Genomic DNA, 55,499 nt, shown 5'->3' on the forward strand with positions numbered 1-55,499 from the left:
AGAGTTGATCGCGCCGATCAGCGGGATGTCTTTGTTAAATGCGCGCCTTTCGCAGCCGACCTAGAGTGAGGGCTTCGGGAGGAAGCAGCGGGCTGCTGACTCTGGTGGCAACTCGTGTCGCGCCCGCTGTCTTTCTCCCGAGAGCCCTATGCTCGGGACGATCTTCCCTGCTGCGCCATTGCCACCCTCGTCGCGGCGATGCTGGCACCCCCGGTCGCGATGTGGCTCGGAATGCCGTGAGTGGACCGACGCCTACCGGCGCGGCGCACTTCGATCGGCGAAAATAGGATTGGTCGGCGCGCTCAGGCGCCTGGGCAGGTGGCAGGGGCAGAAGGACTTGAACCCTCGACCCTCGGTTTTGGAGACCGATGCTCTACCAACTGAGCTATACCCCTAAACCTGCGGCCCTCCCTCTACTGAAAAGCCTCGCGCCGCGCAAGTGGCAAGGGGGCAACCTTCGCGTGATGATTGCGCGCCGCTGTGGCGCGGGATTAGGCTCTGTGCCGCGCGGCCCAAGGCCTTTCACCAAGGGGCTGCGCTTTGGAGGCAACCAGGGGAAATAGATGAAGAGACTCGTTCTCGTTGCCGCGCTCGTCGCGTCCGGTTTCGCCGTGCCTGTCCTGCCTGCCGCTGCCGCTTCGGTGCTCTCGGATTCGGAAGTGAACTGCCTGATCTTCCCCGCCCTGAAGAAGGAATGCTGGGAGAAAGGCGCCGAGATGCTGAAGGCGACGCCGAAGACGGTTGCCACGGCGACCGAAACCACCGCGACCAAGCTCAAGCTGCCGACGCTGTGGACCTGCACCGCTGCGCCCAAGGGTTCGGGCCACCTGCTCGACTGCTGATCTCGAATCTGTCCGCACAAACAGAAGGCCCGGCAGCGATGCCGGGCCTTTGTTATGGTCCCTCGCGGAAGCGGCGCCGCTCATCACGGGTGGTGAAAAGGATAGTGCGTGTCGTTGGCGCCGATATCGGTGCGCAGGTACGAACTCAGCTCCCGGATATCGGCCACGGGGTGGGCGCGAGGCGGCAGGATGACGTGCTTCACCCAGCCGAACAGGCGGGCAGCGCGGGACTTGGGGGCCTGGTAGAGCATTTCGATCACCGTCAGCTTTGATACGTGTGAAGGGTAGATGCGCCTTCAGAGCTTTGATTTCCAACCAAAGCTCGAGTATCATGCATAAGGAGGCCTTATGTCAGATCACCTACCCCCACTTGCTGCGATCCGCGTCTTCGAGGCGGCTGCCCGGCACCTGAGCTTCACCCGCGCCGCCCAGGAACTGGGCATGACGCAGGCTGCGGTGAGCTACCAGATCAAACTGCTCGAGGAGCGGGTGGGCTCGCCGCTGTTCCTCAGGCGGCCGCGCGAGGTGGCGCTCACCGAGGCCGGCGAGCGGCTGGCGCCGGAGGTGAGCCGCTCTTTCGAGATTCTGCGCGAAGCCTTCATCGATTTCGGAGCGCGCGAGCATGGGACGCTGATCGTCAACACCATGCACACCTTTGCCGCGCAATGGCTGGCGCCGCGGCTCGGCATCTTCCAGCTCCGGCACCCGGAGATCGCGGTGCGGCTCGAGACCACTGACCGGCTGGTAGATTTCAGTCGCGAGCAAGTGGATGTCGTCGTGCGCGCCGGCAAAGGCGTCTGGCCGGGGCTCAACGCGGTCAAGCTGCTCGACGTGCGCTTCACCCCGATGCTGTCGCCGGCGCTGGCAGCGAGCATCGGCGGAGTTCATGAGCCGGCCGACATCCTGAAACTGCCGCTGCTCGACGCCGACGACCCCTGGTGGATCCTCTGGCTCGACGCCTACGGCCTGCCGCGCGATGTGCTGAAGCAGCAGAAGACACCCTCGATGAACATGCAGACCTTCGACGCGATCGCCGCCATGACCGGCCAGGGCGTCACCCTGCTTACCCCCGACTATTTTCAACGCGAGCTGGCGGAAGGGCGACTGATACAGCCGTTCGAACGAGTGTTCGGCGAAGGCACCAGCTTCTGGCTCGCCTACCCCGAGGGACGCCGCAACGTCGCCAAGATAAAGGCGTTCCGCGACTGGGTGGTCGAGGAGGCGGGCAAGCCGATCAACTAGGAAGGGCTGGAGCGAGTTAACGGGATTGATGAGCTCAAGCGTGGGGGGCAGATCCCTCCTCCGCCACCACTAATCCCTGGGTATTGCCCCCCCGCGCATGGGCCCGTTCGTTCATGTCACGGCGGACTTGATAGATATCGGTTCGATCAACCAGTGGACGCTACAGCTGAACCCCGTGCAGCCGGTTCGTGTATACCCCGGCATGCGGATTGGGCAGGTTACGTTCTGGACCGTTCGCGGAAACATCGTCCTGTATTGTGGGAAATACCAAGGTAGCAGGGGCCGCAGAGCTCCAAGGCCTATATCGAGTTCAAAAGTTGACCGTGATTGGGAGGAAAGGCATGGACCCTCGGTTTGAGGAGGAGGCGCCAGCAACGCAATACTACGATAACGCGCTGTTTGAGCGCCTGCGTCGCAACTACAGGAGCAACTCACTCTCTACGCCCCTCCTGACCGACATCCGGTATGCAACGCGAGCCGATATCCAGTCCCACTGGCCGGACGAGGCCCACCGAAAAACCGGCAGTTCGATGATATCGGCCGGCGATGTCGGCGCTGTCATTCTGTGTGGTGGCCTTGCAACCCGCTTTGGCGGCGGGGCAAAGGCGGCCGTAGAGTTGTTGCCAGGCTGGACGCTGCTGCGTGTAAAGCTGGAAGCGCTGGCAGGGGTCGCCGCGGCGCACGACACAACGTTGGCAGTAATCGTCGTGGTCAGCCCTGCGACTGAACTCGCCGTGCTCAAGGTGCTCGAAAGCCAGAGCCATGCGAGGCTGCGCATCAAAGTCGTAACGCAGTCGGTGCTGCCACGGCTACTCGAGGATGGGCACCTGCTGCTGCAAGCGGATGGAACTCAGAGTTTCAGCCCACCCGGCCATGGCGAGGTTCCGAAGCTGCTCGCTGCCCACCACAGCATAGACGGCATTTCCCCGCGCTTGTGGCAAATCTCCAATATCGACAACCTGCTTGCAACGCTCGATGCCGACATCGTCGGGGCGCACATCGCCAGCAAGATGGATGCCACCGTGGAGGTGGCTCCGGGGACCGCGACGGATGTCGGTGGATACCTCACCTACGGTCCGCACGGTTTCGAGATTCTCGAAGGCTTCCAGGTCGACCCCTCGGATCGCCCCACCCAGGAATTCTTCCTCAACACCAATACGTTCCTTATTGGCGGCACCGCCATTTCAGCCGGAGAGCGCCTCCCCTACTACGCGGTGACAAAGACGACATCGGATCGACGAACCGCCGTCCAGTTCGAGCAACTGCTTGGAGGTATTGGCAGCCTGATATCGCTTAACGCAGTTGCTGTGCCGCGGGACGGCAACATGTCTCGCTTCAGGCCGATGAAGCTCATCGAAGACTTGCACGAGTCACGCAGCGCGGTGGTCGCGGCGCTGGAGGCATCCGGCCTGATCAACTGGTAGCCGCCGCCGATTACTCCTGACCGGTGCGTCGGTGGCCGAAGAAGATCTGCCGCATCGCCTCGTCGATATCAGCCTCCTTCACAAACCGGCAGGCTGGCTGCAGGGATGATAGAGCTGAAACGCCGCGTTTTCATGCCGTTAGGTCGACGGGCGGGAAGGGCTGGAGCGGGTGAAGGGAATCGAACCCTCGTCATAAGCTTGGAAGGCTTCTGCTCTACCATTGAGCTACACCCGCGCCGGAGCGCCAGCGCTTCTTAGTGGCTGAGGCGCGATGCTGGCAAGCCTCTTCGATCCCGTCCAAGCCTCTTCGATCCCACCCAAACCTCTTCGATCCCACCATTGTGCGTTGCTCACGCGCCGGATCGGAGTCAGCGTGAGGCATGCGAGCTGCGATTGCCCTGCTGATGCTGCCGCTGCTGGCGGCCCCCCTTCCGGCCCACGCCGAGGATGCACGGTTCATGCTGTGCGAGGCCCTGCCCCACCTCACCTGCGTGTGGTCCGGCGACAGTTTCTACCTGCGCGGCAAGGTGGTCCGCCTCGCCGACGCCGTCACGCCGGAGCGCTACACGTCGGAATGTCCCAAGGCGAGCCAGCTCTCGTGGCGTTCGGCGCTGCGACTGCGTGACCTGCTGAATGCCGGGACCTTCGAGATCGGGGATGCCGATGGATCGGCGTTGGCGTTGGTGTCGCGGGATGGACAGTCGCTGGGTGCACAGCTGATCACCGAGGGGCTGGCCCGGGCGAGGACGCCGGCATCGCCGGACTGGTGCGGCTAGCCAAGTCGCGCCGGCGCAGCCCCTGCCCCACGCGAGGCAAACGTATAATTGACTCCGGGCGCTGCCGCCGGATGGATGCCGCGTCTCGAGGAGGACGATGATGCGGCTTGGTATGAGCGGGTGTTTTTTGCCCGCGGACATGAATGACCTGACCCCAGAGATGTGCCGACGGGTTCGCGATGCAGGTTTTTCCGGCATCTTCACGCGCTTTCGCGACAACGACCCGCTGACCGCGCGTCGCGAGGACGCGGAGCGGCTGAAAGCCCTGCTCGCCGACGAGGGCGTGGCACTGTTCCAGACCACCGGCTACTGGCAGAACCTCGTCACCTCCGACGAGACGGCGCGGGCGCAGTCGGTGCGCGTCGTGCAGGCGGCGCTGCAGCTCGCAGGCTGGATGGGCGCCCGCGGTATCGACACCGGCCCCGGTTCGATGAACCCAGCCGGGCCTTGGTTCCCGCATCCCGATAACTGGACGGCCAGGGCCGAGCACCAGTTGGTCCGCTCGCTCAAAGAGTGCGCCAAGGCGGCGGAGGATGCGGGAGTGTTGCTCAGCCTCGAATCGCACTCGCTGGTGACGCCGCGCACTCCTGAAATCGCCGCCCGCATCCTCGATGCAGTGGATTCGCCATGGGTGCGCTGCGACTATGATTCCGCCAACTGGATCACGCTCGAGACGATCTACGATACCGGCGGTGCGCTCAACGCGCATTTCGACCGGCTCGGCCGCCACATCTGCAGTGCCCATGCCAAGGATATCTGGGTGGAGAACCGGCTGGCGATCCACTTGCAGGACGGCTGCCCCGGCAAGGGCCTGATGGACTTTGCGACGCTGTTCAGCCGGCTAGAGGCGCTCGACCCGGACTATCCGCTGATCGCCGAGGGCAACTCGAGCGAGGAACTGCCCGAAGTCGGGGCACTGTTCCACCGGATCGCCGACGAGCGAGGCATCCGCATCCTCGATGTCGGCGATAAGCCGGAGGCTGCCCGATGAAACTGCTGCTCGTCGGCGGGGCTGGCCATGTCGGCCAGCTGATCACCCCCTATCTGAAAGCGAGGCACACGCTCAGGGTGCTCGACCTCACCCCACCCGCCGACCCTGACGTCGAGCATGTGAAGGGTTCGGTGCTCGACCCCGAGGCGATCCGCGAGGCGCTCACCGGAGCCGATGGTTTCGTTTGGCTGGCGATGCGCAGCGCCCAGGGCGGCATGGTCACCGACCAGGATATCGAAACCATCGTAAACAATTATGACTTGAACACCAAAGCCTTGCACCTGTTCCTTTACCTGGCGCAGGAAGCTGGGGTGAAGCGTGGGGTCTATACCAGCTCGATGAGCGTCCACTATCGCGGTCGCCCGAATTATCCCGGCGAGGACCGGGTGCCGCTCGACTCGCCCTCCGTCTATGGCCTCAGCAAGGGACTGGGCGAAGAGATCTGCGCCTATTTCGCGCACTGGTTCGGCATGAACATCATCGGGCTGAGGATCAGCGGACCGCGCAAGCGCGCCGACTATCTGGCGCAACGCCGCCACCCGCAGCGCGCCGGCGACGGCAGCTATGTCTACCCGCTCGATGAGGAGGACATGGCGAACGCCTATCTCGGCGCCATCGAAGCGGTGACGCCGCCCGCGCCTGGCGGGTTCGAGGCCTTGTTCATCGTCGGCGACGAGACCGGGGAGGAACACGACCTGTCGAAGGCCGCTCGACTCATCGGCTGGCAACCGCGCTCGCACCGTCTGCTGACCGAATAGCGGCGGGACGCGGAGAATCTCTCGCGCCCCGGAACCAATGTGCGTCCCTCTCGTTCACTGGCGGGTGTCTGGGGGACTATATGCAGGGTGAACGAGAGAACCTGGACGAGGCCGAGCGCATCATCGAGGCGCGGCTCGCCGCAATCATTGATTCGTCCTTCGATGCTGTAATCGCCAAGGATCTGAACAGCGTGATCACGCATTGGAACCCGGCAGCCGAACGGATGTTCGGCTACACGGCCGAGGAAGCCATCGGCCGCTCCATCACCATGCTGATCCCGCCGCACCTGCAAAGCGAGGAAACCGACATCATCCGGCGCATCCGCGCCAATGAGCGGATCGAGAGTTATGAGACCGTGCGGCTGCGCAAGGACGGCAGCACGGTGTTCGTGTCGCTGACCGTATCGCCGATCCGCAACCCGCGCGGCGAGGTGGTGGGCGCTTCCAAGATCGCCCGCGACATCACCCAATCGAAGGAAAGCGAACGGCGGATCCGGGTGCTGCTGCGCGAGATCAACCATCGGGTGAAGAACCAGTATGCGGTGATCCTGTCGCTGATCCGCGAGACCGGGCTGAGTTCGGTATCGATTGACGAGTTCCAGGCCAAGATTCGCACCCGCATCGCCAGCCTCGCGGCCTCGCATGACCTGCTGGTCCGCTCGGAATGGACCGGCTCGACGCTGGCCGAACTGGTCAAGGCGCAACTGGCGCCGTTCGGACACGAGAACCTGGTGACCATTTCGGGCCCCCTGGTCTCGATCTCGCCCAACGCCGTGCAGAACCTCGGTATGGCCTTCCACGAGCTGGGCACCAACTCCGCCAAGTACGGGGTGCTCTCCGGTGCCGGCGGCGCCATCACGGTGTCATGGTCGGTGAGTCGGGGGCCGGCGGCCGAGCTGGCGATGACCTGGGACGAGAACTTTGACGAGCCGCTGGTAGCCGAGCCGCAAGCCGGGCGTGGGTTCGGAACCGTCGTACTCGAGCGCGTAACACCGGTCGCCCTCAATGGCCGAGCCAGTACCACGCGCACCGCGTCGCGCATTACATGGACGCTCGAGGCGCCGGTGAGCTCGGTATTGATGGAAGAAGCTGGCGCAGAGGGCGACGCCTAGGCCGCGCCGCCTCTGCCTTCGGGGATCGGCGAGCCGACCCTGGGATCGGCGAGAGCCGACCCTGGGATCGGCGAGAGCCGACCCTGGGATCAGCGAGAGCCGGTTGCGCTTCCGATGGAGGTGGGGCCACATGTGGAGGCAACCGAGACTGGCGGGTCATGGCAACACTTCATCTGATGGTTGGACTGCCAGGCAGCGGCAAGACGACGCTGGCCCGGAAGCTGGAGGTCGATTACGGCGCGCTCCGCCTTACCGTTGACGAGTGGCATGTCCGGTTGTTCGGCATGGACGTCGAGGAGCACATTGACGACGGTGATCTCGCGACACACAACGCCAGGCACGCTGCTATCGAGGCGCTGCTGTGGGAGACTGCGTCGCGGGTTCTGGTCCTTGGCGTGGACGTGATCCTCGACTTCGGCTTCTGGACCAGGCGCGAGCGAGACGAACTGCGAGCAAAAGCTCGCGATCTCGGCGTCGGCTTCACAATCCACTTTGCCGATGCGACCGAGGGGCAGCTGCTGGAACGCATCAGGGCCCGGAATGGCCAGTTGCCTTCCGGGACGTTTCACATCCCCGAGGCCAGGCTCAAAGACTGGATGGGCCTGTTCGAGGCCCCATCGCCGGACGAGCTCACTGAGTAAGCCTGCCGGGGCTCTAATGAATACCGACCGCTTCAAGGGGGTGGTGGAGGGGACTGGATTCGAACCAGTGTACGCTAAGCGAGCAGATTTACAGTCTGCCGGATTTAACCACTCTCCCACCCCTCCATTCAGAGCCGGAGAAACGAACGGCGCCCGTCCCCGGGCGCGTCGTCGGGGCGGTTTATGTCGGGGCGGTGAACGCCTGTCAACACCCAATCCGCCCTTTGCGCATCGCAGTGCTCGCCTTGCTGTCCTGCATCAAAACCGCTAGGGCATCCCTATGAGCCGCAACAAATTCCCGCCCAAGCCCAAGTACGACCCGGATACCGGGCCGGTCTACCTCTATGGGCTGCATACGGTGCGGGCCGCACTCGACAATCCCCTGCGCGAACGGCGGAACCTCTTGGTCACTCCCAATGCGCTGATGCGCCTCAGGGAGACCGGTCCGGTGGAGATGCGCTTCACCGAAACGACGCCCAGGGATCTCGATCGGCTGCTCGGTGCGGACGCCGTGCACCAGGGTGTGGCGCTGGAAGTCGAGGCGGTCAGCCGCTTCGGGCTCAACGATGTGCCCAATCCCCGGCTGGTGGTGATCCTCGACCAGCTGACCGACCCGCATAATGTCGGGGCGATCCTCAGAACGGCCTGTGCCTTCGGCGCCGATGCGGTGGTCACCACGGCCCGGCATTCGCCGCGCGAGACCGGGGTCATGGCGAAGGCTGCGTCCGGGGCGCTCGACATGGTGCCGATGATCGAGGTGCGCAATCTCGGCGACGCCATCGAGAAGCTCAAGGAGCGCGGGCTGACGGTGATCGGCTTCGATTCGGAGGCCCCTGCTCCGATCCGCCCACGCACCGACGATGCGCCGATGGCGATCGTCCTCGGCGCCGAGGGCAAAGGCCTCAGGCAGCGGACGCGCGAACTGTGCGACGAAATGGTGCGGCTCGACATGCCCGGGCCGATCAAATCGCTCAACGTCTCGAACGCGGCGGCGATCGCACTGTTCGCGGTAACCGCCGGCCGCGCGGGGGCATAAGGGCCCGCGGGGATACCCGCGGACCCTCAGTACCTCACGGCGTGGTGCAGCGCACCAGATCGGTCCCATTCACGTTCAACACGTCGGTCCCGGCCTGGGCGATCTCGATCGTCTTGTCGCCCGCCTTGAGGCTTGCCTTGCCGTTCGTGGCCGGAACGGCATCCACCAGCGTGATCTCGCTACCCTGCCGCACGGAGATCTTGGTGATCACCACGTAGCCAGTGCCGCCGGCCTGGTCGACCGTGCCGCAGGCATCGTAGGTCGGCGCCCAGACGCCGAGATAACCAATCTCGCTGCGATTGGCATTGGCCGCCAGCCGGGTATCTGGCTTCAGGCCATCGGCCGGCAGGATGCCCATGGCGGGGGTGGTCATCACCGGCGCCTCAGCCGCGGCAACGGCAGCGGCAGCATCGGCAGCGCCCTTCGCCTCGGCAGCGGCAGGTGCCGCGGCAGCCGGAGCGGCTTCGGCGGCGGCTGCAACAGCCGCCTCGGCGTCAGCCTTGCCCTTGGCGGCGGCCGCGGCGACGGTCGCTTGCTTGTCTGCTTCCGCCTTGGCGGCCGCGGCTGCCTCAGCCGCCTTCTTGTCCGCTGCTGCCTTGTCCGCTGCTGCCTTGTCTGCGGCTGCCTTATCCGCGGCAGCCTTATCCGCGGCAGCCTTATCCGCAGCAGCCTTATCTGCGGCCGCCTTATCCGCGGCAGCCTTGTCCGCGGCTGCCTTATCCGCGGCTGCCTTGTCTGCAGCTGCCTTATCCGCGGCTGCCTTATCCGCCGCCGCCTTGTCCGCGGCTGCCTTGTCTGCAGCTGCCTTGTCCGCCGCCTTATCCGCTGCAGCCTTATCTGCGGCAGCCTTGTCCGCGGCTGCCTTATCCGCTGCAGCCTTATCTGCGGCAGCCTTGTCTGCCGCCGCCTTGTCTGCTGCAGCCTTTTCCTCGGCAGCCTTCTGCTCCGCTGCAGCCTTATCCGCATCAGCGGTGGCGGCCGGCGCAGCGGGGGCTTCGGCGGCCGGCTTGGCCGGCGGCGGTGCCGAGTTGTTGTCGCAGGCAGCGAGCAGCAGGCCCAATGACAGGGCGACCGGCAGGGCCAGAAGGTGCGTTCGTTTCATGGTCGGTTTCCTCTTCGAAGTTTTGGCGCCCGGGACAGCCGCCCGCCGCGAGTGACCTGTTTGCCTGGGTCGCCGGAGACGCCCAGCCTCATTTGCCGGCGATCGCCACGACAACGTTGACCGTCGCCGCGACAATGACCGTGTTGAAAAAGAACGAGACGACGCCGTGCAGGGTCACCAGGCGCCGCATAGCCCGCGACGTCACCGCGACATCGGCGACCTGCGCGGTCATCCCGAGCACATAGGAGAAATAGAGGAACGCCGCGCCGTCGGGCGGCTCGTCGCCCGGAAACGCCAGGCCGGCGAGCACCTTGCCCTGCTCGTTCGGGTCATCGCGATAATACTCATGCGCGTAGTGCAGCGCCGCCATGGTGTGCACCGTGAACCAGCCGAGCACCACCGAAACGACGCTGACCGTGATCTCGAGCGGGTCGGTCTGCCCTGCCCTGCTATTGAGCGCGAGGAACAGGAAGATCATCGCCACAACCGCTACGAGGATGGTGACGAGAAAGATCGCGGCGACGGGAGAATCGGCGTCATCGGGCCGCTGCTCCAGGAACTCGGCGGTGAGGCAGGGAAACTCGATACGGACGAGCAGCAGGTAAGTGACGAACATCGCATTGGCGGCGGCGGCGACCGCATATTTGGGCGACAGCAGCAGGCACGCGACAAACACTGCCAGCCCGACGCCGACGCCCCAATAGAAGGCGGCGTGCCGCGGCAGAATGCGGGCCGGAACCGATGCGCTTCGTTTGCCTCCCACGGCGTCTCCTCCGCCAGTGAATCACCAGCCAGCCGGATATTTGCACATCGAGGATGCCACATCTAAGACAAGCCGTCGCCGCCCGGCGCGCATGCTTCGGCGCCTTGCGCCATCCAGCTGCCAGTGCTATCGACCGCCTCGGGCCGGCATAGCTCAGTTGGTAGAGCAACTGATTTGTAATCAGTGGGTCGCGAGTTCGATTCTTGCTGCCGGCACCAAATTTAGCCATATATTACAAGGAATTACAGGACGGTCGCGTCAGTGAGCTAAAGCGTTGCTCCATCCTGGGTTCGGCCGGGGTTCACTTTTGGGGGTTCACTTGACCTACAATCGCATTATCTGGGGTCACGAATGGCCTGCGGCGCCCAGCGGACAAATCTCCGGCTATCCAGCAGATCGACTGCCTGAGGGCTTTGACCCCGCCATCGCACAACGTCTGCCAACGCTTTTTATGCAAGAGGGGAAGCGGGCAGACACGGCAGCCCGCGTAGGATTCGTGTCCGAGATACGCATCTTGGGCAATTCGGTCTCCTTTAGGTATCAGTACGACCTCGATGTGCCGGCCATTCCGCAGGACGAGTTGCAACCGTTCGCAGGCGAACTCGACCTAACGAGCTTTGGGCGCCAATTCGACTGGACAACGACGACCTGGCGGATCGTCGATAGCGACCTCTATCGCTTGGCATTTCGACTAACCGGCCGTAGTCGACGAAATCAGCCAGTCGTCTTCAATGTCAGCACACCCCCACAGATCGACCCGCGACAAGTCTCGGCGATGATGCCGTTCGATGCCGGCTTTACGGCTGTTTATCAAGCGATTGAAGCGGCCGCCGGCCCACTCAATCTTCAGGTCAACCGCGCCGACAACATCTGGGAGCACCACGCGATCATCCAGGATGTCGCTTCTTTGATTGATCGGTCGCGAATCGTGGTGTGCGACCTGACCAGCAGAAATCCCAACGTCTTTTACGAGGCAGGTATCGCCCACGCTTTGGGGCGCGAGGTGATTTTGATCACCCAGAACGCAGAAGACGTGCCATTTGACCTGCGGCACCTCCGCTACATTCGGTACTTGCCGAATGCGGAAGGCCTGGCCGACCTGACCAACCAACTTCGCGCCCGGATAACAACGCTTCTTGTCGACCAGTCGTGAAGGCGAATTATCGTTGCTGACCTCGGTCCAACGGCATCGCCGCCCACAATCAGACCGTAACAGCCGACCGCCGTCCAACACCTGGCCGTCCATGCTCATGTGGATTGCTCGCAGCTCGCGGCGCTCCTCGAGCGTCATTTGGTTGGCCGCCTTCTACTTTGGGTGGCGCCCCGCCTCACTCATCGCGCGCTCAACTGCGCGCCGGAGCCCGTGGGCTCCGCGCGCCTCCCCCACGATGGTCGGCCACGCCGGCTGACGGCCGGTTTTCGGGTTGCCCCAATCGCTATCGAGCAGGTCATCGACCACTTCGCAGTCGACTTCCTCGTTGTCGGTCAGCTCATATAGGCCGGCGTCGGACAGCATCACCTTCAGCAGCAGCGGAAAGACGAAGGCGGCGATGACCATGTGCTGCCCAACCACCCAATTGGAGCTGAGGTGGTCGCGCTCCTTGCCATGGGCGGTCACGCTGCGTTGCTCGTAAAGCTCTTTCATCCACTTCCGATGCACCCGCCACGTCAACTGCTCGGCAATCCACTCCGGCTTGTGGTCCGGCTTCACCCGCTTGGCGGCATCGAGGGTATGGCCGGGGAATCTCGTCCAGCGGGCGGCGAAGGCCGTAGCAAGCTCCAAGGCGTTAGGCGGCGGGCCGAGGAGCCGTTCGAACGCCACACCCGAAAGCAACAGGCAGTTGCCGGCATTCAGCTCCATGGACTCGGCATTGGCCAGAAGGAAGAATTGTAGCGCCGCCTCTAGGCTTGCCCATATGGGGTTGCCTGAGGCCTTTGCCTTGGCCAATGCGCGTAGCAGTCGCGCGTTCACCTCGTCGCAACGGGTGCCTTCGACCTGCGGCGGTTGCTGGAAGATGGTGTTAGAAAATGTTCGGCCACCGACGCGCAAGGACATCCCGCGCCGGGGATAGCTGAGGCTGATATCTTCGGACTGCCGCAAGGGCATGCCGATGGCAAAAAACATCGCGGCGTTAAGGTGCGCGGCGAAGAAGCCCTCGAAGTACTGCTGCTCGGACAGGCAGCATAAGGCGAGGATTTCCGCAGCGCGCATCGCAGCGTCGACATGGTCGCGGCCGACATCCCATGCGACTGGGCTGCGGGGCCTTAGCACAACTGTGCACGAGGTGATCGGCTTGCCGCCCTGGTCGACATGGGTGCGCATTGCCTTCATGGCGAGCGGCGCCGCTTCTGGTCCGAAAACATCGGCAGCACCGTCAACATCAACAGGTACGAAGCGAAAGGCACCAATCGATACCTGGGCGGGCAGTTTCACCCACGGCAGCATGACCATGAAACCCGGCGTCATGGCGATTTGTTGGCCCAAGGAACCGGCTCCACCTCGCCCACCCATCGGCTTGCAAGCCTACTTGAGTACTTGCCCGCATAACCAGCGGCTCGGAGGATGGCCAGCTCCAAATACCATTGAGCTAGCCGCCACGCCTCAACGACACACTTATCCACGGGCATAAGCGAACGACGTTCCGGATGCACCAGTTCGTTGCGAACTTTGGTAATGGCATGAGGCCCATCCTGCCAAGCACCCTTCCGCTGCCCGCTGCGCAGGTTCACGAACTGCTTGGGGATGGATACAGGTATCGCCATCTCGATCAAAAGTCGGCGGATCTTCTCTGCCGCGTTACCGCTTGTAGGTTTGCCCAAAGCGGCCAGGTAGCCTGCCGCCAACCCTTCCAACGCAGCCTGTGAGAGAACGAGTGAGCCATCGGCGCCGGCGGCCTCGCCGCCGCGGTTGCTGCGCAGATACCAGTAGTTTGCGGCCGAGATGGCGGCTCCATACCCTGGGTCTTTCAGGGCCGCAATAAAGCCAGCGAACAGGTCGGACAGTGCTTCCCCGTGATGCTCATCGAACCAGTTTTGTCTTCCACCCCATGGGGTCGAAGGAAAACCTGCCCATTCCTCGTAAACTACCTCTCCAGCGACGTTGACACCGGTCGCACCAAATACAGCCGTCCAACGCCCCGCCGCAAACGAAATAAGTTTGTGGAACAGCGCTACGAGGCGCTCGCCATTGCCTATCGAGAACGTGCGTCCGTCAATGCGAGTTACGCGCGCGACGTGAGTGATAGCGTAACCACCAGCCGCTTTTAGCCCCCCACCAATCGCTTCGTGTCGGGCACGGCCTGCATCTCTATGGCCCATTCGGTCGACTTCATGACTGTGCGCCCAAGCCTGCGCTCTGTGCCACCACCGACATCGAGAATGAAGTCGTCTCTCCCGATGAAGTCGGGAAAGTTCAGAACGTGCAGTGTGAGCGAAGCTAATCGAGCGCGGCGGGAGGTGCAGATCGTGAACGGTCCAGCACGACACACCAGCTCCAACGAAATCTGACCAGATGATCCGAAGGAGATCTTGCTCGCGAGCATCCGCGCGGGCCGCGTCATGTCGCCGAACTGCATCGCCAGTTCCCCCTTTCGGGGGTTGTGGGTCAGCTCCAATGTCTCGCTGGTTGCGGGAACTGTGACCGACACCACCAGCCGGTCGCGTGGTGCCAGTTCGAGCCGGGCTTGTCCCTCACCTTCGACATGGTAGCGACCATCGCTCAATCGGACGGGTCTGCTGCCGAGCGGAATTGGGGCGTTGACGGCGGTCGATGAATGCACCGGTGCAATCGCAGCGACTTCACGAGACAACCGCACATCCATCCTGACTTCCTACCGGGGAGCTCACGGCCGCCCATTTACGGACCCAGCCACAGAACCGCGTGACGTCCTGCGTTGTTGTCCAGTGTGCCTCGCTACTTTCGGGGGAGGAGATGCCCGAGCAATAGGGCCCACTGTCCGACTTACAAAGACTTGCCCGCCGGGCCGCTGTAATCATGGACATTGGCACGCCTTGATCTAGTTCCCTACCTTGATGGCTTCGGGCACCTCCGGCGGTGCTTTGGTCATCGGGCCAACCTTGTCGGCAAACGCCAAGATGTCGGCGGCCTGCTTCACGCTGGCGTTGTCCAGTTCCTGATCGTTGAGGCTCTCGACTACCTCCCTGAGAAGAGCACTCTCAAGCTCGTCGACCAGAAAGGGCAAGCCGCCGACCCCGTGCTCATCCAGAAAGGGGGCTTGATGGGCAAGTATGGACTTGACCATGTCGATCATTGGCTCCGGGTCGGCCAACATCTTCTTGCCGACGCCTGTTTTCAGTGCTGACCACTGCGCGATCGGCAAAGAAAGGACGTGGCGATATGCGCTGAACTTCGCCCACACCAGCGGAGAGACGAACGGACGTACTCGGTTCGGGTCGGCGCCGAGGTCCTTGATGCCCTCCAATCCGGCCAGCTTCCAGATGCTGTCGCCAAACAGCCGCATCTTCTCGGCTTCTTCGCTGTTGCCCACGGCAGAGTCCAGAGCCACGTCCCATCTGATCGACTCCGATAGCTTGGCCAGGAATTTGAACTTTCCGCTCTCAACCACGGCGGCCCAAAGCGTCTCGATGGCCTCGATACGCTTTTCCCCCAGCGTTGCGTGCCGGGCAGCCATGTTTGCCAGTGCTCCGCTCCGAAGGGCGGCGACTTGCTCATCCCTCGCTTTGATTTGAGCACGCAGCCGATCGAGGTCTTGTTCAGTCTGCTTCCGGAGGGCCTCTAGCTTCCGATCGTAGTCGTGCTGAACACCGCCGGTGATCTTGGCGTTGATCCAGGTGCCGACCACAAAGACGACAATCGAGACAATCCCCGATGTCATGACCGTGGCGAGGCTGTTGACAGCAGCCGCAGTCACCATTTCAACCAGGTTCAAGGGCTCGCTCCGAAGGATCGTTGATAAGCCCGCAGCGACATACCGCGAGTCCGGGCCCAACCAAATGAAAGAGGCGCCCGACGGACGCCCCACAAGTTACTAACATAAGTGATTATGTCGCGAAATCCTTGGCCTCATCGCGCTGAGACAGGTTGCCAACAGCAATGCATACCGTCACGCCCTCGGGGAACGACAGCCCCAAGGCTCTCGCGTCGACCTCGATATCCCCTTCCCGACAACATGCTCGGCGTGCGGGGCTTGGGGCGATTCGCGCCGATGCTTGAGGCCGTTAGCAGCGACGCCTACTTCAGCCTTCGCCGCGCTTCTTCCATTTCTTCAGCACCATGTCGCGCTTCAGGCGGGACAGGCGTTCGAGGAAGAAGGTGCCGTTGACCTGGTCGATCTCGTGCTGGGCGATGCGGGCCGGCAGGCCTTCGAAACGGCGCTGCTGGCGGGTGCCGGTTTCGTCGTCCCAGGCGATCTCGGCGGCGTAGGGGCGAACGATCTCCACCTCGACGCCGAGCATCGACACCGAGCCTTCGGGGCCGGGGATGCTGGGGCCGTCGGTCGAAACGATTGCGGGATTGTAGAGCACGAGGTAGTCGCGCTTTGCCGGGTCTTCGTCGGCGCTGATCACCACGACCGGGGCGACGGCGCCGATATGGACGGCGGCGAGGCCATAGGCATTGGCGGCGCGCTTTGCCTCGAGCAGGCGGTTGCCGATGGCCCTGAGGCTGTCGTCCAGCGGCCGCGGCTCGGCCTTGCGGGTGAGCCGCGGATCGGGATAGGCGACGATCATCGGGCTAGAACAGCCCGCCGCGGCCCAAAGTCATATCGGTCGCGGCAGGATCCTGGCCGGCCTGGATGGCCTGGAAGGCGTTGGAGTCGACGCCGATCACCGAGGTGACGAGGTTCGGGCCAGTGCCGGGCTTGAACGCCTCGTAGATTGCCTGGTCGCCGCCATTGGCCTTCACGCCGGTGCCCGGATCGATCCACACCTGAGCCATGCCGCCGGGCATGTTGAACGGGGTCGGCGGCTTGCCCTTCAGGGCCTTGGAGACGAACTCGGTGAAGATCGGCACGGCCATCTCGCCGCCGGTCGACTGGCGGCCCATGTTGCGCGGCGTATCGAAGCCGACATAGACGCCGACCGCCAGCTCGGGGGTGAAGCCGATGAACCAGGCGTCCTTGTAGTCGTTCGAGGTGCCGGTCTTGCCGGCGACCGGACGACCGAGGCTCTTGGCGCCGGTGCCGGTGCCGCGCTGCACCACGCCTTCCATCATCGAGGTGATCTGGTAGGCGGTCATCGGGTCGAGCACCTGCTCGCGATTGTCGATGATCAGCGGCTCGCCCTGCTGGTTCCAGGTTTCGGCGGCGCAGCCGTCGCAGACGCGCTCATCGTGGCGGTAGATGGTCTTGCCGTAACGGTCCTGGATCCGGTCGATCAGGGTCGGCACGATGCGGCGGCCGCCATTGGCGATGGTGGCGTAGGCAGCGGTCATCCGCATATCGGTGGTTTCGCCGGCGCCGAGCGCCATGGCCAGCACCGGGTTCAGCTCGTCATAGATGCCGAACATCTTGGCATAGTCCGAGATCAGCGGCATGCCGAGATCCTTGGCGAGGCGCACGGTCATGACGTTACGCGAGCGCTCGATGCCGCGACGCAGCGTCTGCGGGCCGTAGAATTCCTGCGCGTAGTTCTCCGGCCGCCAGACCGAGCCGTCGCCATTGACGATCTCGATCGGGGCGTCGAGCACCACCGAGGCCGGGGTGTAGCCGTTATCGAGCGCCGCCGAATAGACGATCGGCTTGAACGAGGAGCCGGGCTGGCGCATCGCCTGGGTGGCGCGGTTGAACTCGGACTCGGCGTAGGAGAAGCCGCCGACCATGGCGAGCACGCGACCGGTGCGCGGATCCATGGCGACGAGCGCGCCTTCGAGCTCGGGCACCTGCTCCAAGGTGTAGGCGCCCTCGCGGTCGGCGAGCTTCGAGACATAGATCACGTCTCCGGGCTTCAAAATCGAGCCGAGCTTCTTGCTCACCCATTTGATATCTGGTCCGGCGATCGTGCCGGTGACGCGCTCGGCCGAAACCTTGCCCTCGATATCGGTGGCGGGACGAATGCCGATGCGGCCTTCGTTGTCGCCCATCTCCAGCACGACGGCGAGGGTCCATTCCGGCACGTCGCTGAGCGGCTTGACGGCGTTGACCGCGACGCCCCAGTCCGAACTGATGTCGACGCTGGCGATGGGACCGCGGAAACCTTCACCGTGATCATAGTGGATCAGCCCATCCATCAGGGCACGGCGCGCGTAATCCTGCAGATGCGGGTCGAGCGTGGTGCGGACGCTGAGCCCGCCGCCATAGAGCTCGGCCTCGCCATAGAGCTTGCCGAGCTGGCGGCGCACTTCCTCGGTAAAATACTCGGCCGAGAACAGCTGGCTGCCCGAGGTGCGCGGCTTGACGTTGAGCGGCTCCTCCTTGGCCTTGGCAGCCTCCTCGGCCGTCACGTAGCCATTCTCGACCATGCGGTCGATCACCCAGTTGCGGCGTTCGATGGCTTGCTTGGGGCGGCGGAACGGGTGGTAGTTGTTCGGGCCCTTGGGGAGCGCGGCGAGATAGGCGGCCTCGCTGAGCGTCAGCTCATACAGCGCCTTGTCGAAATAGTTGAGCGCCGCCGCGGCCACGCCATAGGAGTTGAGCCCGAGGAATATCTCATTGACGTAGAGCTCGAGGATCTTGTTCTTCGAGAAGGTCGACTCGATGCGCAGCGCCAGGATGGCTTCCTGGATCTTGCGGTCCCAGGTCTGCTCGGAAGTGAGAAGGAAGTTCTTCGCCACCTGCTGGGTGATGGTCGAGCCGCCACCCTGGATCGAGTCATTGCCCTCGACGCGCGCCATGATGTTGTCGCGCAGGGCGCGGACCACACCGTCCACGGCGATACCCGAGTGGGTATAGAAGTCTTTGTCTTCGGCCGAGATGAAGGCGTTGATGATCAGTGGCGGAATGGTTTCGATCGGCTGGAACAGCCGGCGCTCCCGCGCATATTCGGCCAGGAGCGTCCCGTCCGCGGCGTGCACGCGCGTCGTCACCGGCGGCTGATAGTCCTTCAGCACGGTGTAATCGGGCAGCGTCGCATTCAGCTGGTTGAGATAGACGGCGCCAACCGCAACGGCACCCAGGGCGCAGAACACGCCGAAACCGAAGAGCCAGCCGAGAAGTCTGAGCATCAGATCGTGAACCTTGGAGCGGGCGCCATGGGTCCGATCGGATGCGGCGCGGAATATTGCGGAATCATACCAGACAAGGGCGGAAATGTGGACAAGGGCGTCCTTTCGAGAACTTGCCCTTCAAGAACTTGCGACGCGACGCGTACCCAAAACGTCACTGCGGCGCCACCGCGGCCTTCTGCGTGCTGTCGAAATAGTCGGCGATGCCGCGAGCCAGGGCGTTCACCACCCGGTCGCGCCAATCGGACTGCTGCAGGTTGGCGATGTCGGAGGCATTGGAAAGGAAGCCGAGCTCGACCAGCACCGAGGGCACGTCCGGCGCCTGCAATACGAAGAAATCGGCCTGCCGCACCGGGAAGCGGCGCAGCGCCACGCTCGGCTCGAGCTGGTGGACGATGGCCTCGGCGGCGAGGAAGCTCGATTTGCGCATCTCGCGCCGCATCAGATCGACGAGGATGTCCATCACCGCGGGCGTTGCCTGCGGCACCGAGAAGCCGGCGACGATGTCGTAGCGGTTCTCGCCGTCGGCCAGCACCTTGTCGAGCACGTCAGTAGCGTTCTCGTCACGGGTGTAGACGCTGGCGCCGCGGATCTCGGGCTGCTGGAAGCTGTCGGCGTGCAGCGAGATGAACAGGTCGGCCTTGTTCTGGCGGGCAAGATCGACGCGTTCGTTGAGCGACAGATAGGTATCATCCTCGCGGGTCAGCGCCACATCGAAGCGGCCGGAATCGATCAGCACCTTCTGCAGTTGCAGCGCGAAGGTGAGAGTGATGTCTTTCTCGTGCGTGCCATTGGGCGCACTGGCGCCGTTGTCGACGCCGCCATGGCCGGGGTCCAGCACCACCAGCGGACGGGTGGCAGTGATCGGCGCGTGTGTGCCGGGGTCGGTAGGAATGGTGGCGGGAGCGGCGCCCTGATTGGCGATGGAGGCCGCGAGGTCGGAGGCGACCTTGGTCGCGAACTCCGCAGGGGTCGCCGCAATGATGTCGACGACGAGGCGGGCCGGCTGGTCGGCGACCGCATCGAGGATATAGGCCTGCTGCACCTGGGCCGGTTCGGCCAGCGTCAGCATGGTGCGCGCCCTGCCCTTTTCGGCCATCTCGACGGTATAGCCGGTAACGATGCCCTTGCCCGCGACGTCGGCCGGCGCGAGGATCTTCAGCTCGAACGCCTTGACGTCGATGGCGATGCGGTTGGGTTTGTCGAGCGAGACGATGGCAAACTCGGTCGGCCCCGAGAGATCGATGATCAGCCGCGCCCGCTGCGGCGTCGCGGTGACACGCGCATCGATGACATCGGGGTAGTCGTCGATCGATTCGAGCTGGGCGAAGGTCGGGTGCGCGGCGAACAGGCTGGCCACGAGGACAAGCACAATCGCCGCAAACCCAGCAAATCCGCGGGTATGGCCGGCGGAACCGGCAGATTTCAACAAGACAGCAGCGCTCCCTGAGAGTGGTGCAAGACGCCAGATCACTCGGGCGATTCTGCGGCGTTACGCACGGTGCGTCGACAATGCAATAATGTGATCGATCTGGAAGCCGCCCGTACCCATGGGTTTTGAGTTTCCTGTTGCCAATTTGCGGCAACAACCCTAAAGCCATCTTGAGGCGGCCTGCTGCCGCCACCATATGCCGGAGCGGCGCAATCGGCGCCCCTGGCCCTCGTGGTCGGCAGCGGCGGATCGGAAATCACCTGAGGTGACCCGGTCTGAAGTGCGGCACATTTGGCGCCTCGCGATAGAATCTCGATCCCTCGGGGTCGAAGAACAGGCGGTTTGATTAGCGCTGGCCTGTTCTCAAGGAAGAGGTCTGATGGCCATCGGGCAGACAAAGAGTGACGCGATCCCGAACAGCGGTTGCGCTTTTGTCGTCGAAGTCCCGGCTGCCTTCGCTCTCCAGTCTCGCGGCGGCGCGCGCGCCGTTGCTTTTGCCGGCGCCTCGCGCGCCATCCTCCTAAAACCATTCGCCTCGCATTGCGCTACGCCAGGAGGACCGGTTCGCCGGTCGATCGGTGTCGGCGCGCGACGGCGCGGAGACTTAGTCTATGGCTACAAAGCGCATGCTGGTGGATGCCATCCACCCGGAAGAAACACGGATCGTCGTCACTAACGGGAACCGGCTCGAAGAGTTCGATTTCGAATCCGCCCAGCGGCGGCAGCTGCGGGGTAATATCTACCTCGCCAAGGTGACGCGCGTGGAGCCCTCGCTCCAGGCGGCTTTCATCGAGTATGGCGGCAACCGCCACGGCTTCCTCGCCTTCTCGGAAATCCATCCCGACTATTACCAGATCCCCATTGCCGACCGCGAAGCGCTGCTGCGCGACGAGGCGCATGACGACGACGAGCACGAACACGAGCACGCCGCGGCCAATGCCGCCGCGCCGGCCGAGGTTTCGTCGGAGCATGACGACGCCGAGGGCGATGAAGAACACAGCCACATCGAGCAGGCGCCGACCAGCAACGAGCCGGTCGAAAGCGTCGGTGGTTCGGATGCGCTGGAAGACGTGCAGGAACGCCGTCGTCCGTCGCAGCGCCGCCACCAGTACAAGATCCAGGAAGTGATCAAGCGCCGGCAGGTGATGCTGGTGCAGGTGGTCAAGGAAGAGCGTGGCAACAAGGGCGCGGCCCTCACCACCTACCTGTCGCTGGCCGGCCGCTACTCGGTGCTGATGCCCAATACCGCGCGTGGCGGCGGGATTTCCCGTAAGATCACCAACGCTGCAGACCGTAAGCGTCTCAAGGACATCGTCGGGGATCTTGAAGTGCCGCAGGGCCAGGGGATCATCCTGCGCACGGCCGGCGCCAGCCGCACCAAGGCCGAGGTGAAGCGCGACTTCGAGTACCTGCAGCGGCTGTGGGAGAACGTCCGCTCGCTGACGCTCAAGTCGCAGGCCCCCTGCCTCGTCTACGAGGAAGGCTCGCTGATCAAGCGGACCATCCGCGACCTCTACAACAAGGATATCGACGAGTTGTTCGTGGCGGGCGACGACGCCTACCGCGAAGCCAAAGACTTCATGCGCATGATCATGCCGAGCCACGCCAAGAACGTGCAGCTCTACAAGGATGACGCGCCGCTGTTCAGTAAGTTCAACGTCGAAGGTCAGCTCGACCAGATGTTCTCGCCGCAGGTCACCCTGCCGTCGGGCGGCTATCTGGTGATCAACCCGACCGAGGCCTTGGTCTCGATCGACGTGAACTCCGGCCGCGCCACCAAGGAACACAATATCGAGGACACGGCGCTGCAGACCAACCTCGAGGCGGCGGAGGAAGTCTCCCGCCAGCTGAGGTTGCGCGATCTGGCCGGCCTGATCGTCATCGACTTCATCGACATGGTGGAGAACCGCTCGAACCGGGCGGTGGAGCGCAAGCTCAAGGAATGCCTGAAGAACGACCGGGCCCGCATCCAGGTCGGCCGTATCAGCCATTTCGGCCTGCTCGAGATGAGCCGCCAGCGTATCCGCTTCGGCGTGGTCGAAAGCTCGACGCACAAGTGCCCGACCTGCCAGGGCACCGGCCTGGTCCGCTCGGTGGAGAGCCTGGCGCTGATGGTGATGCGCAACGTGGAAGACCACGTGCTGCGCAAGCCTGGCCAGTCGATCAATGTGCGGGTGCCGACTGATGTGGCGCTCTACATCCTCAATACCAAGCGCGGCACGCTGAACAACCTCGAGGCCAAGTATGGCCTCTCGATCACCATCGTCGCCGATGACCATGTCGGTCCCTCGCACTTCGCCATCGAACGTGGCGAGGCCCGCGTACTCGACCGCAGCGAGCCTGCCGGCACGCACGTCCGCGTCGACACCACCACGATCATCGACGCCGAGGCCGAAGCGGCCGACGCGTTGATCGAGGATGAGGACGACGAGGAGGAAGAAGAAGCCGCTACCGGTGGTGGCGAGCGTCAGGCGCGGACCGAAGAAGGTGGCGAACGCTCCGGCCGTCGTCGTCGTCGTCGCCGTCGTGGTGGCGATCGCGAGGATCGTCCGCAGGGTGGCCAGCAACAGCAGCAGCCGCGCCAGCCCGTCGAGGCCGCATCGGACGACGAGTCCGAGGACGGTGAAGGCGATGAGGCGCCGCGCCAGGCGGGTGAAGGTGCCGTCGGTGAAGACGGCGAGCCGCGTCGTCGCCGCCGCCGCGGTCGTCGTGGCGGTCGTCGCAACCGTCGCGATGGCGAGGGTGGCGAGCAGCGTGATGGCGTGACGGCCGAGCCGAGTTCGGAAGAAGCCGTCGCTGCAGCCGACGCGCCGGCCGTGGCAGTGGTTGCCGAAGCGCCGGCCAGCGCGGCCGGTTCGGTGGCAGCCGACGAAGCGCCGGCCGAAAAGCCGAAGCGTGGTCGCCGCAAGAAGCCCGAGCCTGTGGCAGAGGAGTCTGCTCCGGTGGTTGCAGCGCAAGCTGCTCCCGAGGTCGCAGAAGCGTCAGCACCCGTAGTCGCGGATGCTCCCGTGGTGGCGGATGCTCCCGTGGTCGCAAAGAAGCCCGCTCGGGGGGCAAAGAAGGCTGCTCCCAAGGCCGCGCCGGCTGCCGAGCCGGAAGCCGTCACCGAGGATGCTCCGAAGCCCAAGCCGTCGCGGGCCCGCAAGCCCAAGGCCGCGCCGGCTGAGGCCGTGGCTGCCGAAGCTGCGCCGGCGGAAACCGTCGCCGAAGCTGCCGCGGCTCCCGCGCCGGAGCCCGAGGCCGCACCGCGCCGTCGCGCCAAGAAGGTCATCCCGGAAGGCGAGATCGTCGTGAGTTCGACCGCCCCGGCCGCTGAAGAGCAGCCGGCGGAAGACGCCAAGCCGAAGAAGGCCGGCTGGTGGCAGCGCCGCCTGGGCCTCGGCGGCTAAGCGAAAGCACACATGCAGAATCGAAAAGGGCGGGATCATCTCCCGCCCTTTCTCGTTGCAGGCTCGCCTCAAGCGCCGGTCTCACGCCTCGATATGGCTTGTCATGGCCAGCGGCAGGAAGATGTCGGTGACGACCTCGTGTTCGGCAACGACCGGAACAACGCTCACCCGCTCACAGTAGAGCGGAAAATCCCGCAGGGTTTCACCGCTTGACGGTAACCAGTCGCGATACAGGAACTCGATCGCCGGCTCGACATTCTCGCTGCCGATGGCTCGCAGCACCGCACAACGTCCGGCCGGGATAACACCGGCCTCCACGCCCTGCTCGTTTGGTTCGATTGTTCGGTCCGTCGCGGCACAGATGTCGACGCGGAACTCGTCCGCCGGCGTGATCTCGGAATCCGAATGAAAGACATTGTAGGTCTGACTCGCAGCCGCCTTCAGACCTACTGCGCGTCGCCAGCCGATGAACTTCTGGATGGTCGCACCGACCAGGGCCGGGTTGCCTCGGTGCTGCAGGACCGCGACGGGTGTTTCCGGCACGTCCACGGTGTGAACGTCGTCCAACGAGTACTTCGTTTTCATGAGCCTGCTCCTGGCGTTGGTCATTGGCCACAGACCGGCAAGCCACTCCTCCCAGTTGGGAGTATCCCGGAATGCGGAAGGGGTTTGTCCCAACCGTTCCCGAAATACGCGGGCAAAGGCATCGGGGGCAGTGTAGCCGACATCCAGTGCGGCCTCGGTTACGCTCGCCCCCTGCGTGAACGCCAGCACTTGTCCGGCTCGTTTCATGCGGACCAGTTGGACATAGCGATGCACAGAGATGCCGAAGGATGCCCTGAACTGGCGATGGAAATGGTACTTCGACAAGGCCGCAACGGCACTCAGCGCATCGAGGCCAAGATCGTCCTCAAGATGCTGGTCGATGTAGCTCAACACCCGTTTCATGCGCGCGTCATGGGCCGCTTGCCGCGTCGTCATCCTGCCCTCCTGTGGCGCGATCACTCTGCCAAGGTGCTGGAAGGTACGCTCGACCGATCTTGCTGAAAAATGGCAGCGTCTGGAAGTCGACGCCGCGCCGCCGTCAATCTGATATCTGAGGCGCATGTCCCGCACCGAACGCCTGCTCGACCTGATCCAGTTGCTGCGCCGCCATCGGGCGCCGGTGACCGGCCCTGCCCTGGCCGATGAACTCGGCATCTCGATCCGCACGCTCTACCGCGATATCGCGACGCTGCAGGCGCAGGGCGCCGATATCCAGGGCGAACCCGGACTTGGCTATGTGCTCCGCCCTGGCTTCACGCTACCGCCGCTGATGTTCTCGGCTGACGAGATCGAGGCGCTGGTGCTCGGTTCGCGCTGGGTAGCCCGTCGCGCCGAGGATCCGCGGCTGGGCGATGCGGCAGCCAATGCCCTGAGCAAGATCACCGCGGTGCTGCCGAGCGAGTTGCGCGACAGCGTCGACGGCTCGAACCTCCTGGTCGGAGGCGGCGAGGTGATCCCGGCGCAGGTCGACCTCTCGGCCATCCGCCTCGCCATCCGCGAGCAGAAGAAGCTGGTTATCGCCTATCGCAATGCCGGCGGCACGGCGACCGAGCGCACGATCTGGCCGTTTGCCATCGGCTTCTTCGACCGGGTGCGTGTGGTCATCGGGTGGTGCGAACTCCGCACCGACTATCGGCATTTTCGGCTCGATCGTATCGACCGCATGGAGATCCTGGCTGAGCGTTACCCGCGCCGACGCGCCGCCATGCTGAAGGAGTGGCGCGAGCGCGAGGGTATTCCGGTTCGCTGAGCAGCGGGAAATCGACCACTGCCGGAAACTGTCAGTGCTGCCGGCTAGACGGTCTCCATCGACAACGGAGACCTCCCATGCGCACCCTCAACTACCTGCTCCTCGCCGTCCGCGACCCGCTGCGGAGCGCTGAGCTTTACAGCAAGCTGCTCGGCCGCGAGCCGGTGGAGAAAGCCCCGACCTTCGTGCTCTACGTGCTGCCCAATGGGTTGAAGATCGGCCTGTGGCTGGCCGACGAGATGGAGCCCAGGCCGAACGCCGCCGGCGGGGTCGAGATCTCGTTCAGCGAAGACAGCCAGGACGCGGTCCGCGCTACCTTCGAAGAGTGGAGCAAGCTGGGGCTGAAGGTGCTGCAGGCGCCGACCGAGATGGATTTCGGCTTCACCTTCGTGGTCGAGGATCTTGACGGCCACCGGCTGCGCCCGTTCGTGCTGGCGGATAATCCGCGCTAGGGCGGTTTCACTGGGAGCATCACCAGCAAAGCTGGTGGAGGCGCAGCCGCAAGTACCGTGGCGTCGGCACACCCCCTCCGAGCTGCGCTAGCCTCGCTGCGCTCCCAAGCTGCGCTTGCCTCCCCCGTCAAGGGGGAGGTGGGCATCGAGGTTGTGGCCAGACGTAGCCACAAGCACCGGCCGGCACCCTCCCCTTGACGGGGAGGGATGGGTGGGGTGTGCAGCGCGCGCGATGTTCGCTGGGACCACTCGTCCCTCAGGGAGCGCGGTAACGCCCCGAGGAGAGGGGCTCAGTAACGACAGCCGAAACGCCGGCTCGCTCAGACGGGCCGGTGGTGGCGGTAGACCAGATCTTCTGCGTCCTGGCGCGGGGCATCGTCGTCCCGCATCGCACCGAGGCGCACGGCCACAGCGATCGAGCGGGTGTTGGCGGGGTCGAAATAGCTGACGAGGCTCGGCAGCCGCAGCGTCGCAAAGGCCCAGTCGCGGAATGCCGCTGCGGCTTCCGTCGCGTATCCCTTCCCCTCAAAGCCGTGATAGAGCATCCAGCCCAGTTCCTTCTCGGGAAACAGCGGGCCGTGGTTGATGCTCACTTCGCCGACGCATACGCCGTCGTGTCGGACCACCATCAGCCCGCCATGGCCGAAAAGGTCCCAACTGGCGATGTCGTGGCAGAACATGCCCCAGGCGCCCCAGCGGTCGAATGGCCCGCCCATATACTTGGCCCGGTCCGACATCATGATCTGCTCGAACGCGGGAAAATCCGCGAGGGCCGGCCGACGCAAGCGCAGCCGCGCCGTCTCGATCGTAGGAATCACCAGCCCGCTCATCGCCTTAACGCCCCTTCAAGAACCTCTCGATCCGGTTCAGACCCTCGTCGATCGTCGCGCGTGTGCCGGCGTAGGAGAAGCGCACGAAGCGGTTGCCGTTGAGCCGGTCGAAGTCGATGCCAGGCGTTGCCGCCACCCCGACTGCGTCGAGCATCTGCATGCAGAAGCTGAGCGAGTCATTGGTGAAGCGGGAAAAATCGACATAGGCGTAAAACGCGCCGTCGCCCTCGTTGGCGGAGGCAAGACCGAACTGCGCCAGCCCCTCGGCCAGCACGTGCCGGTTCACCGCGTACTGCGCCTTCTGCTGCTCGGAATACTCCCGCTCGCCGAGCGCCACGCGGCCGGCGATCTGGCTGAGGGTCGGGGCGGCGATGAACAGGTTCTGCTGCAGGATGTTGGTGCGCCGGTTGAACCGCTCGGGCAGCACCATCCAGCCGATGCGCCAGCCGGTCATGCAGTAGTATTTTGAAAAGCTGTTGATGATGATGGCGTCGTCGGTGAACTCGAGTGCCGACACCGACGGCGCCCGGTAGTCGAGCCCGTGGTAGATCTCGTCGGAAATGAACTGCACGCCGAGCCGGGCGCAGACGTCGACGATCTCCTTCAGCGCCTCGCGCGTCACCGCGGCGCCGGTCGGGTTAGCCGGCGAGGCGAACAGCAGGCCATCGAACTTTTCGCGGGCATAGGCCGCCTCGACATCGGCGGCGCTGAGCCGCCAGCCGGCGGCGGCCGTCACCGGGATCTCGACCGCCTGCATGCCGAGGGCATCGAGCGTGTTGAGGTAGGCCGGGTAACCGGGACGGGTCACCGCGATCTTCGCACCAGGCCCGAATGCCCCGAGGAAGGCGAGGATGAAGCCCGAAGACGAGCCCATGGTCACGACGATGCTCTCGGGATCGACCGTCGCGCCGTGCTGCGAACCATAATAGTCGACCAGGGCGCGGCGCAGTTCGATCTGCCCGGCCGAATGGGTGTAGTGCTGCGGCAGTTCCAGCGCGGCGGCAACCGCCTCGCGCACCCGCGGCGCCGGCGGCGCACCCGGCTCGCCCGATTCCATGTGCATCACGCTGCGACCGCTCGCTTCGACGAGCTTGGAGCGCGCGGTGACTTCCATCACGTAGAACGGCCTCAGGCCGGTGAGTTTTTCGTCGGTCTGCATGGCGCCTTGGCTACGGGAATTGCCGCGCCGCCTCAACTAGAATTGAAGCCGCGGCGTTCGGTCCGGGCGGCGCAGCATGGCATAATCGGCCTGGTCTGCTAGACAGGACCGCAACAGGGTCGTTCCGGAGTTCGCATGTCTCGCCTCACCACCATCCTCGTGCTTGCCGTCGGTGTGCTGGCGGGCGGGCTCGGCGCGACGCTGCTGTCGACGCCGAAGCTCGATGAAGCTGCCGTCACGGCCATCGCCGAGAACGTGGTGGCGAAGGCCAAGCCGGAGCCAGGCCTCACCGCTTCGGCGGTCGAAACCATCGTCGCCGACCTGATCGCCAAGCAACCCAAGCAGGACACCCCGCAACCGGTGGCGGCGCTCGAGCAGTCGGCCATCGATCCGATGATCGAGAAATACCTGCTCGGCAATCCGCGCATCCTGCAGAAGGTTTCCGCCGCCCTCGATGCCGAACTGACCGCCGAGCGCATGGCCGCGACACGCACCGCGATGGTCGAGCTCAAGCCCGCGATCTTCGAGTCCGAGAACGGCATCGTGCTCGGCAACCCCAATGGCGACGTCACGCTGGTCGAGATGTTCGACTATAATTGCGGCTATTGCCGGCAGGCCCTGCCCGATCTCGCGGCGCTGCTCGACAGCGATAAGAACCTCAAGGTGGTGCTAAAGGAGTTCCCGATCCTGTCGCAGGGCTCGGTGGATGCCGCGCGCATCGCCGCGCAGGTGGCTGACGCCGATGTCGACTACTGGGCCTTCCACCAGGCGCTGTTCACCAGCCGCGGCCAGGTCGACAAGGCGGCGGCGCTGAAGGCTGCGGCGGACCTCGGGCTCAACCCCATCACCCTCGAGATGGGCATGGCGACGCCGAGAGTCGACAAGGTGATCGAGGAAAGCTACCGCATCGCCGACCGGCTGAAGATCACCGGCACCCCGACCTTCATCATCGGCGACGAGATCATCCCCGGCGCCATCGGCCTCGACGCCCTGAAGCAACGCATCGCCAATATGCGGGCGTGTGGGGCGACGGTGTGCACCACGGAGCAGCCGGGCTGAGTGACTTAGGCGGATCAACCTCTCCGCCGGCGCGAGCCGCCCCCCACCCCTGTCCCCTCCCCGCAAGGGACGACAAGATGTCGCCCTGAGGGGGAGGGAGACCAAAACACTGACGCCGGTGGGAGCGTCTCCCTCCCCCTTGCGGGGAGGGGACAGGGGTGGGGGTCCACAGCCACCGCGTAAAGCGGCGTTCGACCCGCTCTGCCGCCGCAAATCCGCCCTTTTTCGTGCATTACTCCGCGCCACGCTTGCGCCCGCTGGGGGGCCAGTGCAAAAGGCACGAACCATGGCTCACCGCGTCCTTGTTCTCAACGGCCCGAACCTCAACATGCTCGGGACCCGCGAGCCCCAGACCTACGGCTCGCAGACGCTTGCCGACATCGAGAAGATGGCGATTGCCGAAGGCAAGACGCTCGGCCTCGAGGTCACCTGCAAGCAATCCAATATCGAAGGCGAACTGGTCACCTGGATCCAAGAGGCGCTGGGCAGTTTCGACGCCATCGTCATCAACCCGGGCGCCTATTCGCACACCTCGATCGCCATCCACGATGCGTTTCGCGCCGTGGCGTTGCCGGTGATCGAAGTTCACCTCTCCAACATCTACACCCGTGAGGCGTTCCGCCATCACTCCTACGTTTCGCCGGTGGCGATGGGGGTGATTTGCGGTCTGGGCGCTACCGGATATAGGCTGGCGCTCCACGCACTGGCCGAAAAACTCTAAGAGGCAGAATATGACCAAGGCGTCGTCCCCGAATACCGATCAGGAACTGATCGAGGCCATCGCCAAGCTGCTCAACGAGCAGAACCTTGCCGAGATCGAGATCGAACGCGACGACCTGCGCGTCCGCGTCACCCGCTCCTATGCCAGCCAGGCGGTGCAGCAGGTCGCTGTGCCGGCCTACGCGCCGGCTCCCGCGGCCTATGCCGCCGCAGCGCCGACGGCTCCGGCCGGCTCCGCGGCAGGCATCGCGCCCGCTAGCGACGACCTGAGCTCGAACCCGGGCACCCTGACCTCGCCGATGGTCGGCACGGCCTATCTCTCGCCCGAGCCGGGCAAGCCCGCCTTCGCCAGCATGGGCACCAAGGTGTCGGAAGGCCAGACCGTCCTCATCATCGAAGCGATGAAGACGATGAACCAGATCCCGGCGCATCGCTCGGGCACCGTCACCCGCATCCTCGTCGAAGACGCCTCGCCGGTCGAATACGGCCAGCCGCTCGTCGTGATCGAGTAAACCCAGGATGTTCCAGAAGGTCCTCATCGCCAACCGCGGCGAGATCGCGCTCCGCATCCTCAGGGCCTGCAAGGAGCTCGGCATTCAGACGGTGGCCGTCCATTCGACCGCCGACTCCAACGCCATGCATGTGCGCCTCGCCGACGAAAGCGTCTGCATCGGGCCGCCGCCGGCCAAGGACAGCTACCTCAATATTCCCTCGATCATGGCGGCCTGCGAGATCACCGGCGCCGACGCCGTGCATCCGGGCTATGGGTTCCTGTCGGAGAATGCGCGCTTTGCCCGCATCCTCTCGGAACACAAGATCACCTTCATCGGGCCCTCGTCGCACCATATCGAGATCATGGGCGACAAGATCACCGCCAAGAAGACGGCGGTGGAGCTTGGCATTCCGGTGGTCCCCGGCTCGGTTGGCGAAGTGAAGACCGAGGCCGAGGCCAAGCAGACCGCAGCCGAGATCGGCTACCCGGTGCTGATCAAGGCGACTGCCGGTGGTGGCGGGCGCGGCATGAAGGTTGCCGCGACCGAAGCCGACGTACTGATCGCCTGGTCGACGGCGCGGGCCGAGGCCAAGGCCGCGTTCGGCAATGAATCCGTCTATATGGAAAAGTACCTCGGCAAGCCCCGGCACATCGAAGTGCAGGTGCTCGGCGATGGCCAAGGCAATGCGGTGCACCTCGGCACCCGCGATTGCTCGCTGCAGCGCCGGCACCAGAAGGTGTGGGAAGAGGCTTCGGCGCCGACCGTCCCCGCCAACGAGCAGGCCGAGATCGGCGAGATCTGCGCCGCCGCGATGCGCAAGCTCAAATACTCGGGCGCCGGGACCATCGAGTTCCTGTACGAGGACGGCAAGTTCTACTTCATCGAGATGAACACCCGCCTGCAGGTGGAGCACCCGGTGACCGAGCGGATCACCGGCGTCGACATCGTCTACGAACAGATCCGCGTCGCCTCGGGCGAAAAGCTCAGCCTCGCGCAGAAGGACGTCCAGTTCACCGGCCACGCCATCGAAGTGCGCATCAATGCCGAGGATCCGCAGACCTTCGCGCCCTCGCCCGGCAAGATCCAGTTCTACCACCCGGCCGGTGGCGTCGGCGTGCGTGTGGACAGTGCAGTGTACCAGGGCTACTCGATCCCGCCCTACTATGACTCGCTGATCGGCAAACTGATCGTCTATGGCCGCACCCGCGCCGAATGCCTGCAGCGCCTGCGCCGCGCGGTGGACGAGTTCGTGGTCGATGGGGTGAAGACCACCCTGCCCCTGTTCCAGCGGCTGATCAAGGAACCGGACATCATCGCCGGCAACTACGACATCCACTGGCTGGAAAAGTTCCTCAAGGACAACAAGGCCTGACAGTCAGGCGATGGCACGTCCCCAAGTTCGATGCATCCCCGCGAAAGCGGGGATGTTCTTTTTGGATGCCTCGGTGCGGACCACGCGGCTGCAACGGGCACCGGTTCGCCTTCTCCCGCAAGGGGAGAAGGCAATCGCCGCGCTGCCCCGGGGCCCCTGACTCGTTAACGAAATCTGAACGAGCACTCCAGCGTCGGTTCAGCCGTGGGGTGGCATGGATCGCCATCCTAAGGAGATCGTGCCATGCCGCACATGATCGATTACCTCGACGCCCTCGTCCTGATGCTGCCGGTCGTGCTTGCCGCGATCAGCCTGCCGCTGCTGGTGCGGCTGGTGATCCGCTGAGCCCGGAGCGTTTCAACGAAACGCTCTAGCTTCCGAGACTCTTCAGAAACCCACCCATCTCGGCGCGATAGCGCGCGGGGCTTTCCTTGAACGACAGCAGGTGGTTGGCTTTCGTCTGGAGGAACGTGGTCGGCTCCTGCCGCGCCGCGATCAGGCGCTTGCTGATGGTGATCGGCACCAGCGCGTCGGCGGTACCGTGGGCGAGAAACACCGGGCCGGGGAATTTTGCCACTGCGTCGAGGCTGATCGCCTCGTTGAGCCGGGCTTTCCGATAGGTGTCGAAAGCGATGATGCCGGCGCGCGCCAGGGTGCGGGCCAGCGGGATCATCCGCGCGCCGATCTTGTCGGCGGCCACCTCGGTGAAATCGAGCGCCGGGGCATCGAGCGCCAGGGCGACCACCTTGTCGGTTTGGGCGGAGTGCTTGAGGAACTGCCCGACGATACCGCCACCCATCGAATCCGCGGCGAGGATGATGCTCGGAGCGCCACGCTCCGATATCCAGCGCACCGCCGCATCGAGGTCACGCCACTCCTCGACGCCAAAACTGTAGATGGCATTCTCGGGAGACGGCGCGCCCTTGTCGTTGCGATAGGTGATCAGCAGCGTCGGGATGCCGGCCTCATTAAGGATCGACAGCTGCCGGTAGCCGTTCTCGCGGATGCCGCCGATGCCGTGCACGTAGATCGCCCAGGGACCGTCCATATTGGCGGCCGGCACGAACCAGGCCTCGGCCGCGCCAAGTTCGGTCGTATAGCTCACCGTCTCGAACGGCAGCCCCAACGCGGTCAGCGGGTCGCCGCGATAGCCGAGCTCGTAGGGGTCGGTTGGCGGGTTGGGGTTATTGGCGCCGCTCCAGTCGACCCCGCCGGGGGTCAAGAGGTGGTTCATCAGCATGGAGGTGCCGACACCGCCCGCGGCGACGAACAGGACTGCGAAGGTAACGATCGCGATGAGGATGCGCCGCACTCACTTGTTCATCTGACTACCACGGTGTCAGGGATATCGCGTGCGTTTGCGGCGGTTGCAAGCCCGCTTTGGCGTTGTTTCGTCGACCGGCCGGGCCCATATTCGGCCCATGAGCAAGAAGCCCGATCCGTTCGCCATCGATTTGACGCCCGAGCTGATCATCCGGGCCTACCAGGCGGGCATTTTCCCGATGGCGGAGGATGCGGATTCGCCGGACCTGTTCTGGGTCAGCCCGCAGAAGCGTGGCGTGATCCCGCTCGACGACTTCCACATCTCGAAAAGCCTGAGGAAGACGCTGCGCTCCCACCCCTTTGAGGTGAAGGTCGATACCGATTTCGCCGGCACCATCGAGGGTTGCGCCACGGCCGGGGTCGACCGCGAGTCGACCTGGATCAACCCCGAGATTCGCCGCCTCTATGGCGCGCTGTTCGAGCGCGGCGTCGTCCACACCGTCGAGGTGTGGGATGGGGCTGCGCTGGTCGGCGGACTCTACGGGGTATCGCTGGGGGCGGCGTTCTTCGGCGAATCGATGTTTCATCGCAAGACCGACTGCTCGAAGATCGCCATGGCGCATCTGCTGGAGCGGCTGGTGGCCGGCGGCTATCACCTGCTCGACACGCAGTTCGTCACCGATCACCTTCGCACCTTCGGCGGCATCGAGATCCCGCGCGAGGATTATGAGGCGCGCCTCGCGGAGGCACTGCGGCACCAGGGTGATTTCTTCGCATGCGACCACTAGACCTGCCGCCCGGCTGGGCCAGCGGCATCGAGCTCGTGCCACAGACCATCGGCGAATCCGGAGCGTGGGTGTATCGCGCTGGGATCGGACATTTCATCAAGTCCGAGCCAATCTCGCCGCTGGCCGAGCTGCCGGGCGAAATCGAGCGGCTGCGCTGGCTGCATGATACCGGGCTGCCCTGCCCAGAGGTGATCGACGCCGCCGATCGTGACGGCCGGCACTGGCTGCTGATGACGGCGGTGCCCGGGCATGACCTGGCGTCCACCTCAGAGGTGACGGCCGAGACGGCTGTCCGGCTGGTCGCTGAAGCGCTGCGGCAGTTGCACCGGCTCGATCCCGCGAGCTGCCCGTTCGATCATCGCGCCAGCATCCGCGTTGCCGCTGCGTCGGCGCGCTACCATGCCGGGCTCTATGACGGCGACGACCCCGACCAGGGCCCGGCGGACCATGCCCGGCTCATCGCCGGAGTGCCGAAGACCGAGGACCTCGTCGTCACCCATGGCGACGCCTGCTTTCCCAACTTCATGGCCGAGGATGGGCACTTTACCGGCTTCATCGATTGCGGCCGGCTGGGCGTTGCCGACCGCTACCAGGACCTGGCGCTGGCCTGCCGAAGCCTCGATTGGAACTATGGGGCGGCCTCGATCCCGGCGTTCCTCGCGGCCTATGGCATTGCGGAGCCGGACCGGGCGAAGCTCGAGTGGTACACGGTGCTGGATGAGTTCTTCTGAGCGGTTGTGCGCTACCGAGCAACTCCATTCCTTCTCCCCTCAGGGGAACCGGACGAGGGCGTAGCCCTCGCCGGGAGGTGGCGCGCAGCGCCGGTTGAGGGGTGAAGCGGCGCAACGAGCGCTCGCTGAGAAGCTGAACCCCTCACCCGAGTTACGCTACGGACCTAAAGGTCCGAGCTGCACTACCCTCTCCCCTCAGGGGAGAGGGGGCTCGCTCCGTGACGCATCGCAACTAACGTTAATCCACCTGCGCTCCGCCAGTGGCATTCGCCACCGTCGCCGTCATCGAAGCCGCGAGGTCCGAGGACAGCAGCACTGCGACATCGGCGATCTGGGCCAGCGGCGTCAGTTGGCGGAGTGGTGTGCGCTCGCCGGCCCGGCGTTCGGCTTCCTCGAGGGTGATCCCCTCCTCCCTGGCGTGCAGCAGGAACGCCTCCCGCACGCCTGGCGCGTCGGGCGAACCGGGCGAGCGGACGCAGACGCAGCGCACGCCGGCCGGTCCGTTCTCGACCGCGAGATGGCGGAGGAAGTGTTCGATGGCGCCCATCGCCACGCCGAAGCCGCCCATGATGTCATAGGCTTCGCGGGCGGCGTTCGCCGAAATGCCGACGATGACGCCGCCGCCATTGGCCGCCATGTGACGGGCATTGGCTGTGCCGGTGGAGAACCAGGTCTTCATTCCGGTAATGATCGGGGCGATGAACTTGTCGCGCGGCATATCGATGAGTTTCTGGCCCTGGGTGTCGTCAACCGCCACGGCATTGAACATCAGCTTCACCGGACCGGCCTTGGCGACAATCGCCTGGAGGTGCGCCTCGACCGCATCGTGGTCGGTCGCATCGACCGGAGCGACCTCGGCCCTGCCCCCGGCTGCGGCAATCTCGGCCGCCACGGCTTCCAGCCCCTCGCGGTTGCGCGCTGCGAGGAACACCCGCGCGCCCTCGCGGGCATAGGCTTTGGCGACGGCGCCGCCGACTGCTCCGGAGGCGCCATAGACGATGGCCGTCCGACCCTTAAGCAGCATGGCTCAATCCCTGATTTTGATGGCGACGGTGGTTTCCCACTTGTCCGGGTCGGGCTCTTCGTCCGGGCTGTTGGGGTAGATTTCGAGCCGCGCGGCGAAATGATCGCCATCGCTGCCGGCGATCGCATCCCACGCCAGGCCCTTTTCCTTGGCCCAACCAATGAGGATGGCGTTCACATCCATCAGGTTGTCGTAGTGCCCCCAATAGGTGGTCTGCGCGTAGCGGCCGGCCGGCAGAGTGCCGCCGATCAGTTGGCCGTCGCTCGCCACCGGAGCGCCTACGGGCACGCCGAACTCGATTTCGAGATCGGGCATATTGACGATGTTGTACTTGAAGAATGCCGGCCCAACCGGTTGTAGGGATTTGGCTTTTACGGCGAAGAACATGGCATCCATGGTCGGCCCTATCACTTCGCCGAAGGGGATCGTCACCCGTTTGCGGATGGCGACATAGGGCTGAGCCGTCCGCTCAACGATCGTTGGTAGAGTGAGCATTGTCGTCCTCCCGCTTGCTCTCCACGGCCCGGCGCCGCGCCGCGACGATATCCTCGGCGACGCCATCGCTGCGCGGCCGGCCCTTGGGGCTCCAGTCGTCGTCGATGAACTGCGCCACATAGCGGTCGAACACGTCGAAGCCGCTCTTCCAGCCCCAGCCATGCCCATCGCGCTCCTCGACGCTGATGAACGGGGTCTGGCGGAAGTACATCCGGGTCTTGCCGTGCTCGTCGACGAAATCCATCGTCACCACGGTTGCGAACCCGTCATACTCGTTGATGTAGCTGAAGCTGAGCCGGCGCGGCTCGACTATCTCGAGATACTCGCCGCGGATCCAGTGGGCGTGTCCGGGGCCGTTGCTCATGCAGCGCCGCCATTTGCCGCCGACGCGGAAATCGATGTCGCAGCTGAGGAGCGCATAGCCCTCCGGCCCGTGCCAGCGCACCATGTGCTCGGGCTCCTTGAACATCAGCCAGACCAGGGCCCGCGGCGCGTCGAACAGCCGGTCGAACTCCAGCACCAGGGCTGCCTGTTCGGCCGTGACGCTATTGCTTTGGGCCATTGGGGTTCCCCTTCTGAAGTTCGGCCAGGTACGCATCCATGCGCGCGAAATTCTGGTCCCAGTGCCGGCGATAGCGCTCGACCCAGTTGGCCAGCTCCGCCAGCGGCGCGGCGTTGAGCTGCACCGGGCGCCATTGTGCATGCCGGGTGCGCGCCACGAGGCCGGCCTGCTCCAGCACCTTCAGGTGCCGTGAGATGGCCGGCATCGAGATGTCGAACGGCGCGGTCAGCTCGCTCACCGACGCCTCCCCCTCGCTCAGCCGCTGCAAGATCGCCCGCCGCGTTGGGTCGGCGAGCGCGGACAAAGTGAGGCTGAGGGCATCGGTGGTCATATTTTGCACATTCGTTAAATAACACGATTGTTAAATACCGGACAGCATATCGAGTCAAGTGCCGGCCCGGCCCGCCCCTGTCGCGCGGTCACAATGCGCGAAAAGTGCACAACTTCGCTGACTTCGTAGCCTTGGATCGGCAGCGGTTTGGCGTGACTATCGCTAGCAACGAGAGCCGAAGGCGAGCTCCGGAGAGTGGGATCACGGACGATGCTGCAATTCGACCAGGAACAGGGCGGGACCTACCAGGACGGGCTCTACGACCCGGAATCGAGCGCCCCGCGCGTCGATATCGCCACGGCGCTGACCGCCGCATCGCGCCAGCATTATCGGGAGCATGGCTGGCTATCGGTGGAAGGGCTGCTGGACGCAGGCGAGTTGGCCAGCGCCAAAGCCGCGATCGACGACCTGATCGAGGGTCGGGTGCCGCTGTTCTCCGGCGTGTCCTACGAAAAAGGATACAAGGAGATCATCGATACGATGACGGCGGCCGAGCGCTATGACGCGGTGCGCAAACTCTACGATTTCGTGCCGCACGAGGAGCGGCTGGCCGGAATCGCGCTGGGCGAGCGGATCGGCGCGATCTGCCGGCACCTGCTGGAGCGCGACGTGCGGCTGTTCCAGGATATGGCGCTGCTGAAGCCGCCGCGCGGCGGCCGCGAAAAGCCGTGGCATCAGGATCATGCGTTCTTCGACTATCCGCTCGGCACCCGCATCGTGGGCGTGTGGATCGCGGTCGACGAGGCCACCATCGCCAATGGCTGCATGCAGGTGCTGGATGGTGGGCACAAGCTCGGGCCCATCCACCATTTCCGGCGCCGCGACTGGCAGATCTGCGATACCGACATCGCGGGACGCAAGTCCGTAGCCTTCCCGCTGCGCCCCGGCGACGGCATGTTCTTCGATGGCCTGCTGCCGCATGGCACGCCATCGAACAACTCGGCGCAGCGGCGCCGAGCGCTGCAATTCCACTACATGGACCAGAAGGCGCAACCGAGCGATCAGGTGGAGCGGCTGGCCATATTCGGCGGTGAAGGCGCCGGGGCAACCTGTTGAACGAGAGGGCTGCCAGAGCATCGGAGACCGGCGAGCCGGGCGTCGAACTGCGCGCGCCGGTGGGGCGGATCCGGTGCGATCCGGGCTGGTCGTTCGTCTCCGATCCGGCCAAGCACGACAATTATCGCATCTGGCTGATCTGGGCTGGGGAAGGCGAACTGGTGACGCCCGGCGGTGAGCACATTGCCCTGCTGCCCGGGGTAACGTGCGTGATGCGGCCCGACGGTATCTACCGGGCGCAGCACAACCCAGCCAATCCGCTGGGCGTCACCTTTCTCAACTACGCCTATGAGGCAGGCGACGCCCCCCTGCCCCCGGTCTGGTGCTGGACGCCCGACTTCCTGTTCATCGATGCGGTGACCCGCAAGGTCGTCCAGCTGCATGCGGCGGAGCTGGCGGGCCTCGCTGCCAATGGCCGGCGCAGCGCCATGCTGCTGCGGGCGGTGCTCGACGAGTTGCAGGGCGCGGCGCTGCAGCTGCAGCCGGGAGACGTGCCCAGTTCGCGGCTCGATCGCGACGTGATCGAGCTGGCCAACAAGGTGCTCGAAATGCCCGCCGAGCACGACGATGTCTCCGAGCTCGCCGGAGCGGTGTTTCGCAGCCGCTCGCATTTCACCCGCACGTTCCGGCGCATCTATGGGGTGAGCCCGGCCAGCTTCGTCAAATCCACCAAGCTGTTGAAGGCGCGCAACCTGTTGCAGACCACCTCGATGAGCATCGGGGAGATCTGCTCGATCCTGGGCTATTCGACGACCCAGTACTTCTCGCGCCAGTACAAATCCTACTTCGCGACGACGCCCGGGGAGGACCGGCGCCGCGCGCAACACAACACGCAAACAAACGAGGAGGAGACGATATGACCACACGTCGCAGAACCGTGCTGCAGGGCGCCCTGGCGCTGCTGGGAGCAGCAGCGCTGGCGCCGGCCGCACGGGCGCAGTCGGACGGCGTCCGCGCCATCTTCTGGGGTGGCCAGGCGCGCGCCGAACGAACCTTCGCGGTGTTCGACCTGTTCCAGAAGAAGTTCGGCACCGCACCGGTGGCCAGCGAGTTCATGGGGTTCAACGACTACTGGACCAAGGTCGCGACGCAGACCGCCGGCGGCAACGCGCCCGACCTGATCCAGATGGATTACCGCTACATCGTCGAATACGCCCAGCGCGGCGCGCTGACGCCGCTCGACGACTACCTCGGCAAGACGCTCGATCTCGGCGATTTCGATGCAGACCAGATCGAGGCCGGACGGGTCGACGGCAAACTCTACGGCGTGAGCATGGGCGCCGGCGGCTTCTGCCTGCAGGTCAATGCCAGCGCCTTCGAACGCGCCGGCCTGCCGGTGCCCGGGCCGACCACCACCTATGCCGACCTCGCCGGCATGGTCGGCGATTTCAACGCCGCCAATGCCGGAATGCGCATGCTGCCCGATGGATCGGGCAACGAGCCGGCATTGGAGAACTGGCTGCGACAGCGCGGCAAGGCGCTCTATACCCCCACAGGTGAGCTGGCCTTCGACACGGCTGATGCGGCCGAGTGGTTTACCCTCTGGGCCGACCTCCGCAGCAAACAGGCCTGCGTGACCGCGGAGGAGCAGGCGATTTCGACCGGCACCATCGACACCAGCATGCTGGTGACCGGGCGCGCCGCCAGCGGCTTTACCGGGGTCAACGAACTGATCGCCTACCAGGCGCTGGTCAAGGACAAGCTGGCCGTCAGCAACATGCCGCTGGCGATGGCAGGCGGCAAAGGCGGGCAATACCGCAAGCCGACGATGATGTGGACCTTGGCAGCGACCTCCGGGGTCAAGGACGAGGCAGTCGAGCTGATCAACTTCTTCGTGCGCGACCTCGAGGCGGCGAGCCTGCTTGGCCTCGAACGTGGCATCCCGAGCTCGGCGGCCTCACGCGACCATATCGTCGATGGCCTCAACGACCTCGAGCGGCAGACCCTCGATTTCTTCGCCAATCTTGGCGAGCTGCTTGGACCGATCCCGCCGCCGCCGCCAGCCGCGGCGGGCGAGATCAGCCTGTCGCTGCTGGGCACGTTGAGCCAGGAGATCGGCTTCGGCGCCAAATCGCCGGAGGACGCCGCCGCGCAACTGGTGAGCGGCGCAAAAGACATCCTCGCCCGGGCAGGATAACTCCGGCCGGCCGGTTCCTCTCCCGGGCCGGCCGGTACTTTTCTCGGATTAGAGCATTCACTATGAGGCGCCCGGCCCAGGGGTTGGGCTCGGTACCGGCCCTACCACCGGCTGTCATCCCAGCGAAAGCTGGGACCCATCTACCCACTTGCGCTGCGGCGCGTTGGGTCCCAGCTTTCGCTGGGATGACATCGTAGGCGGGGTGATGCCAGTGGGTCAGCTCGACCACCGTGTGCCATACCACCCACCTGCGATCACTCACTGACTCTGCCGGTGGTTCAACTCATCCATGAAGGGCACTAGCGGCCCAGCCGGAACGCCACTTCGGTTTCCCACTTCTGCGGGTCGGGCTCGTCGGCCGGGTCGGTGGCATAGATTTCCAGCAGGGCCGCGTCGTATTCGCCGGGGGCGTCTTCCGGCATCGGATGCGGGATACCTTGCTTCCCGAGCCACTCGCCGAGCGCGACGTTGGCTTGGTAGAGGCCGTCATAAGGTCCGGTGTGGATCAGCGTCGCAAAGCGGCCGGCCGGGATGGTGCCGGTCCTGACCCTCGAGTCGCCGGCCAGCAGCGTTGCCGTCGGGAAACCGACCTCCATCACCATCAGCCCGTCCTCAGGCATCTCGAGATAGCTGAAGAATGGTGCGCCCATCGGTGCGGCGCCTTTGCCAGCCAGCCAGCCGGCCACCTCGCCGATCAGCGGCGGCGCCTTTGAGGGGATTTCGCCGCGGTCGAGGCTGACGCGGATGGCTGCGAAAGGCTGGTCGGGGCGGGTAACGATCTCTGGTGTGCTGAGCATTCTGGGCTCCTCTCGTCGGGACGGGAGGAGCTAAGCGCAAGAGGCAGGCGCCTGACTTGATCGTGGTTGCGGTGGTGGTTAGCCGCCGGTACCCGTGTCAGTCGAAGGCGGCGGAACATCCGAGCTCTGCTTACAGTCGAGCAGCCAGATATCGTAAACCGCGTGGTCGATGGCGTTGAGCGCCGGGCTGTCGGCGAACATCCAGCCGGTGAAGATGCGGTCGATCGAGCCCTTGAGGCTCACCTGGTCGACCTCGACGAACACACTGGTGCGCTGCGTCTCGGTGGGCGGGCGGGTGTAGCAGGCGCGTGGGGTGATCTGCAGCGCGCCGAACTGCACCGTCTCATCGATGTAGACATCGAACGTGGTGATGCGGCCGGTGATCTTGTCGAGCCCGGAGAACTGGGCGACCGGATTGGCGATCGTTTCGGCCAGCACAGGCGTCGCCAGCGCAAGGCTGGCGAGAACGACGGCAACTGCCTTGCGGACCATCTGCATGGGCTGGACGATGGTCGGGATTATTCTGGAGACCACGCGTCGTAGTCGCCGGTGACCCGAGGGCGCTCGCCCTTGCTGAGCAGGCTGCCATCCGGGCGATAGGCCGCGGCGGTGCCGGTGAGGTTGGGCTGGTGCGGCAGCTGCCAGGAACGGGCGGTGTAATCCTGCTCGGTCGGCGGGGTGTTGGTGCGGTAGTGCATCCAGCCATACCAGCCGGGCGGGATGGTGGTGGGCTCGGCATAGCCGCCGGCATAGATCACCATGCGGCGCTCGTAGCCGTTGGGGCCGGGCTTCGAACCCTTCCTGGAGCGGTAGTAGCGGTTGCCGGTCTCATCTTCGCCGACAAACTCGCCCTGCGTGGCGATCCAGAGGCGCGTGCCCCAGGTGTTGCCCCGCCACCAGGCCAGGATCTCGATCAGGAAGTCCTTCATGCCGCCGTTCGCCATACCGTCTGAACCCGTCTCAGAAGCCGTTCGCGCGGGACAAATCGCCCGCCATTTCTGCCTGTGGCTCTAACATGCCGGGGCGCACCCGCCTAGCATAAAGGCGAGCCTGCCCTGCCCTCTACCTATGGTGTGCCGACCCACCAGAGGGCGCTGTGTATGGTCGTCGATTTGTGACGGAAATAATGCGCTTGACAGGATTCGCACCGAAAACTGCCCCTCACTTAGCCCGGCCGGTTCATCTTCAAGCGGTGCTCAAAGGTGGCGAAAGAGTGGCCGATTTCCCGTGGTTTAGCGCCGATTCCACCAGCGGTTCGCGAGGGTGCGGTACCGAAAATTGACCCTCTTACGCGTCGAATCGGGGTTGGAACTTTTCCCCGTAATCCACATATGAGATACTGGATTTAGCCGTTGGATCCGGGCAATGCCACTAGCAGTTGTATGTTGTGATCATGCCTCGGCATTGACCGACTCGAAGCATCGGACGCATCCTTTCGGGGTTGCGCCGGGCTTGTTCAGACGGCACGACGGACGACCGGGACCACGCGGCGGCGACAGTTCGCTGAAGGTCCCAAACGGGGCTCCTAGGCCGTTTTTCACGGTCAGTTAGACAGCGTCATACAAAGAGGCAGAAGCCGTCCTTGGCGGCTCGCGGGCTTTCCTGTCCGCTTTATTGGGGAATATATAGACAAATGCGCATCGAACGTCGGTTCACGAAAGCCAATGACAGCGCCTATGCGGGGATCGAATTCCGCTCGGTGACGAGCGAGATCAAGAACCCCGACGGCTCGATCGTGTTCAAGCTCGAGGGCATGCAGGTCCCCTCGACCTGGTCGCAGGTGGCTGCCGACATCATCGCGCAGAAATATTTCCGCAAGGCCGGCGTCGCCAAGATCCTGAAGCGCGTCGAAGAGAACGACGTGCCGAGCTGGCTGTGGCGTTCGGTCCCCGACGAGAAGGCGCTGGCCAAGCTCCCCGAAGCTGAGCGCTATGGTTCGGAAACCGACAGCCGCCAGGTGTTCGAGCGTCTCGCCGGCACCTGGACCTACTGGGGCTGGAAGGGCAAGTATTTTGCCAGCGAGGAAGATGCGCGCGCCTTCTTCGACGAGCTCTGCTTCATGCTGGCCACGCAGCGGGTTGCCCCCAATTCCCCGCAGTGGTTCAACACCGGCCTCCACTGGGCCTATGGCATCGACGGCCCAGGCCAGGGTCACTTCTATGTCGACCCCTTCACCGGCAAGCTGACCTCGTCGAAATCTGCCTACGAGCATCCGCAGCCGCATGCCTGCTTCATCCAGTCGGTGACCGACGACCTCGTCAACGAGGGCGGCATCATGGACCTGTGGGTGCGCGAGGCGCGCCTGTTCAAATATGGCTCGGGCACCGGCTCGAACTTTTCGAAGCTCCGCGGCGAGGGTGAAAAGCTCTCCGGCGGCGGCAGGTCCTCGGGCCTTATGAGTTTCCTCAAGATCGGCGACCGCGCTGCCGGCGCCATCAAGTCGGGCGGCACCACCCGTCGCGCTGCCAAGATGGTGGTGATCGATATCGATCACCCCGATATCGAGGATTACATCAACTGGAAGGTGAAGGAGGAGCAGAAGGTCGCCGCTCTGGTCACCGGCTCCAAGGTGGTGTCGAAGGCGCTCAAGGCCATCATGAAGGCCGCGGTGAACTGCGAAGGCACCGGCGACGATTGCTTCGACGTCAACAAGAACCCGGCGCTGAAGCGCGAAGTGAAGGCGGCGAAGAAGGCGCTCGTTCCCGAGAACTACATCCAGCGCGTCATCCAGTTCGCCCGCCAGGGCTACACCGATATCGACTTCCCGGTTTACGACACCGACTGGGATAGCGAAGCGTACCTCACCGTCTCCGGCCAGAACTCGAACAACTCCGTCCGCGTCACCGACGATTTCCTCAAGGCCGTCGAGACCGACGGGACGTGGGACCTGTTGAGCCGCACCAAGGCCGGCAAGGTGACCAAGACCGTCAAGGCGCGCGACCTGTGGGAACAGATCGGCTATGCCGCCTGGGCTTCGGCCGATCCGGGCATCCATTTCCACACCACCATCAACGAGTGGCACACGAGCCCCGAGGCCGGCGAGATCGTCGCGTCGAACCCCTGCTCGGAATACATGTTCCTCGACGACACGGCGTGTAACCTCGCCTCGGTGAACCTGCTGCCCTATCGCAACGCCGACTCGTCGTTCGATGTCGCGGCGTTCGAACACACCACCCGCCTCTGGACCGTGGTCCTCGAGGTCTCGGTGATGATGGCGCAGTTCCCGTCCAAGGCCATTGCCGAGCGCTCGTTCATCTACCGCACCCTCGGCATCGGCTACGCCAATATCGGCGGCCTGCTGATGACATCAGGGATTCCCTATGACTCGGCCCAGGGCCGCGCCATTGCCGGCGCCATCACCGCTGTGATGACGGGCGTCTCCTATGCGACCTCGGCCGAAATGGCCGGCGAGCTCGGCCCGTTCCAGGATTATCCGCGCAATTCCAAGCACATGCTGCGCGTCATCCGGAACCACCGGACTGCCGCCTACGGCAAGACCGATGGCTATGAGGGCCTCTCGATCAACCCGGTGGCGCTCGACCACGCCTCGATCGGCGACGACTCGCTCTCGACCCGCGCCAAGGCGGTGTGGGACGATGCGCTGACGCTGGGCGAACGCCACGGTTACCGCAATGCGCAGGTCTCGGTGATTGCCCCGACCGGCACCATCGGCCTCGTGATGGATTGCGACACCACCGGCATCGAGCCCGACTTCGCCCTGGTGAAGTTCAAGAAGCTGGCTGGTGGCGGCTACTTCAAGATCATCAACAATGCGGTGCCGCCGGCGCTGCGCACGCTGGGCTATTCCGAGGCGCAGATCGCCGAGATCGAAGCCTATGCCGTCGGCCACGGCAACCTGAACCAGGCGCCGGGCATCAACCCCTCGACGCTGCGCGCCAAGGGCTTTACCGACGATAAGATCGCTGCGCTCAACGCCGCGACCAAGTCGGCCTTCGACATCAAGTTCATCTTCAACCAGTGGACACTCGGCGCTGATTTCCTGAAGAGCCTCGGCGTCACCGACGCCCAGCTCGGCGACATGACGTTCGACCTCCTCGCCTTCCTGGGTTTCTCCAAGAAGGACATCGAGGCCGCCAACATCCATGTCTGTGGCTCGATGACGCTGGAGGGCGCGCCCTTCCTTAGGGATGAGCACCTGCCGGTGTTCGATTGCGCCAACCCCTGCGGCAAGACCGGCAAGCGGTTCCTCTCGGTCGAGAGCCACATCCTGATGATGGCCGCGGCGCAGCCGTTCATTTCGGGTGCTATCTCGAAGACCATCAACATGCCGAACGACGCGACCGTCGCCGACGCCAAGGAGGCCTACCAGCTCAGCTGGCGCCTGGCGCTCAAGGCCAACGCGCTCTATCGTGATGGTTCGAAGCTGAGCCAGCCGCTCAATTCCTCGCTGGTCGCCGATGAGGATGACGAGGAAGAAGATGCGGTCGAGCTGCTGAACGCCGCCAACCAGATGGCGCGCGTGCCGCAGATCACCGAGAAGATCGTCGAACGCATCATCGAGCGCGTCAGCCGTGAGCGCGAAAAGCTGCCGAACCGCCGCAAGGGCTATACCCAGAAGGCCAATATCGGCGGCCACAAGGTGTACCTGCGCACCGGCGAATTCGACGACGGTCGGCTGGGCGAAATCTTCATCGATATGCACAAGGAAGGCGCTGCCTTCCGCGCCATGATGAACAATTTTGCCATCTCGATCTCGCTCGGCCTGCAATATGGCGTGCCGCTCGACGAGTATGTCGAGGCCTTCACCTTTACGCGCTTTGAACCCGCGGGCATGGTGATGGGCAACGACCGGATCAAGAACGCCACCTCGATCCTCGACTACATCTTCCGCGAGCTCGCCGTCTCCTATCTCGACCGCGAGGACCTGGCCCATGTCCACGCCGACAGCCCGACCGCGCTGTCGCAGACCGGCGAAGGCCAGCGCCCTGCCCCGATCCCGGCGCAGAACCTCGTCTCCCGCGGCATGACCCGCGGCAAGGTGAAGGACCAGAACCTGATGCTGGTCTCGGGCGGCCTCACCGCCGCCCAGGCCTACAACCCGGTCGCCTCGATGCAGACCTCAACCGTCACGGCGCTCAAGGCCGCGACGGCCCTGAAGATCGAGACCAGCCCGACCGTGCTGAACGAAGCCGAACTCAACCCCATCCCGAGCCCGCCGACACAGCAGGATGCGGGACAGCTCCGGGCGCAGGCGCTGATGCAGGGGTATACTGGGGATCAGTGCTCCAACTGTAACTCGATGCGGATGAAGGTGTCGGGGCACTGCATGGTTTGTGAGGATTGCGGGACGACGACTGGGTGTAGCTGAGGCGTAACGGCCGGCTGTTGTTGCTAATCGCTGAATGATCTTTCCTGATCACTAGCAAAAAGCCCGGATTTCCGGGCTTTTTCGCACCTTGGCTCTCCGTTCGGAATTTCCTGATCGCCTAAGGCAAACGCATAGCCATTGCGGGATCAGATCACCGAAGGTCCGCTTCGCGCCAGAAACGGTAATTCTTCGGTGCAGTAGCAACGGCCGATAAGGGGCCGGTATCGGACGGGCAGCAACTATGCACCGGAGAAGCGACAGCTGCCGGTCCGCACATGAAGTGAAGTGCAACCAGCTGGTGTTCGACGGGCTCAACCACGAACGAGTGGACCAAGGACCTGGCGGCGATGGACAAGGCTAGCGGCATGAAGAAGTCCGCAGTGTACGAGGTTGGATGAACTTCCGACTGCAGGCTAGCATCCCACAAACCTTGCGGGCGATTCGTTATGAATCTGATCACTCTATCGTTCGAGCCTGCTTCTGAACCTCCTGCGCTTCTTGAAACCGTCATGCCCGGGCTGACCGTAGCTCTGGTTGCCGGCATTGTTCTATTCGGTCTCAACTGGTTCAGGGAGTGGCTGACGGCTCGGCTGAAACGAAGCAGCGAAGCAAGGGTATTGGCATTCTCGCTGGTCACGGAGATCGACAGGCTGATCGCCGGTTGTGCCGAAGTGGTCGATGACCCACTGCACGTGGGTGAGAGTGGGATATCGGAGACCACGGTGAAGTCGCCATGGATCGAGTTTCCCGACAGCTGGAACTGGGAAAGTTTTCCGAAAAGCTTCAGTATCGAATTCGCTCGATGCCAAACCGAATCTACCTGGCCAATAGATCGGTGTCGTCACTCTATGAGTACGGGGACGGACCTCCAGAGTATTACGATGCGTTCGAGGAGCGAACGTTTCGGTTTGCAGAGATTGGCGTGGAGGCAATCGAGATAAACGATACGCTAGCAAGGGCACACGGTGTACCGCTGCTGGATCGTGGAAGCTGGAACCCGCGGGAATATTTTCTAGGGATAATGGGGAAGATAGCTGCGCGCCGCGACGAGGAACAGGCAACACCAAATCCGGCATCCTATTGGATGCTGCCCGATGTGCCGATTGAGGAGTTGACGGCAAGACATGCCAAGCTGACCACCGATCTGGCGGCAGCTATGGAGAGGCAGAAAGGCAAGTAACTGCACTCAAGCTAAGACCGTCCGGAGAAACATGGCCATTCTCGATACCGCCGATATCCGAGAGCAGATGCTTGCTTGGCGCCACGCCGATCAGTGGCAGATGCAGTGTATGAGCTTCCTGTCAGACACCATCGACGTCCTCAAGGCAGTCGCCCAACTCCAGTACAATGGCCAGGATGACGCCGAGCGGCACCAGCTGGTCATCATGCAGACCCTCGCCATCCGGCTCCTGAACACGATTGGCGCGGCCGACGAGATGATGGTGCAGGGCTACTACCAGCAGACGGCCATCCTGGTGCGCGACATCATGGAGTGCTCGTTCCTGCTAGACCTCTTCAGCAGGAAGCCCGAGCACCTGCAGCCATGGATCGACCTCGGCACCGATGCCGGCAAGAAGGTATACAGCCCGGTCGCGGTGCGCCTCCTGCTCGAGGAATTGGATGGACCCGAGGCCGCAGTGAGGCAAAGGCTCTACAGCTTCTATTCGTCTCATGGGACGCACCCGAACGCCAAGGGCATCCTGTTCATCGCGCCCAACAACGCCGTCGAGATCGGCCCCTTCGCCGATCAGCATCGCCTGACCGCACTGACCGGCGACATGACGCGCCTGTCCGTGATGGCGGCAACTCACCTCGGCCGATGGCTCATTCTCAGCGGCATCGATCTCGTCGATGATGATATCTTCGACAGCATCAACGGCGTGCTGGAGAACATCAACGCCAGGTTCCTCGAGCTTGGTGCGCTATTGAAGCAGATGCCCGGGATGGCCGACGAGCCCGAGCCTCAGTAAACCGTCGCGTGTCCAAGGCATCCCCGTGGCAGTTTTGAGGTATGGCAACAACTTTTCCTAGATGACCGGAACGAGCCAGGAGCGCCCCCCGGAAGCGTCGTCTTCTCACCCGCCGTTAGTATTGAGAGCAGGTGACAGCCATTGACCTGATTATCCATATTTGTTTTTTGTGCAGTGGGATAACTCACTGAAATACTCCAGATCTCTTGTGTGATGGTGCTTCTTTGGGGGGCATATGGCCGACTATGCATCATTTAGGAAATGCGATTTTCAGGTTCACAGCTGCCGGGATCCCAACTGGCGTGGTTCAAGGCCCTGTGGTGAGGGGGACGCTCTCTCGTCCGGACTTGCCAGCGCTACAGATGTCGAGCGGGAACGCCGAGCTTGGGCGCGGACGTTCGTCGATGCCTGCGTAACCAAGAGCCTGCGGGCAGTAGCAGTCACCGATCACCACGAGATGGTGATGATCCCCTACATCCAGGAGGAATTGAAGTCTCGCCGGGATCAGGGAAACGATCCCGATATGTGGCTGTTTCCGGGTATGGAACTGACGTGCCAGGAAGGTGCCCAGGCGATCATCCTGTTTGACACCGACCTTGAGCCGACCTGGTGGACGAACGCGCAAGGCGCCCTGCGTATCTCGCACGCGAGTATCCGACACAATGACTCCACTGGCCTGCCGGTGACACAGCTGAATTTCGGCTATGACCAGATCGGGGAGCTGCTCGATAGTGTCCCTGAGCTGCGCGGCCGCTACATCGTGCTGCCCAACGTATCGCAGGGGGGTAGCAACAGCGTCCTTCGCACCGGTTGGCACCAGAAGTTCAGCGCAATGCCCTACGTCGGTGGCTATCTCGATGCTGGTCAAACCATTGCGAGCATGGGTGGCACCAATAGACAGCGGCTCTCGGGTGAGGATCGTACATGGGGCAATCGACCCATCTACCCGATGGCGACGTCCGATGCTCGAGACGCCGGATTTCCCCAACTCGGCACGAATAGCACTTGGATCAAGCTCTCGGTCCCAACTGCGGAGTCGATCCGCCAGGCGTTTCTGGCAGCACCCTCGCGGATCAAGATCGAGGAACCGACCTATCCCGACCTCACGGTCCGCTCATTGCGAATACATGGCACGAGGCCGCTCGCGGATCTGGACGTTCTTTTCAGCCCCGAACTCAACTGCATCATCGGCGGCCGAGGATCAGGCAAGAGCACGCTTCTCGAATATCTCGCATTCGGGCTTGGCCGCAGCTGCTACGATCTGGACAAGGAGTATTCGGGGCGCGAACGCCTCATCTCCCTGATCCGCGACACCGTTGTGGCGCCCAACGCCGAGATCGTTGTCGATCTGGTGCAGGATGGGGCAGCGTTCCGGATTACGCGCAGCCCCGCCAACGGGTACCAGCCGGCGCTTACCTATCCCGATGGCAATACGCGGGCCGTTCCAGACAAGGAATTGCGCTCGATGTTCCCCGCGGTCGCCTATAGCCAAGGAGAGCTGTCCGAACTCGGGTCTGCCAACGCAGATACCAAGATCACCGACCTGCTCGCCTTTGTCGAGCCGACCTACAAGTACGAGGCCGATCATCTCGAATCCCGCATTCTGACGGCCAAGACTGAGCTCGACGCCAGCTACAGGCAACTGGCGGAGTTGTGGCGCGGCGAGTCCGAACGCACAAAAAGCCAGAACCGGATCACCGCACTGCAGGCTCGTGTAGCCAGCCTGCAGTCATCGCTTCCAAAGCTCGATCCAGCAGACCAGGCGGTGCTCGACAAACATGACCGGCTTCTGCTGCTGACTCAGGCACAGCAACGGTTCGAGGGAGATCTGGGCAAGTTTGCCAACGACCTGGATGCGCTCAAGCGCGCGGCCGACTCTCTGGAGTCCCTGCCCGGATCTGCGGACAGCGCCAATTACTCGGCCTATGCCGAGAGCGCGAACACGATCCTGGCTGAGCTCAAGGACTTTCTGGGAAAACTGCGAAACGGCCTCTCCACACAGCAATCGGGTATCGAGCCACGCCGTAAGGCGTGGGGAGATGAATTCGATTCCCACAAGCAAGCCCGGGACGCCGTACTCCAACGGGTGGGCGTCCACGCCTCGGTGCAAAAGCAGATCACCGAACTGCAGGACGGCATATCTGCCGAAACCAACAAACTACAGGAGATCGAGCGTGGCATTCTCGAGCTGGGCGATCCGGTAGAGGATATCCGCGTCAGACGTCAATCGCTAAAGACGCTGGTTGCAGAGCAACTGGAGAAGCTCAAGACCTGGACCAGTCAGATCGAAGAGCACTCAGACCACGCCGTACTCGTTAAGATGGACGAGGCTGGCGACCTGGCTGAGTGTATTTCGGCGTTGGAGATCGCAGCCGCCAGAACGCGCTCGCAGAACGGAGTACGGGAGCGGAACTTCGGTGTGATTGTCGACTCGGATGGCGCCTGGCAGGCCCTTGACCTACTCATCGCAGATACCGCAGCCGCACTGCGGTGGAAGTTGAGTGGCGCGGACCCTCAGCAGGCCCCACGCATAGACAAGCTGGCCGCGGTCCTCGGGGAGGGTGACAGCGTATCCAAGGCTTTCCTCGAACTCGTGGACATTGATCGGCTCGCCGCCCTGGTGAAAGCTGTTCCACGTGCCAGGATCTCGTTCTGGTACAAGGGCGACGGCGCTGAGATCACTTTCGAAAAGGCATCGGAAGGCCAGCGAGCGGCCGCGCTACTGATGATGCTAATCAAGCAAGGGGGCGGTCCCCTGCTCGTGGACCAGCCCGAGGGCGACCTCGACAATAGCGTCGTCACCCGCGTGGTCGAGCTAATGCACGCCATGAAGCATCGGCGGCAGATCTTCTTTGCGACGCACAACGCCAATCTGGTCGTCAACGGTGCGGCGGAGCTGGTCGCGGTCATGGCCAACAGTGACACCGGCACCCGCATCGTCGAAAGCCGGGGCGCCATCGATATTGCCGCCATCAGCCGGAGCATTACCAAGACGATGGAAGGTGGAGAGCAAGCCTTTCGCGATAGGCAGCGCAAGTATGGTTTCTAAGAGGGCGAACCCAGTAGTCGGCTGCATCACGGACCCTTCAGCGGTCCATTATGCTGCCGCAAATTCGACCGATGCTCGAGGGCTTAGAGGCGCTGGCATTTTGCCGAAACGGCGACGAGACTAGGTCAACGCAGGCCTTCCCGAACGGTGTTGTTTCGTGCGACGACAACTTACTCGAAACAGCGTCGGCGTCAGACATGAAGGGCCCAACACGGACGATCACGTTCAAGTCCGGCGAGCTCATTCTGAGCGGCACGCTGGCGTCATCGGACATCTTTGACTTCGCGAAGGGTATCGACCTGTTCGCAAATAAGCAGGGCTACCGCGACATCATCCTCGACTTCACCACGGCCTACCCGGTGCGAGAGTCTTTCATGGTACCGGCCATCGCCCTCATACGGGAACAGCGCCGGGCCGGTGTCGTGTTCGAACTGAAGCTGCCTGATCAGGCTTCTGGGCGCTCCATCTTTCATAATGCGAATTGGGCTCACCTAATCAACGACATCGACCACCAGGCATCGACCTTCGATGGCGACGGGCATCTGCCCGCATCGGCATACACGTCCTCCGCGGAGCAGACAGCGGCAGTTGACCGCATCATGTCGATGATCCTCAAGGCGGTGCCCCTGAAGCGGAAGCAGCTTGTTGCGCTGGAGTGGTCCGTCAGCGAGATAACCGACAATGTTCTCAACCACTCCCAGTCCTCGATCGGCGGTGTGATCCAGGCCAGCACCATCGTTATCGGAGGACGACAGATGGTTGAGTTTGTCGTCGCCGACACCGGGATTGGGGTTCAGCGCTCCCTAGGAGAGACCAAGGACACCCGGGCGCTGGAACGAGCCATTCAGGAAGGCGTAACCAGGAACCCCGCCACTAACCAAGGGAATGGGCTGTATGGAACATTCCGAGTGGCGACCCTTTCTAACGGCAGGTTCGAGCTAACATCGCGGAAGGCGACCCTATTCGCCGAGGGCACCGATTCCGTCCGAACCAACAGCAGGCCGAACTCCCTCTACCCTGGCACCTTGGTTATCTGCCGCATCGGATGCGACGATGAGCGGCTGATCGAGAATGCACTGATGTTCAAGGGCAAAGTTCATGAACCGGGTTTCGACTACATCGAGAGGCAGTACGAAGGGGGCGACGACGGAGAATTCGTGTTCTCAATGCTGAAGGAATGCAACTCGTTCGCCTCGCGCGAAGCAGGTATCGGCACCCGCGTCCTGATTGAGAATCTTCTCCGGGCAGAGCCCTCCTACGCGCTGACGATCGACTTCGACGGGGTGGGCATTGTCTCGAGCAGTTTTGCCGACGAGGTGTTCGGACGATTGTTCGTGGCACTCGGGCCTATGGCATTCATGTCGCGGATCAATTTCCGGCAGGTTGATAGCTCGGTGCGCGCTGTGCTGGACCGGTCCATATCGCTGCGGATGTCTCAGGCGATGAGCGAAGCTGCGGGGTCGGCGTGACGTGTGCCGGCCACAAAGAATTGGCTGATGCCACCTAGAGTGCGCCTCAACGTCAATCGACGGTGTGCTGCATAGAAGTGTGCGGGCGCTGCTGATTGTGCGACGGCTGTGCATGAAACGAAAGATCTATCAGGCAGCGGACCGCGCCCGCCGATCGCGCGCCCGTTTCTCGGCAAGCCGCATCATCCAGGACGGCTGGTTGCTCCGCCCGAAGTGATTCAGGACGAATCGGTCCTGCGACCTGTCCGAGGCGAACACGAACCGGCGGGCGTTCTGGACAACCTCCAGGTTGACCTCCGCCACCAACTCGTCGGTCGTCAGTTCCCGGATTTTGGCCAGTGTCTCCATGCGGCGCACTGCGATGAAAAGCTTCGTCGGGGTCAGCGGCATCATGATGAACGCATCCAGTTCATCGAGAGAGTCGGTCATGCAAACAGGCCGGTCGGACGTCAGAAGCTTGTGCTTGCCGTTCCGGACATTGGCGACGTTCCAGCTCATCGCGTTGATGCGCGAACCGACGCCCTCGTTGTCGATCATGCCCCGGAGCCATTGTAGACGAGCGGCCTCGCGATACGCCTCACGATTCTGCTTCCACCATTCCTCGGCGGTCTCGGGCATGCCCTCTTGCCAGCGCTGCACGTACTGTTCGCGCATCTCGTCGGTCAGATTGGTCCAATCATCGTCGACTAGCTGCTTCAGCTCGGCGATATCGTCCGGATGCCGCATCAGCATGCCCATGATGAAGCGGGACCATGAGCTGCGCTGCAGCCGCGTCCAATCCAACTGTCCGCCCGGCTGCATGAAGACCTTCATCGCCTCGGCGGCGTAGGTGTCCACGGGCATCATGAAGCTCGCTTCCAAGCTGGGCGCCGATCCGTCAAAAGTGTCGTAGAGGTACTTCTCGTACCCAGTGCCCCGTGGTCCGGTCCAACGCCCGGTGATCGGCCCGTGCTTGCGCCGCGCGTACTCCACGAGCTTGGTTTCTGGATCGTTGATCCAGTTCTCGAGATAGAAGACAGGGGTGAAGTGGTGGTCGTGCGACGGGTTGTTGGGCATGGCGACGCTCGGTACCGCAATTACTAACAAGACCTTAATACCTGAGTCGGATGGAGCGGCGCGATACTGGCCCTTCAGTCGCCCATGATTGCCTGCTGCCAGGCGGTTCCGAGTTCGGCGAGGGTGCAGTTGATCCGTTCGCCGGTCGTGCGCCACGGCTTCAGGATGTCGAACACCTTCTGCTCCATGGCGTAGGCCGTTACGGCGTCGGGCCACTTCTGCTGCAGCTCGGCCTTCCACATCGCGATGCCGATCTCGAACGGGATGTGCTTGTTGATCTCGTCCTCGCGACCCTTAACCGATGTGGCGTGCCCGACCTTCCAGATATTTGTGTTGCCGTACCGCATCGCATAGGTCCAGCTCGTCTCCTGCGCGGTCTTGGTGACTTCGTAGGTGGCATCGCTCGGCGCCGGTCCGGTAGTCGGCTTCAGCAGGTTGTTGATCGCCAGCATCTTGGCCAGTTGCGGTATAGGCGGCAGGACTACTTCGTGGTGCGGCAGCGAGAGTATCGCCGCGATGTCGTCGGCGCCGGTGATCTCCTCGGCGCCGGGCGTCGATAGCATCGTCAGCTTTTGCCTGATCGCTTCGTTGACCCGCGGCTGCGGCTCAAACATCCAGCCGCGGACGATCGGCACCCCGAAGGGGAACTTGAAGTTGCCCTTCTCGTCGAAGTCGCGCGGATCGAGATCTTCCCTCTTGAAGTAGTCGAGCGAGCGCAGTGGCTGGAACCCGAACTCGGCCATGCTCAGGATGCGCCCCTGCAGCTCTGGGCGAGTGCGCGACGTCTTGGTTCCAACGAAGATGAGCCGGTCGCCATGACTGGCCAGCTTCAGCAGCCGGTTCACGTGACCATTGCTGCCGAACGTGGCGATCGGCACGCCTTGGTCGAGCGACGTCCCCCAGACCTTCGTCGCGAAGAGCTTCATTCGTTCTCCTACTCGGCCAGCTTAGCCGACGGGATCTTTCCGCAGCGTCCCCGTCGTCGGCACACGGACGGAGAACCAGTCGAACCGCATGATGGCGCTATTGCAAGAGGAAGCATCTGCTTAGCGAACGTTCGACGCAAATCTGTGATTTCGAGGCGCGATTGGGGGCACTAGAGAAGCCGACGTTATGCGGTCGATCACCCCGGAACACCTCGACCGCCGGCGCCATCACCTGAAGAGTAGCCGCCTGTTCGAAGACGCCATGTACGCCGCCAAGCCCTTTCGCTCGCAGCGGCAGATGCAGGACATCGAGCTGGATGTCGGCGGTCAGCGTATGATCACTCAGCAGATCCAAGCCCACGTGGATTGGACGGATCTCGAAGCGGAGCCAGTGGAAGTCAACATCCTCACTTACGTCCAGTCGGGGAGAGCCTCGAAGTCGTCAGCCACAAGCTACAGGACAACGGCATGTGCCGACTCTCCTCAACCGCCGCTCCACATCTAGCTCCGTCCTGCCATCCGCTCTAGGGTCGCCCCAGGGGACGGGGAATGGCAACTTGCAGGGTTTGCGGTCAGAGCATCGATATTCGTTGGGTTGGTGGGGCGCTGGTGCCAATCCACCCCAACGGTTGGTGTCCCGGCTCCAGTAGCGGCGGCAGCGCTGGAGGCGGTGTCGTCTCGACGTCGTTCCGCACGATGGTGTCCTATGTGGACCCCAACGCCCATTGCCCGGTTTGCGGGCAGCAGGTTTTCTTCTACCAGAGCCCGCACGGCGGCCGCGTGTTCTTCGACGCTCTGGGCTGGCCCTGGCCGAAGCACAAGTGCACTGACAAGAAGTCGGCACAGTCCGGGGCGGTGCGGCCGGTCGAGCGACCGAAGCGGACGATGCCGGCATTGCAGAACTCCAAGGGCATTCGTCTGCTCGTGTTCTCCATGTCCGATCTCGAGCAGGTGGAAGGCGGGTATCGCGGCAAGTTCGAACGCAAT

At 63.7% G+C, this 55,499-nt stretch carries 53 protein-coding genes and 4 tRNA genes (1 of these 57 cut by a window edge); 31 read left to right on the plus strand and 26 right to left on the minus strand.

What is annotated here, in order from left to right:
• Window positions 1-319: 319 nt before the first annotated feature.
• Window positions 320-395: transfer RNA gene (locus tag ACSQ23_RS10960), tRNA-Trp, on the minus strand.
• A gap of 168 nt (window positions 396-563) precedes the next feature.
• On the opposite strand from ACSQ23_RS10960, the gene ACSQ23_RS10965 reads away from it, so the two are divergent.
• Window positions 564-842 (plus strand): hypothetical protein, encoded by a 279-nt coding sequence (locus ACSQ23_RS10965; RefSeq protein WP_055877974.1) that lies wholly within the window; start codon window positions 564-566, stop codon window positions 840-842.
• Window positions 843-925: 83 nt separating this feature from the next.
• On the opposite strand, the gene ACSQ23_RS10970 is transcribed toward ACSQ23_RS10965, so the two are convergent.
• Window positions 926-1,093 (minus strand): hypothetical protein, encoded by a 168-nt coding sequence (locus ACSQ23_RS10970; RefSeq protein WP_156384537.1) that lies wholly within the window; start codon window positions 1,091-1,093, stop codon window positions 926-928.
• 97 nt (window positions 1,094-1,190) lie between these two features.
• Here ACSQ23_RS10970 and gcvA point away from each other — a divergent pair, with 97 nt between their 5' ends.
• From gcvA to ACSQ23_RS10985, 3 genes are all read left to right on the plus strand, one after another.
• Window positions 1,191-2,084: a transcriptional regulator GcvA gene (gcvA, locus tag ACSQ23_RS10975; RefSeq protein ID WP_436090627.1), complete on the plus strand. Its 894-nt coding sequence runs from the start codon at window positions 1,191-1,193 to the stop codon at window positions 2,082-2,084.
• Window positions 2,085-2,181: 97 nt separating this feature from the next.
• Window positions 2,182-2,442, plus strand: coding sequence for a dCTP deaminase domain-containing protein (locus ACSQ23_RS10980; protein WP_436090628.1), 261 nt, complete (start codon window positions 2,182-2,184; stop codon window positions 2,440-2,442).
• A complete protein-coding gene (locus ACSQ23_RS10985) occupies window positions 2,426-3,508 on the plus strand; it encodes a UTP--glucose-1-phosphate uridylyltransferase (protein WP_436090629.1) in 1,083 nt (360 codons plus the stop codon). Before ACSQ23_RS10980 ends, ACSQ23_RS10985 begins: the two co-directional genes overlap by 17 nt.
• A gap of 161 nt (window positions 3,509-3,669) precedes the next feature.
• Here the strand turns inward: ACSQ23_RS10985 and ACSQ23_RS10990 are convergent.
• Window positions 3,670-3,743, minus strand: a tRNA-Gly gene (locus ACSQ23_RS10990).
• A gap of 145 nt (window positions 3,744-3,888) precedes the next feature.
• On the opposite strand from ACSQ23_RS10990, the gene ACSQ23_RS10995 reads away from it, so the two are divergent.
• The 5 genes from ACSQ23_RS10995 to ACSQ23_RS11015 all read left to right on the plus strand — a co-directional run bounded on the left by ACSQ23_RS10995 (window position 3,889) and on the right by ACSQ23_RS11015 (window position 7,786).
• Entirely contained in the window at window positions 3,889-4,284 is a 396-nt protein-coding gene (locus ACSQ23_RS10995; RefSeq protein ID WP_436090630.1) for a thermonuclease family protein, read from the plus strand.
• A gap of 160 nt (window positions 4,285-4,444) precedes the next feature.
• Window positions 4,445-5,275: a sugar phosphate isomerase/epimerase family protein gene (locus ACSQ23_RS11000; RefSeq protein WP_436090631.1), complete on the plus strand. Its 831-nt coding sequence runs from the start codon at window positions 4,445-4,447 to the stop codon at window positions 5,273-5,275.
• The gene (locus tag ACSQ23_RS11005; protein ID WP_436090632.1) at window positions 5,272-6,033 is read left to right on the plus strand and encodes an NAD-dependent epimerase/dehydratase family protein; all 762 of its coding nucleotides are present in this window, start codon (window positions 5,272-5,274) and stop codon (window positions 6,031-6,033) included. The genes ACSQ23_RS11000 and ACSQ23_RS11005 overlap by 4 nt, the downstream gene beginning before the upstream one ends.
• 80 nt (window positions 6,034-6,113) lie before the next feature.
• Entirely contained in the window at window positions 6,114-7,145 is a 1,032-nt protein-coding gene (locus ACSQ23_RS11010) for a PAS domain S-box protein (protein WP_436090633.1), read from the plus strand.
• 158 nt (window positions 7,146-7,303) lie between these two features.
• A complete protein-coding gene (locus tag ACSQ23_RS11015) occupies window positions 7,304-7,786 on the plus strand; it encodes an AAA family ATPase (RefSeq protein ID WP_244488411.1) in 483 nt (160 codons plus the stop codon).
• A 41-nt stretch (window positions 7,787-7,827) separates the two neighbouring features.
• On the opposite strand, the gene ACSQ23_RS11020 is transcribed toward ACSQ23_RS11015, so the two are convergent.
• A tRNA-Tyr gene (locus ACSQ23_RS11020) sits at window positions 7,828-7,912 on the minus strand.
• Between the two features lie 154 nt (window positions 7,913-8,066).
• Between ACSQ23_RS11020 and rlmB the strand changes: the two genes are divergently transcribed.
• Window positions 8,067-8,822, plus strand: coding sequence for a 23S rRNA (guanosine(2251)-2'-O)-methyltransferase RlmB (gene rlmB, locus ACSQ23_RS11025; RefSeq protein ID WP_055877986.1), 756 nt, complete (start codon window positions 8,067-8,069; stop codon window positions 8,820-8,822).
• 34 nt (window positions 8,823-8,856) lie between these two features.
• Here rlmB and ACSQ23_RS11030 read toward each other — a convergent pair whose 3' ends face one another.
• Together ACSQ23_RS11030 and ACSQ23_RS11035 are read right to left on the minus strand one after the other, a co-directional pair.
• Window positions 8,857-9,924 carry a hypothetical protein gene (locus ACSQ23_RS11030; protein WP_436090634.1) on the minus strand — a complete coding sequence of 356 codons (1,068 nt, stop codon included), beginning with the start codon at window positions 9,922-9,924 and terminating at the stop codon, window positions 8,857-8,859.
• Window positions 9,925-10,012: 88 nt separating this feature from the next.
• Window positions 10,013-10,687 (minus strand): DUF1345 domain-containing protein, encoded by a 675-nt coding sequence (locus tag ACSQ23_RS11035; RefSeq protein ID WP_436090635.1) that lies wholly within the window; start codon window positions 10,685-10,687, stop codon window positions 10,013-10,015.
• Window positions 10,688-10,829: 142 nt separating this feature from the next.
• On the opposite strand from ACSQ23_RS11035, the gene ACSQ23_RS11040 reads away from it, so the two are divergent.
• Window positions 10,830-10,905, plus strand: a tRNA-Thr gene (locus ACSQ23_RS11040).
• 101 nt (window positions 10,906-11,006) lie between these two features.
• Window positions 11,007-11,840, plus strand: coding sequence for a hypothetical protein (locus tag ACSQ23_RS11045; RefSeq protein ID WP_436090636.1), 834 nt, complete (start codon window positions 11,007-11,009; stop codon window positions 11,838-11,840).
• 153 nt (window positions 11,841-11,993) lie between these two features.
• On the opposite strand, the gene ACSQ23_RS11050 is transcribed toward ACSQ23_RS11045, so the two are convergent.
• The 7 genes from ACSQ23_RS11050 to ACSQ23_RS11080 all read right to left on the minus strand — a co-directional run bounded on the left by ACSQ23_RS11050 (window position 11,994) and on the right by ACSQ23_RS11080 (window position 20,199).
• Entirely contained in the window at window positions 11,994-13,172 is a 1,179-nt protein-coding gene (locus tag ACSQ23_RS11050; RefSeq protein WP_436090637.1) for a hypothetical protein, read from the minus strand.
• Window positions 13,151-14,005 (minus strand): hypothetical protein, encoded by an 855-nt coding sequence (locus ACSQ23_RS11055; RefSeq protein WP_436090638.1) that lies wholly within the window; start codon window positions 14,003-14,005, stop codon window positions 13,151-13,153. The genes ACSQ23_RS11050 and ACSQ23_RS11055 overlap by 22 nt, the downstream gene beginning before the upstream one ends.
• Window positions 13,951-14,508, minus strand: a complete 558-nt coding sequence (locus ACSQ23_RS11060) for a hypothetical protein (protein WP_436090639.1) — start codon at window positions 14,506-14,508, stop codon at window positions 13,951-13,953. Before ACSQ23_RS11060 ends, ACSQ23_RS11055 begins: the two co-directional genes overlap by 55 nt.
• Before the next feature lie 195 nt (window positions 14,509-14,703).
• Window positions 14,704-15,597, minus strand: coding sequence for a hypothetical protein (locus ACSQ23_RS11065; protein ID WP_436090640.1), 894 nt, complete (start codon window positions 15,595-15,597; stop codon window positions 14,704-14,706).
• A 307-nt stretch (window positions 15,598-15,904) separates the two neighbouring features.
• Window positions 15,905-16,396 (minus strand): peptide deformylase, encoded by a 492-nt coding sequence (locus ACSQ23_RS11070; RefSeq protein WP_436090641.1) that lies wholly within the window; start codon window positions 16,394-16,396, stop codon window positions 15,905-15,907.
• A gap of 4 nt (window positions 16,397-16,400) precedes the next feature.
• Window positions 16,401-18,827, minus strand: coding sequence for a penicillin-binding protein 1A (locus ACSQ23_RS11075; protein WP_055996291.1), 2,427 nt, complete (start codon window positions 18,825-18,827; stop codon window positions 16,401-16,403).
• Window positions 18,828-18,981: 154 nt separating this feature from the next.
• Window positions 18,982-20,199: an N-acetylmuramoyl-L-alanine amidase gene (locus ACSQ23_RS11080; RefSeq protein WP_436090642.1), complete on the minus strand. Its 1,218-nt coding sequence runs from the start codon at window positions 20,197-20,199 to the stop codon at window positions 18,982-18,984.
• Window positions 20,200-20,870: 671 nt separating this feature from the next.
• On the opposite strand from ACSQ23_RS11080, the gene ACSQ23_RS11085 reads away from it, so the two are divergent.
• Window positions 20,871-23,648, plus strand: a complete 2,778-nt coding sequence (locus tag ACSQ23_RS11085; protein ID WP_436090643.1) for an Rne/Rng family ribonuclease — start codon at window positions 20,871-20,873, stop codon at window positions 23,646-23,648.
• Between the two features lie 81 nt (window positions 23,649-23,729).
• Here the strand turns inward: ACSQ23_RS11085 and ACSQ23_RS11090 are convergent, their stop codons facing one another.
• Window positions 23,730-24,629 carry an AraC family transcriptional regulator gene (locus tag ACSQ23_RS11090; RefSeq protein ID WP_436090644.1) on the minus strand — a complete coding sequence of 300 codons (900 nt, stop codon included), beginning with the start codon at window positions 24,627-24,629 and terminating at the stop codon, window positions 23,730-23,732.
• 124 nt (window positions 24,630-24,753) lie between these two features.
• On the opposite strand from ACSQ23_RS11090, the gene ACSQ23_RS11095 reads away from it, so the two are divergent.
• Together ACSQ23_RS11095 and ACSQ23_RS11100 are read left to right on the plus strand one after the other, a co-directional pair.
• Window positions 24,754-25,443, plus strand: coding sequence for a helix-turn-helix transcriptional regulator (locus tag ACSQ23_RS11095; protein WP_055878001.1), 690 nt, complete (start codon window positions 24,754-24,756; stop codon window positions 25,441-25,443).
• A 77-nt stretch (window positions 25,444-25,520) separates the two neighbouring features.
• Window positions 25,521-25,895 carry a VOC family protein gene (locus ACSQ23_RS11100; RefSeq protein ID WP_436090645.1) on the plus strand — a complete coding sequence of 125 codons (375 nt, stop codon included), beginning with the start codon at window positions 25,521-25,523 and terminating at the stop codon, window positions 25,893-25,895.
• A 320-nt stretch (window positions 25,896-26,215) separates the two neighbouring features.
• Here the strand turns inward: ACSQ23_RS11100 and ACSQ23_RS11105 are convergent, their stop codons facing one another.
• Together ACSQ23_RS11105 and ACSQ23_RS11110 are read right to left on the minus strand one after the other, a co-directional pair.
• Window positions 26,216-26,725: a GNAT family N-acetyltransferase gene (locus tag ACSQ23_RS11105; RefSeq protein WP_055996282.1), complete on the minus strand. Its 510-nt coding sequence runs from the start codon at window positions 26,723-26,725 to the stop codon at window positions 26,216-26,218.
• A 4-nt stretch (window positions 26,726-26,729) separates the two neighbouring features.
• Complete coding sequence (locus tag ACSQ23_RS11110; protein ID WP_055996279.1) at window positions 26,730-27,884, minus strand: pyridoxal phosphate-dependent aminotransferase; 1,155 nt, start codon at window positions 27,882-27,884, stop codon at window positions 26,730-26,732.
• Between the two features lie 135 nt (window positions 27,885-28,019).
• Here ACSQ23_RS11110 and ACSQ23_RS11115 point away from each other — a divergent pair, with 135 nt between their 5' ends.
• The 4 genes from ACSQ23_RS11115 to accC all read left to right on the plus strand — a co-directional run bounded on the left by ACSQ23_RS11115 (window position 28,020) and on the right by accC (window position 31,529).
• Window positions 28,020-28,943, plus strand: coding sequence for a DsbA family protein (locus tag ACSQ23_RS11115; RefSeq protein WP_436090646.1), 924 nt, complete (start codon window positions 28,020-28,022; stop codon window positions 28,941-28,943).
• A 286-nt stretch (window positions 28,944-29,229) separates the two neighbouring features.
• Window positions 29,230-29,664 (plus strand): type II 3-dehydroquinate dehydratase, encoded by a 435-nt coding sequence (gene aroQ, locus ACSQ23_RS11120; protein ID WP_055996273.1) that lies wholly within the window; start codon window positions 29,230-29,232, stop codon window positions 29,662-29,664.
• 10 nt (window positions 29,665-29,674) lie between these two features.
• A complete protein-coding gene (gene accB, locus ACSQ23_RS11125; RefSeq protein ID WP_436090647.1) occupies window positions 29,675-30,175 on the plus strand; it encodes an acetyl-CoA carboxylase biotin carboxyl carrier protein in 501 nt (166 codons plus the stop codon).
• A gap of 7 nt (window positions 30,176-30,182) precedes the next feature.
• On the plus strand, window positions 30,183-31,529 hold the full coding sequence (accC, locus tag ACSQ23_RS11130; protein WP_436090648.1) for an acetyl-CoA carboxylase biotin carboxylase subunit: 1,347 nt from the start codon (window positions 30,183-30,185) through the stop codon (window positions 31,527-31,529).
• A gap of 370 nt (window positions 31,530-31,899) precedes the next feature.
• On the opposite strand, the gene ACSQ23_RS11135 is transcribed toward accC, so the two are convergent.
• Entirely contained in the window at window positions 31,900-32,841 is a 942-nt protein-coding gene (locus ACSQ23_RS11135; RefSeq protein ID WP_055996266.1) for an alpha/beta hydrolase, read from the minus strand.
• Between the two features lie 109 nt (window positions 32,842-32,950).
• Here ACSQ23_RS11135 and aat point away from each other — a divergent pair, with 109 nt between their 5' ends.
• Both aat and ACSQ23_RS11145 read left to right on the plus strand, forming a co-directional pair.
• Window positions 32,951-33,580 (plus strand): leucyl/phenylalanyl-tRNA--protein transferase, encoded by a 630-nt coding sequence (gene aat, locus ACSQ23_RS11140; RefSeq protein WP_436090649.1) that lies wholly within the window; start codon window positions 32,951-32,953, stop codon window positions 33,578-33,580.
• Entirely contained in the window at window positions 33,568-34,311 is a 744-nt protein-coding gene (locus ACSQ23_RS11145; protein WP_436090650.1) for an APH(3') family aminoglycoside O-phosphotransferase, read from the plus strand. The genes aat and ACSQ23_RS11145 overlap by 13 nt, the downstream gene beginning before the upstream one ends.
• A 238-nt stretch (window positions 34,312-34,549) precedes the next feature.
• Here the strand turns inward: ACSQ23_RS11145 and ACSQ23_RS11150 are convergent, their stop codons facing one another.
• Genes ACSQ23_RS11150 through ACSQ23_RS11165 form a run of 4 tightly spaced genes read right to left on the minus strand, consistent with a single transcriptional unit; the run spans window position 34,550 to window position 36,723 of the window.
• Window positions 34,550-35,335, minus strand: a complete 786-nt coding sequence (locus tag ACSQ23_RS11150) for an SDR family NAD(P)-dependent oxidoreductase (protein ID WP_436090651.1) — start codon at window positions 35,333-35,335, stop codon at window positions 34,550-34,552.
• 3 nt (window positions 35,336-35,338) lie between these two features.
• Window positions 35,339-35,830 (minus strand): GyrI-like domain-containing protein, encoded by a 492-nt coding sequence (locus ACSQ23_RS11155; protein ID WP_436090652.1) that lies wholly within the window; start codon window positions 35,828-35,830, stop codon window positions 35,339-35,341.
• A complete protein-coding gene (locus ACSQ23_RS11160; RefSeq protein ID WP_436090653.1) occupies window positions 35,805-36,392 on the minus strand; it encodes an SRPBCC family protein in 588 nt (195 codons plus the stop codon). The genes ACSQ23_RS11155 and ACSQ23_RS11160 overlap by 26 nt, the downstream gene beginning before the upstream one ends.
• Window positions 36,376-36,723 carry an ArsR/SmtB family transcription factor gene (locus ACSQ23_RS11165; RefSeq protein ID WP_436090654.1) on the minus strand — a complete coding sequence of 116 codons (348 nt, stop codon included), beginning with the start codon at window positions 36,721-36,723 and terminating at the stop codon, window positions 36,376-36,378. The genes ACSQ23_RS11160 and ACSQ23_RS11165 overlap by 17 nt, the downstream gene beginning before the upstream one ends.
• Before the next feature lie 210 nt (window positions 36,724-36,933).
• Between ACSQ23_RS11165 and ACSQ23_RS11170 the strand changes: the two genes are divergently transcribed.
• Genes ACSQ23_RS11170 through ACSQ23_RS11180 form a run of 3 tightly spaced genes read left to right on the plus strand, consistent with a single transcriptional unit; the run spans window position 36,934 to window position 39,916 of the window.
• Window positions 36,934-37,779 (plus strand): phytanoyl-CoA dioxygenase family protein, encoded by an 846-nt coding sequence (locus ACSQ23_RS11170; protein WP_055996248.1) that lies wholly within the window; start codon window positions 36,934-36,936, stop codon window positions 37,777-37,779.
• The gene (locus ACSQ23_RS11175; RefSeq protein ID WP_055996245.1) at window positions 37,776-38,639 is read left to right on the plus strand and encodes a helix-turn-helix domain-containing protein; all 864 of its coding nucleotides are present in this window, start codon (window positions 37,776-37,778) and stop codon (window positions 38,637-38,639) included. Before ACSQ23_RS11170 ends, ACSQ23_RS11175 begins: the two co-directional genes overlap by 4 nt.
• Entirely contained in the window at window positions 38,636-39,916 is a 1,281-nt protein-coding gene (locus tag ACSQ23_RS11180) for an ABC transporter substrate-binding protein (RefSeq protein WP_436090655.1), read from the plus strand. The genes ACSQ23_RS11175 and ACSQ23_RS11180 overlap by 4 nt, the downstream gene beginning before the upstream one ends.
• 299 nt (window positions 39,917-40,215) lie before the next feature.
• Here the strand turns inward: ACSQ23_RS11180 and ACSQ23_RS11185 are convergent, their stop codons facing one another.
• The 3 genes from ACSQ23_RS11185 to ACSQ23_RS11195 form a co-directional block, all read right to left on the minus strand.
• Complete coding sequence (locus tag ACSQ23_RS11185; RefSeq protein ID WP_436090656.1) at window positions 40,216-40,713, minus strand: GyrI-like domain-containing protein; 498 nt, start codon at window positions 40,711-40,713, stop codon at window positions 40,216-40,218.
• Between the two features lie 78 nt (window positions 40,714-40,791).
• On the minus strand, window positions 40,792-41,211 hold the full coding sequence (locus ACSQ23_RS11190; RefSeq protein ID WP_436091035.1) for a DUF2155 domain-containing protein: 420 nt from the start codon (window positions 41,209-41,211) through the stop codon (window positions 40,792-40,794).
• 20 nt (window positions 41,212-41,231) lie between these two features.
• On the minus strand, window positions 41,232-41,642 hold the full coding sequence (locus ACSQ23_RS11195) for an NADH:ubiquinone oxidoreductase subunit NDUFA12 (protein ID WP_436090657.1): 411 nt from the start codon (window positions 41,640-41,642) through the stop codon (window positions 41,232-41,234).
• 704 nt (window positions 41,643-42,346) lie between these two features.
• Between ACSQ23_RS11195 and ACSQ23_RS11200 the strand changes: the two genes are divergently transcribed.
• The 5 genes from ACSQ23_RS11200 (at window position 42,347) to ACSQ23_RS11220 (ending at window position 52,530) form a co-directional block, all read left to right on the plus strand.
• A complete protein-coding gene (locus ACSQ23_RS11200) occupies window positions 42,347-46,042 on the plus strand; it encodes a vitamin B12-dependent ribonucleotide reductase (protein ID WP_436090658.1) in 3,696 nt (1,231 codons plus the stop codon).
• A gap of 733 nt (window positions 46,043-46,775) precedes the next feature.
• A complete protein-coding gene (locus ACSQ23_RS11205; protein ID WP_436090659.1) occupies window positions 46,776-47,222 on the plus strand; it encodes a hypothetical protein in 447 nt (148 codons plus the stop codon).
• A gap of 31 nt (window positions 47,223-47,253) precedes the next feature.
• Entirely contained in the window at window positions 47,254-48,012 is a 759-nt protein-coding gene (locus ACSQ23_RS11210; protein ID WP_436090660.1) for a hypothetical protein, read from the plus strand.
• 235 nt (window positions 48,013-48,247) lie between these two features.
• A complete protein-coding gene (locus ACSQ23_RS11215) occupies window positions 48,248-51,061 on the plus strand; it encodes a TrlF family AAA-like ATPase (RefSeq protein WP_436090661.1) in 2,814 nt (937 codons plus the stop codon).
• A gap of 50 nt (window positions 51,062-51,111) precedes the next feature.
• Window positions 51,112-52,530: an STAS-like domain-containing protein gene (locus ACSQ23_RS11220; protein WP_436090662.1), complete on the plus strand. Its 1,419-nt coding sequence runs from the start codon at window positions 51,112-51,114 to the stop codon at window positions 52,528-52,530.
• A 129-nt stretch (window positions 52,531-52,659) separates the two neighbouring features.
• Here the strand turns inward: ACSQ23_RS11220 and ACSQ23_RS11225 are convergent, their stop codons facing one another.
• The gene (locus ACSQ23_RS11225; RefSeq protein WP_436090663.1) at window positions 52,660-53,586 is read right to left on the minus strand and encodes a DUF4238 domain-containing protein; all 927 of its coding nucleotides are present in this window, start codon (window positions 53,584-53,586) and stop codon (window positions 52,660-52,662) included.
• A 74-nt stretch (window positions 53,587-53,660) separates the two neighbouring features.
• Entirely contained in the window at window positions 53,661-54,512 is an 852-nt protein-coding gene (locus tag ACSQ23_RS11230; protein ID WP_436090664.1) for a hypothetical protein, read from the minus strand.
• A 187-nt stretch (window positions 54,513-54,699) separates the two neighbouring features.
• Between ACSQ23_RS11230 and ACSQ23_RS11235 the strand changes: the two genes are divergently transcribed.
• Window positions 54,700-55,017 carry a hypothetical protein gene (locus ACSQ23_RS11235; protein ID WP_436090665.1) on the plus strand — a complete coding sequence of 106 codons (318 nt, stop codon included), beginning with the start codon at window positions 54,700-54,702 and terminating at the stop codon, window positions 55,015-55,017.
• Window positions 55,018-55,061: 44 nt separating this feature from the next.
• Window positions 55,062-55,499 carry the 5' portion of a hypothetical protein gene (locus ACSQ23_RS11240; RefSeq protein WP_436090666.1) on the plus strand. Its footprint extends 192 nt past the window's final position, so 438 of the gene's 630 nt are visible here — the first part of the coding sequence; its start codon is at window positions 55,062-55,064; its stop codon lies off the right edge, out of view.

The organism is Devosia sp. LjRoot16 (assembly GCF_964252795.1).
Classification (GTDB): Bacteria; Pseudomonadota; Alphaproteobacteria; order Rhizobiales; family Devosiaceae; genus Devosia_A.

Excerpts from the sequence above, each read along its gene's own strand:
- ACSQ23_RS10965 (WP_055877974.1), top strand. The coding sequence starts at position 564 with ATGAAGAGACTCGTTCTCGTTGCCGCGCTCGTCGCGTCCGGTTTCGCC.
- ACSQ23_RS10970 (WP_156384537.1), bottom strand. The coding sequence starts at position 1,093 with ATGCTCTACCAGGCCCCCAAGTCCCGCGCTGCCCGCCTGTTCGGCTGG.
- gcvA (WP_436090627.1), top strand. The coding sequence starts at position 1,191 with ATGTCAGATCACCTACCCCCACTTGCTGCGATCCGCGTCTTCGAGGCG.
- ACSQ23_RS10980 (WP_436090628.1), top strand. The coding sequence starts at position 2,182 with ATGGGCCCGTTCGTTCATGTCACGGCGGACTTGATAGATATCGGTTCG.
- ACSQ23_RS10985 (WP_436090629.1), top strand. The coding sequence starts at position 2,426 with ATGGACCCTCGGTTTGAGGAGGAGGCGCCAGCAACGCAATACTACGAT.
- ACSQ23_RS10995 (WP_436090630.1), top strand. The coding sequence starts at position 3,889 with ATGCGAGCTGCGATTGCCCTGCTGATGCTGCCGCTGCTGGCGGCCCCC.
- ACSQ23_RS11000 (WP_436090631.1), top strand. The coding sequence starts at position 4,445 with ATGTGCCGACGGGTTCGCGATGCAGGTTTTTCCGGCATCTTCACGCGC.
- ACSQ23_RS11005 (WP_436090632.1), top strand. The coding sequence starts at position 5,272 with ATGAAACTGCTGCTCGTCGGCGGGGCTGGCCATGTCGGCCAGCTGATC.
- ACSQ23_RS11010 (WP_436090633.1), top strand. The coding sequence starts at position 6,114 with ATGCAGGGTGAACGAGAGAACCTGGACGAGGCCGAGCGCATCATCGAG.
- ACSQ23_RS11015 (WP_244488411.1), top strand. The coding sequence starts at position 7,304 with ATGGCAACACTTCATCTGATGGTTGGACTGCCAGGCAGCGGCAAGACG.
- rlmB (WP_055877986.1), top strand. The coding sequence starts at position 8,067 with ATGAGCCGCAACAAATTCCCGCCCAAGCCCAAGTACGACCCGGATACC.
- ACSQ23_RS11030 (WP_436090634.1), bottom strand. The coding sequence starts at position 9,924 with ATGAAACGAACGCACCTTCTGGCCCTGCCGGTCGCCCTGTCATTGGGC.
- ACSQ23_RS11055 (WP_436090638.1), bottom strand. The coding sequence starts at position 14,005 with ATGGGCCATAGAGATGCAGGCCGTGCCCGACACGAAGCGATTGGTGGG.
- ACSQ23_RS11060 (WP_436090639.1), bottom strand. The coding sequence starts at position 14,508 with ATGGATGTGCGGTTGTCTCGTGAAGTCGCTGCGATTGCACCGGTGCAT.
- ACSQ23_RS11070 (WP_436090641.1), bottom strand. The coding sequence starts at position 16,396 with ATGATCGTCGCCTATCCCGATCCGCGGCTCACCCGCAAGGCCGAGCCG.
- ACSQ23_RS11075 (WP_055996291.1), bottom strand. The coding sequence starts at position 18,827 with ATGCTCAGACTTCTCGGCTGGCTCTTCGGTTTCGGCGTGTTCTGCGCC.
- ACSQ23_RS11085 (WP_436090643.1), top strand. The coding sequence starts at position 20,871 with ATGGCTACAAAGCGCATGCTGGTGGATGCCATCCACCCGGAAGAAACA.
- ACSQ23_RS11090 (WP_436090644.1), bottom strand. The coding sequence starts at position 24,629 with ATGACGACGCGGCAAGCGGCCCATGACGCGCGCATGAAACGGGTGTTG.
- ACSQ23_RS11095 (WP_055878001.1), top strand. The coding sequence starts at position 24,754 with ATGTCCCGCACCGAACGCCTGCTCGACCTGATCCAGTTGCTGCGCCGC.
- ACSQ23_RS11100 (WP_436090645.1), top strand. The coding sequence starts at position 25,521 with ATGCGCACCCTCAACTACCTGCTCCTCGCCGTCCGCGACCCGCTGCGG.
- ACSQ23_RS11105 (WP_055996282.1), bottom strand. The coding sequence starts at position 26,725 with ATGAGCGGGCTGGTGATTCCTACGATCGAGACGGCGCGGCTGCGCTTG.
- ACSQ23_RS11110 (WP_055996279.1), bottom strand. The coding sequence starts at position 27,884 with ATGCAGACCGACGAAAAACTCACCGGCCTGAGGCCGTTCTACGTGATG.
- ACSQ23_RS11115 (WP_436090646.1), top strand. The coding sequence starts at position 28,020 with ATGTCTCGCCTCACCACCATCCTCGTGCTTGCCGTCGGTGTGCTGGCG.
- aroQ (WP_055996273.1), top strand. The coding sequence starts at position 29,230 with ATGGCTCACCGCGTCCTTGTTCTCAACGGCCCGAACCTCAACATGCTC.
- accB (WP_436090647.1), top strand. The coding sequence starts at position 29,675 with ATGACCAAGGCGTCGTCCCCGAATACCGATCAGGAACTGATCGAGGCC.
- accC (WP_436090648.1), top strand. The coding sequence starts at position 30,183 with ATGTTCCAGAAGGTCCTCATCGCCAACCGCGGCGAGATCGCGCTCCGC.
- aat (WP_436090649.1), top strand. The coding sequence starts at position 32,951 with ATGAGCAAGAAGCCCGATCCGTTCGCCATCGATTTGACGCCCGAGCTG.
- ACSQ23_RS11145 (WP_436090650.1), top strand. The coding sequence starts at position 33,568 with ATGCGACCACTAGACCTGCCGCCCGGCTGGGCCAGCGGCATCGAGCTC.
- ACSQ23_RS11150 (WP_436090651.1), bottom strand. The coding sequence starts at position 35,335 with ATGCTGCTTAAGGGTCGGACGGCCATCGTCTATGGCGCCTCCGGAGCA.
- ACSQ23_RS11155 (WP_436090652.1), bottom strand. The coding sequence starts at position 35,830 with ATGCTCACTCTACCAACGATCGTTGAGCGGACGGCTCAGCCCTATGTC.
- ACSQ23_RS11160 (WP_436090653.1), bottom strand. The coding sequence starts at position 36,392 with ATGGCCCAAAGCAATAGCGTCACGGCCGAACAGGCAGCCCTGGTGCTG.
- ACSQ23_RS11165 (WP_436090654.1), bottom strand. The coding sequence starts at position 36,723 with ATGACCACCGATGCCCTCAGCCTCACTTTGTCCGCGCTCGCCGACCCA.
- ACSQ23_RS11170 (WP_055996248.1), top strand. The coding sequence starts at position 36,934 with ATGCTGCAATTCGACCAGGAACAGGGCGGGACCTACCAGGACGGGCTC.
- ACSQ23_RS11180 (WP_436090655.1), top strand. The coding sequence starts at position 38,636 with ATGACCACACGTCGCAGAACCGTGCTGCAGGGCGCCCTGGCGCTGCTG.
- ACSQ23_RS11185 (WP_436090656.1), bottom strand. The coding sequence starts at position 40,713 with ATGCTCAGCACACCAGAGATCGTTACCCGCCCCGACCAGCCTTTCGCA.
- ACSQ23_RS11190 (WP_436091035.1), bottom strand. The coding sequence starts at position 41,211 with ATGCAGATGGTCCGCAAGGCAGTTGCCGTCGTTCTCGCCAGCCTTGCG.
- ACSQ23_RS11195 (WP_436090657.1), bottom strand. The coding sequence starts at position 41,642 with ATGAAGGACTTCCTGATCGAGATCCTGGCCTGGTGGCGGGGCAACACC.
- ACSQ23_RS11200 (WP_436090658.1), top strand. The coding sequence starts at position 42,347 with ATGCGCATCGAACGTCGGTTCACGAAAGCCAATGACAGCGCCTATGCG.
- ACSQ23_RS11205 (WP_436090659.1), top strand. The coding sequence starts at position 46,776 with ATGGATCGAGTTTCCCGACAGCTGGAACTGGGAAAGTTTTCCGAAAAG.
- ACSQ23_RS11210 (WP_436090660.1), top strand. The coding sequence starts at position 47,254 with ATGGCCATTCTCGATACCGCCGATATCCGAGAGCAGATGCTTGCTTGG.
- ACSQ23_RS11215 (WP_436090661.1), top strand. The coding sequence starts at position 48,248 with ATGGCCGACTATGCATCATTTAGGAAATGCGATTTTCAGGTTCACAGC.
- ACSQ23_RS11220 (WP_436090662.1), top strand. The coding sequence starts at position 51,112 with ATGCTGCCGCAAATTCGACCGATGCTCGAGGGCTTAGAGGCGCTGGCA.
- ACSQ23_RS11225 (WP_436090663.1), bottom strand. The coding sequence starts at position 53,586 with ATGCCCAACAACCCGTCGCACGACCACCACTTCACCCCTGTCTTCTAT.
- ACSQ23_RS11230 (WP_436090664.1), bottom strand. The coding sequence starts at position 54,512 with ATGAAGCTCTTCGCGACGAAGGTCTGGGGGACGTCGCTCGACCAAGGC.
- ACSQ23_RS11235 (WP_436090665.1), top strand. The coding sequence starts at position 54,700 with ATGCGGTCGATCACCCCGGAACACCTCGACCGCCGGCGCCATCACCTG.